The organism is Candidatus Baltobacteraceae bacterium, from assembly GCA_035502855.1.
Classification (GTDB): domain Bacteria; phylum Vulcanimicrobiota; class Vulcanimicrobiia; order Vulcanimicrobiales; family Vulcanimicrobiaceae; genus Aquilonibacter.
In genome coordinates this window covers 57672-115342 of sequence record DATJTX010000018.1, presented here as the reverse complement: position 1 = coordinate 115342, position 57671 = coordinate 57672, and the positions used below count along the sequence as shown (strand labels likewise).

Below are 57671 nucleotides of genomic sequence, written 5' to 3'. Positions count from 1 at the left end.
CTATCTCGAAATTAACGACGTTTGAATAATAGATATTCCTCCTTCCGGCGCCGCAATCGAGAAGTAGGCCATCTTCGTACTTATCGATCATCGCGCCGACAGCCGCATCGTAACCATGAGATGAAATGTTATCGGTATCGACAATCTGGGTCTCTTGCCGAAGCGCCTCCGTAATATAGCTGACCTTCCCGTCATCGGTCCAGTGATGTTCCATGTCTGAGCGAAGAAATTGCCGCAGCCTTTCCATCTTTGGGCCTCTAACCGCCGACAACTCGGGCGCTTTGCGCGCTAAACGCCGCCCTTCATCCTTCCCAAACCGATTGAAATGCGCGCGGCCCGACGGAAAGTCGCCCCTACTGACGGCGGATCGCACATCTGGATTAGCGCTCAAGTAGCGGGCTTCATCGAAATTCGCGTCCGTTGCTTCTTCGTCCGCATCCAGCACGATGCGTTTCATCTCAACCGATCTTCTCCATTCGGTCATTCTTTTCGAGTCAACGCAGGACGATTCCGGCAGCTTTCGGGGCGTCCGGCAAGCCGAGGTGCCATCTGGCGACAGAATTGGCGAGGTGTCCTTCGGTGGGATAAAAGGAGCCTGACTGCTGGGCCGCAAGCGCGCGATCCCGCGAGAGCGAGCCCCATAGTTTTTCCGGGCGCGCGGTCGGCTGCGATATCCACGTAGCCATCGCGGGTCCGGTGCATGGCGGCCGCGGCCGTTTAGCGACGCGCTTGTGAAGAAGTCGCTTTTCCCCACGCGATTACGACTGATCTCATCAGCACGATTGCTCCGGAAGGGTCGCGGGTTGGCGCGTCTTCGTGGAGTCGAGAACGACGAAAATGGCCATGACGCAGAGAACTGCGGTGTGCCCGGCGACTACATCCTGGACGATCTGTTGGGATGAGCCATGCCGTAAGGCGACCGCCGTGACTTCGCAGGCCGCAACGGCCAGCAGGTACGGAACGAAGCCAAAACGGTGACGCGCGATTGCGTAGGTGGACAGAAGGCTCGCTACAGAGAGCGCGCCGGCGGCGAGCACGTACGGCAAGATGAGCGGTGCGCCCGGCACGAAATTCGCTCCGGCTAACAGGCGTATCACGATTTTCGGCGCAATGGCGCAGACCACTGCCAGCGCTCCGACGACCGATGCGGCGGTACCCAGTGCCGCTGCGAGCATGTGCGCGCTCGACCTGCCATGGGCAAAGCGAACGGCCACGCTCGGGAGTAGCACCGTGGGAAGGAAGGAGATGATCGCAAAAATCACCCGCCCGGCCAACGCTGCCGCACCGTACAAGCCCGCGTCAACCGGTGTGAGAAAATGACGCGCGAGCACGACGTCGTAATACATCAGCAACAAGATTCCGGACGATGAGATTCCGGTCGCGCCGGCGATGACGATCATACGCCGCACGTCCAACCTTGCCGAGGTCGTCATCTTTCCGAATCGCCGTCGCAACGCTAGCTCGCCGAATACGGACCCGACAACCACGGCGCCGAGGAACGAGAGTAAGCTGCCCATCGCTCCGAATGCGTGGACGAGCGGAACGAGAAATGCGGTTCTCAGGGTGTCGAGGACGCTCGACAGGGCGAACGTCGGGAAGCTTCCGAACCCCTGGAACAGGCCGCGCTGAAGCAAGAGCGCGATTCCGATGCCGGCAGTCGCCCCGGCAACGATCACGAGCCCGAGGTTGCCGATGTGGAGGTAGTTTCCGATGAATCCCCGCGCGCCGAAGGCCACGAGGGCAATCGCGAACGCCAACCACAGGCTGCCGCGCGTGATTCCTCGTGAGAACGACGCCATCGCCTCGCGATCGCCCGCCGCCCGGAGATCCGCCGCCAGCTTTGCCGTGGCGGTCTGCGCGATCGAACCCAAACCCAATACGACCAACACGATCGAGATGAGCGACATCACTACGCCATAATCGCGAACGGACAACAGGCGGCCCATCAATACGTAAAACACGTAGTTGAAGAAATTCGCGAAGAGGCTCGCTGCGAAGACGAGAGCGCTGCTCCGCGTGAAGTCGCTGGCTGCCACGCGGCGGACGAGTGCGTTCATGAACGCAGGCCCACGTTTCATCTTGGAATCTGGAAGCCCTTTGTGTACGAAAGGCGACCGTGCAGCAACGGACGGCAAGCCGTTGCCCGCGTTTCCCTAGAGGTTGATCAGGACCCGGCCCGCGGCCCCGGTGCGCACCGTGTCGAGCGCGGTGTTGATGTCATTCAGCCCAAACTCATGTGTAATGATCCCGGCAAGGCTGATTCGCCCTGCTTCGTTCAGGCGGATCAAGCGAGGAATATCGACGTGCGGAATCGCGCCGCCGCCGTGCGATCCGGTCAACACTTTGTCGAAGTGGATCGGCAAGGTGTTGATCGTTACTTTTTCGCTTGGCACGCCGACGAGTACGCAGGTGCCATTCGCGCTCGCGAGATCGTAGGCATTCTCGATGACGAACTTCGCACCGGTCGTTTCAACGACCTTATCCGCACCGCTCGAACCGACGATCTTGCGAACCTCGGCGCCGACATCCTCGACCGCTGAGGCATTTATAACATGTGTGGCGCCGCGGGTTTTCGCCATTTCGAGCTTGCTCTCGACGAGGTCGACGGCGACAATGGGATGGGCTCCTGCAAGCTGTGCAAACTGGACGACGTTTAGGCCCACGCCGCCCACGCCGAATACGACGACGGATTCACCAACCTTCACGCGCGCGTCGTTATTGATGACACCCGCAGCCGTCGTCACGGCGCAGCCGAAAAGCGGTGCAAGTTTGAGATCGTAGCTCGACGAGATCGGCGTCAAGCGATTCTCAGAGACGACCGCATATTCGTTGAACGTCGTGACCCACCCGGCATTCAACTTTTCGCCGCGCCAGCGATACGCGGCCGGGGCAGACTGAATGCCGCGGCCCGGCCGCCAATGCATCACAACCGTGTTGCCGGGAGCAACGTGCGCGACCCCAGGGCCGATTTCCATGACCGTCGCGGCGGCCTCGTGCCCGAGAAGATGAGGAAGGAACTTGTCGGGTCCCTTGACGGCTTCGATCTCGTTGATCTGTGCGCCGCAGATGGTCGTGTGCAGAACCCTCACGAGCACTTGTCCGGCCTCAAGCTCTGCCGGGAACTCGATCTGATCCACGACTAGGGGCTCGCGCGACCGTACGAGAATCGCCGCCTTTGCTTTTTTAACTCGCATACGCGGTTTGCCCGCTACTCAAAGTAGATGAATTCATAATCGCCGGTGTACCCGAAGTGTTCGTAGAGCCAGATCCATTCCGACGTGTGCAGGATCTGTTCTGCGGTGAGCGCCCAGCACTCGAGGTTGAACTGTTCGAGTTCGTTACGGTATCCCTCGACCATAATGTATTTGGACTTGCCGACGCGTTCGATTTCTCCAACCGCCGTTTGCAACTCGAAAAGCTTCAAGTTGTGCAGGCAACCGAGAGAGATGACTAGATCGAACTCATCGTCGCCGTACGGATAGCGGTCTTGCGCGCGATAGCGGTACAAGTACGGCTTGATCTCGTCTCTTGCTTCAGCGAGTCCATGGTGTGAGATATCGAACCCCGCGATCGACAGTTCCGGTAAGAGTTTCTTCATCTCGTAAAGTAGGAACGCTTTACCGCAGCCGACATCGAGAACCTTGGAGCCGCCACTCAGCCCGTAGGTTTCGATCAACGACTGAGCTACCGGCTTCCACCGACCCTCGATGAACTTATATCCGCCGTAACCGAAGCGACGGTCACCGTCCCAATAATCGAACTCGTACTCTTTGGCCTTGATCATACACGTGACTTTGTCGTCGTTCATACGCTCCAGATAGTTGCGCTTCGTTGCTTTATGGAGCGGTGTGACGATCTCGAGAAGTCGACCCATGGGGGGCTTAGTTGTCCTTTCGCCGGTTTGCGACCAATTCAGTCGCGCGATAGAGAGATTCGAATTGTCCGGCGCCGGCCCATCGCCGGGCGAGCGCGCCGTATAACGAGCGGCGGACTTCCTGGACCGTGCTAGACTTTCCCTTCAGTGGCTCGAATGAGCTATGCATGATGAGACCTTTGTCCGAGTTGCGCATCGGCCTCGACTTGGACAACACCTTGATTAGCTACGACCAATTGTTCCAACGCGTTGCGCTGGAACGCGGCCTGATTCCGCCGGGGTTTACCGGCACAAAGCGGGACATACGCGACGCCATTCGTCTGCTTCCGGGTGGCGAAGTACAGTGGCAGCGGCTCCAGGCCGAAGTATACGGTCCCGCAATAGGCGGTGCCGTCGCGGCCGAAGGAGCGCTCGATTTTATTCGAATGGCGCGGCGCGGGGGTGCCGAATTATCGATCGTCAGCCACAAGACCGCCGTCTCGAATCTCGGATCAGAAAAGGTAAACCTGCACGACGCCGCGCGCAGCTGGTTGTACGCTAGCGGAATGCTCGGGGCACGCGGCGTACCCGAAGAGCATCTGTATTTTGAGGGCACACGTGCCGAAAAGATCGCGCGCATCATCCAGCTTCAGTGCACGCACTTTATCGACGATCTCGAAGAGGTATTCGACGATCCGGCGTTTCCCGCAAACGTCGAGCGTATGCTCCTTTCTACGGCCGCCGCGGTTCCGCGAGGCCGGTATCGCGCTTACGCGTCTTTCCGCGACATCGCGCATGCCTTTCTCGCCGATTGAACCTCAGATGGGGGCGCCCGACCACCTGTTAGCGGTGGCGGAACGACTCTGCGGTGAAGAGGTCGTCGCCGCCACAATCTGCGGCGGCGGCGCAAACAATCAAGTTTACCGGATCCAGACCGTGGCCGGCGTTTTCGCGATGAAATCGTACGGTTCAGTGGAGCTTGACGATCGCGATCGTCTGGGGCACGAGTTCGACGGTGTGCGTTTTCTCAAGTCGTTCGGTATCGGGAAGGCGCTGCCGAACGCACTGGCGGTCGATCGCGACGAACGCTGCGCGCTGTATGAGTGGATCGAGGGGAAACCGGCTCTCGATCACGATCGGGCAGACATCGTCGCGGTGCTGGAACTCATGGCGGCGATGCACGCAGCCCGGCTGGCCGTCGGAGCCGAGTCTATGCCGGAGGCGACGGAAGCCGTCCTGCGGCCCGCTGATTTGGAGTCCCAAATCGCCCGCCGGCTCGAGCGCTTGGCAACGGTGAGTCCCGGTGAGCCGGAACTGGCGGCGTTTTTGACCGATGAGCTACGGCCTGAACTCGGCCGGCGCGTTGCCCGCTACCGTCTAAGGATGTTCGAGACCCTTCCCGCGGCTCGGCGGACCCTCTCGCCCTCGGATTTTGGCTTTCACAACGCGCTGCGGCGGCCCGACGGCACCCTCTGTTTTCTCGATTTCGAGTATTTCGGCTGGGACGATCCGGCCAAACTCGTCTCGGATTTCCTGCTGCACCCGGGAATGACGCTCAGCAAGGTCGCGCAGGAATCCTTTATGGAGGGCGCCGCCGCCCTCTACGGTGCAGATGAGGACTTTTTGCCGCGCCTGGCCGCGTCTTTTCCCCTCTACGGCATCCGCTGGGTCCTGATCATGCTCAATGAGTTCTTGCCGCAGCTCTGGAAACGTCGCGCTTTTTCAGGCAAAGGTAGAGATTGGGAGGGCGCGAAACGCGCTCAACTGCACAAAGCTCGTGCCAAATTGGACGTGTTACGGTCCTACCTTGAAGGACATCCCGCCACATGAACCTTGCCGAGACGGGCGTCCCGCTCGACAGCCGCTCCAAGCACCTCAGATCGCTCGTCATCGACGGCTTGAGCGCCGGCCGCGGCCATGTCGGGTCGTCGCTCTCCCTAATCGAGATCATCCGCGTGCTCTACGACGACGTGCTCAACGTACGGCCTGCGGAGCCGGAATGGCCCGATCGCGATCGCTTCATCCTGAGCAAGGGGCACGGCTGTTTGGGACTCTACGCGGTCCTCGCCGACCATGGGTTCTTTCCGGTAGCTGAACTCAAGACGTTCTGTAAACCCGGCGCCCTCCTGGGCGGGCACGCCGATGCGCATATTCCGGGCGTTGAGGCTTCCACCGGAGCGCTCGGCCATGGCCTGCCGATCGGCGTGGGAGCCGCGCTCGCCGCGCGCTTACGCAAGCGCGAATCGCGCGTGTTCGTGGTCATGGGCGATGGTGAAGTGAATGAGGGCTCGGTTTGGGAAGCGGCGCTGCACGCCTCGAAGCATATGCTCGATAATCTCATCGCTATCGTCGATTACAACAAACTGCAATCGTATGGCCGGATCGAAGACGTGCTTCCGCTCGAACCGCTCGCGGACAAGTGGCGCGCGTTCGGATTCGCGGTCCGCGAGGTCGACGGCCACGATGTCAACGCACTTGGCGAGACGTTTGCTGCGCTGCCCTTTGAAAAGGGCAAACCGAACGCGGTAATCGCACACACGCTCAAGGGCCGGGGAATCAGTTTCGCGGAGCTCGATGCAACCTGGCATCATAAATCAACGGTCGATGCGGTGATGATCGAACGGCTGCGAGCGGCGTTGGAGCAAGGCTAGTGAGACAGAGCGCCCTCAACGCCGTGTATGATCTCGCCAAACGCGATCCGCGCGTGCTCTTCATCGGCTCCGACCTCGGCGCCGGCGTTCTGGAGAAATTCAAAGCCGAGATGCCGGATCGGTACTTCATGGAAGGCGTTTCCGAAGCAGCGATCATCGGCATGTCGGCCGGCTTGGCCATGGACGGATTCATTCCGTACTTCAATACGATTGCGACCTTCATCACGCGGCGCGGCTTCGAGCAGGTCGCGGTCGATCTGTGTTTACACGACCTTCCCGTTCGTTTGCTGGCAAGCGGCGGTGGGGCGGTCTATGCGCCGCTGGGCCCCACGCACATGGCGCTGGAAGATATTGCCGCGATGCGTTCGCTACCGAACATGACCGTCTTTGCTCCGGTCGATGCACCCGAAATGACCCGCGTTATCGAAGCGACGCTGAGTTGGCCTCATCCCGCCTACATCCGTTTTGCGAAGGGTGGAGATCCGGTCGTTTCATCGCCGGAAAGCGGCTTCGCGATCGGCAGGGCGATCGTCATGCGCAAAGGCGCGGATGCTCTGATGATAAGCACTGGAGTAATGACCTCCCGTGCGCTTATCGCGGCCGAGACATTGGGGGCTTCCGGCGTTCAAGCATCCGTTTTGCACGTGCACACGATCAAGCCGCTCGACGTCGAATCGATTTGCACGGCCGCTGCGCCGTCGTCGCTGGTCGTTACGATCGAGGAACATTCGCGTATCGGCGGTCTTGGTAGCGCGGTCGCCGATGCGCTCGCCGATGCGGGAATCGTGACGCCACAATTGCGTCTGGCCTTTCCGGACGAGTTCGTGAACACCTACGGATCGCAAGACTCCGTTCTGCAATCCGTCGGCTTACAGCCGCCGCAAATCGCGCAACGTATCTTGCGCGCATTGAGTCCACGGCAAGGGGAAGTCGCGATATCGTGAGACTTCGCGTGGACGGTCCCGACCTGCGCGAAGCCGGGCCTGACGTCTGGTATGCGAGCGGCCCGCTTGGGACCTTTGGCGCAGCTGAGATTGCGTTTCTCAAAGAATGCGCGAAGGCGTCGCCGCGCATGCGCGCGCGTATCTGCGCTCACGAGAATGTCGATTCTCCCGTCCATGAGATGCTCATTGCGCATCATCGGTCGTGTTACGTGCGCCCGCACCGTCACCCGTACAAGGCCGAATCGTTGCTCGTCGTCGAAGGTGAGGCGACCGCGGTGTTTTTCGATGACGCAGGCGGCGTGCAATCGACGCTGGAACTCGGCGCGGCGCCCGCCGCCACGTTCTCGTATCGGACGGCGCCCGGCATCTGGCATGGGTTGTTGATTCGCAGTGACTGGTTGCTCTTCGTCGAACACAGCAGCGGCCCGTTCGATCCGCAGTCGTCGGAGTTTCCGCAATGGGCCCCGGACGGGTCCAATGCAGCGGAGTCCGCGGCGTACATCGAGGGCGTGATGACCAGGGTTTCTCGTCAAAACGGTGCATAAGCGTTTCGTGACTTCTACGACGATGGCGGCAGTGAACCGTATCCGGCTCTTCGATCTTCAGCGCCAGCACGCGTCAATCGCCGCGGAGACACAGGCAGCGATCGATGCGTTTTTCGCCTCGGGTATTTACGTAAAGGGCCCCCTCATGGAGGCCTTCGAGCGCGAGTTTGCGGCGTATTGCGGCGTGTCGTACGGCATCGGCGTAAGCTCCGGAACGACCGCGCTCGAACTGATCTACCGCGCCTACGGCTTCGGCCCAGGCGATGAAATCATCGTACCGGCCAACTCGAGCGTCGCGACGGCGATGGCCGTTTCAAACGTCGGCGCGCATCCGGTGATCGTCGACGTCGAGCCCCACAGCGCAAATATCGATCCCGTCTGCTTCGAGCGCGCGATTAACAGCCGCACGCGTGCCGTGGTTCCGGTCCATTTGTGGGGGCGTCCAGCAGCGATGGACGAAGTGCTTTCGATCGCGCGCGAACACAACCTCAAGGTATTCGAGGATGCTTCGCAGGCACACGGCGCGCGGTACCGTGGCAAGCGCGTTGGCGCCTTCGGCGATGCGGCCGCGTTCAGTCTGCACCCAAGCAAAAACTTGGGCGCGCTGGGCGACGCCGGAATCGTCGTTACCGCCGATGCGGAGATTGCTAAGATCATCGCCGAGATGCGTGACCTCGGGCAGAGCGCGCGCTACGTGCACACCCGCATCGGGACCAATGGCCGGCTCGACCCACTGCAAGCCGCAGTACTCTCGGTCAAGCTGCGTCATCTGGATGCGTGGATCGGCGCGCGCCGCGCGGCGGCTGCGCATTATGCGGAGCTTTTTGCCGGTACTCCGGTGCAAACGCCGGTCTTCGAGGAACACGAGTTTGCCGTGTTCCACCTCTTCGTCGTCCAGGTTCCGCGACGCCAGGCAATCTGCGACGCGCTCGATCGCGAGCGGATCGATTGGGGCATCCACTACCCAACTACCATTCACCATCAACAAGCGTACGCAAACGCAAACGTAGCGCCACGCGAAACGCCGGTAGCGAACGAGCTGACGGAACGCATCCTCTCCCTGCCGATGTTCGCCGAAATTACGACAGCGGAGATCGAACGCGTAGCTACCGTCGTATTGGATGCTATCAAAGGGACCTAATGGAAACAAAACAACCAACTGATCCTGCGGCTGGCCTTCATGGGGCAAGCCTTGAGATCTTCGAAGGCTGGAATACGAAAGGCCCGGTGGTTCTCGGCCCTTCCGCTTCGCATACGTGGCGCACCGACCCACGCCGTTTGCCCATCACGCTTGCGCGCTACAAGCACGTAGCCAAGCTGCTCGCCGGAAAAAAGCGCGCGCTGGAGGTTGGGTGCGGTGATGGCTTCAATCTGCGCATCGTCCTTCAAGCGGTGCCGTTCATTCACGGCGTCGACCTCAGCAATGTGTATGTCACGTGGGCTAAACACCATGCCGAGGTCGAGGGGCTCAACTGCACGTTCGAACAGGCCGACGTGACGGCGGGGCCGATTCCCGGAAATTTTGATGCAGCCTATTCGCTGGATGTGATCGAACATATCCCTCTTGCGGAGGAATCGAAATTCTTGAAGAACCTAGTCGCACCGCTGTGTGATGATGCCGTTTGCGTTATCGGTACGCCGAACGTACACTCTGAAGCGTACGCAAGCAAATGGAGCCGTGAAGGGCACATCAACCTCAAGTCGGCGGAAACGCTCAAGGCATCGCTCGAGCCGTTCTTTGACAACGTCTTCGTCTTTGCTATGAACGATGAAATGTTGCACACGGGGTTCTTTCCAATGGCGCACTATCTCATCGCACTCTGCGCAGGAGTAAAGCGAAACGACCGCTGAGGGGTCCATGGATTTCTCCGATGGCCGGCCGGTCGCCGTCGCGGAGTCTGCGGGCCGGGGAGAGAACATGGCTGATAAAGGGGTCAGCGGCATAATATTGTGGGGCGGTGCCGGGCAAGCGATCGTATTAGGCGAGCTCTACGCCCGCCTTAAGATACCCATCGTTGCGATTGTTGACGATGACCCGAAAATTACGTCACCTTTTTCTGATGTGCCCCTATATTCTGGCGTTGATTTCAAAGCGCGGTTGCTTCCGCGGCTTTCTAACGAGGAACGGAGCACGCTCCGTGCCCTCGTAGCGATGGGTAGCGAGCAGAGAGGGAAGGATCGAATCGCTCTGGGCGAGTGGTTTGAATCAAGCGGAATAGCGCTCGCAACCGCGATTCACCCAGAAGCCTTCGTTGCTACCGACGCGAGGATTGGCGCAGGGAGCCAAATCTTAGCAATGTCCGCTGTCGCAGCGCGCGCTGAAATCGGCAGGTCCTGCATCATCAATACGAAGGCGAGCGTGGACCACGAGTGCGTGCTGGAAGACGGGGTCCACGTTGCTTGCGGCGCAACGCTCGCCGGATACGTCCAAATAGGCCGCGCGGCGTTTATTGGCGCTGGCGCGACCGTATTGCCCCGTCGGCGAATAGGCGCAAACGCAATCGTCGGCGCGGGAGCCGTGGTAACGAGGGACGTAACCGCTGGGACGGTTGTGGTCGGCAATCCCGCACGGCCTCTGGCGCGGCACGGTTAATAGGGTTATTCGTCGCTCGCGCGGTCGCGGCGTCGAAGATGAAAGTTTCGTTCGAAGCGCGTACTGGATACCGCGATGACTAGGCCCTTCCTCGACTACTATCGTGCCAACGCGATCTCTCCAGTCAATCAGGACTTGAGCGATCTCTCTCGGCACCTCCAGCGGCGTGAATCACTGTACCTTGCATTGGGCATCGTCCCGGCGCTGGTCTCCGGCCGCAGCGTCATCGAGTTTGGTCCCGGCTCCGGCCACAACGCCATTTACACCAGTTTGCTGCAGCCGGCACACTACGTGCTCGTCGACGGAAATCCTAACGGCTTGGCCGCTGCCAGCGCTTTGCTCGACCGGTACGCGCCGGGCTGCGCGCGCACGCTGGTTGAATCATTGATCGAAGATTATGCTACGGAGGAACTGTTCGATCTGGTGTTCTGCGAAGGTACGATTCCGGGTCAACTCGATACCGCTGCCTTCTGCCGCAAAGTCGGCTCCTTCGTTGCCGAGGGCGGGATATTCATCGTCACGACTCAGGATGCGGCGTCGTGCCTCGGCGAGCTGTTGCGGCGCGTGGTTGCCGCGCAGCTCGTCTCACGCAGTGCGAGTGTTTCCGTGCAGCTGGAACGCCTGGTTCCGTTCTTCGCTCCCCACACGGCGACGATCGCCGGAATGAGCCGCCCGCTCGAAGACTGGGTACTTGATAATATCATTCAGCCGTACGTCGGCAATATGTTCTCGGTCGCCGACGCTATCGAGAGTCTTGGTCAGGACGGATTTCATTTTTACAGCGCATCGCCGCGCTTTTTCACCGTGTGGCGTTGGTACAAACGTTTGGTTGGCGAGGATCGAAATATCGGGCCGGCCGTTCGCGTTCAGTATTTTGCGAATCTCCTGAACATGATTGATTACCGGCTCGATGGCACCGCAACACATACGCGCGAATGGGGAGAACATGTCTTGAAGCTTAGCGAGACATTCTACGCCACGCTAAAAGATGTCGAAGCGTCGGGCGCGTCGTACAAACCAGTTTTCGACCAGCTCCACGAGCTTGCGGAAATGATCCGGCCGGTCAGCGCGCTGACGGCAGATTCGATCGACGAGGCGCTCGCGGTCTGCGACGCCGCTCGCCAAGGCAACGCCCTGCCCTCAGCTCCAGCCTTCGCCAGCTTCTTCGGGCACGGACAGCAATACCTGAGCTTCGTTCGTTCGAGGCGCGCCGGAACGATCTGAAACATCCAATGACACAGAGCAAAGGACGCGCCTTTTGGGGCGCCGATACGGTCATGACCCCGGCCGCCGCGAGTATTCATGACGCGGCGGCAATGGGGAATCCGTACGACAACGCGCCGATCGACTTGACGATCTTTGTCTCGTGTTATAACGAAGCGCCTTTCATCATCCGAACCATCGAGGGGATCTGCGAGTCTGCCAAAGAGGTGGGCTTGTCGTTCGAAATCCTCGTCATCGACGACGTCTCGACGGACAATTCCAGGGAGCTCGTGCACGGCTACATCGCGGCCCATCCCGACGAGCGAATCGTGCTTCGCACTAACCATCAGAATAAGGGATTGGCGCAGAATTATTTAGATGCGGCGTTCATCGGCAGGGGGAAATATTTCCGCCTTGTTTGTGGAGATTCAGCCGAACCTAGGGAAGGCACCGTCGCCGTTTTGCGGGCGATCGGCACAGCTGACTGCATCCTACCCTATTACACGAGCAATCAGGGACGGAGCGCCGGACGCCGTGTGATCTCAAACACCTATACAGCCGTCATCAATGCGATAACGGGGAACAAGATCAGGTACTACAACGGCTTGGCCGTTCATCTTCGCCATAACGTGATGCGTTGGCACACGAATACGGGCGGGTTCGGGTTTCAGGCCGATATTTTATGCTTGTTACTCGATCGGGGGTTCACGTATCTCGAAGTGCCGATGGAACTTCCCGCGGCAGCCTTCGCGCGGCAGGACGAAAAATCAAGCGCCGTGAGTTTGCGAAACGTCCTGTCGGTAGCGCACACGATTCTTGAGATCGCTAGCCGACGAATCGCGAGATTCGTCTACTCGAAGCGCTGGTAGCCGCCGCCTATTTCAAGCCGACGAGCTGCATCGTTTTGATATTGTAATACTTGGGATCGTTCATCGGATCCGGGATGAGTCCACGATCGAAAGCGCCGCATAGATCGCGCACGGCCGTTGCGATATCCCGTTTGGCAACGAAGCCGACTTCGCGGGCGATCAGGTCGGAGTTGATGCGATACGACCGCAAGTCGTTCGTCGGCTCGACGTTGATCGTCACATCCTCACCGACGACTGCGCGCGCCGTCTCGGCAATTTCGCTGATAGATTGATTGTAATAGCCGGCGTTGTAGATCTTGCCGTCCACTTTTTCGCTCGGTAGGGAGACCGTCTGTACGTAAAGATCGGTCATATCCTCGATATGAATGTTCGGCCGCACCTGCGCGCCGCCGAAGACGCGGATGACGCGATTGTTCACGGCGTGGTTCGTCATGATGTTGACCGAGAGGTCGAGGCGCAAGCGAGGCGCGTAGCCGCAGACGGTTGCCGGCCGGAGAATCAACGTCTCGAAGCCCGGTTCGCGCGCGTTCATCAAATCTTCTTCGCACATGGCCTTGAATTTCGAATAATCGGTCAGCGGTTCCAGACTCAGGTTTTCCGTGACGTGCTCTTCTTGTTTGACCCCGTACACGCTTGATGACGAGGCGTAAATGAAGCGCGTTACCCCTTCATCTTTGGCTGCTCGCACCAAGCCGGCGAAGCAATCGTAGTTGATCGACTTTCCAAGTGCAGGGTTCAGTTCAAAACTGGGATCGTTTGAGATGCAGGCGAGGTGGATGACGGTGTCAGCTCCCCGCATCGCATGTTTCACCGCGATGGGATCGCGCAAATCGCCGCGCACTTCGGTAAGGTTCTGATGGCCTCGCACGGATGCGAGCGCTGCTTCGCCATACAGGTAAAGGTCGAATACGCAGACTTCGTAGCCGGCCTCGAGCAACTTGGGTACGAGACGGCTTCCGACATATCCGGCGCCGCCGGTGAGCATGATTCTGCGTCCCTTGCGATCCACGACGTTCTTCAAATTCCTTGATTACTTCAGTACGGCTTCGATGAACTTATAAGTTGCGATACGGTCGACGGCGGTGCGGTTGCCCACGATTTGCGCGGCCTGCGCGCCCACGACATTTGCGACGAAAGCGATCATCTGCCCGGGCAATCCCGCGGCCACCATCGGCGCTACCCACGAGAGCACGGCATCGCCGGTGCCGATGCGGTCGGTGACGGTCTTTGCAAATGCTGGGCCGCTCGACCAGCCTTCGCTCGCGCGATAGAAGAGCGCGCCTCGCTTACCGCGGGTAATCAAAGCATTCTCCAAGTGGAGCCGCTCGGCGACCGCCAGGATCAGCGGTTCGATGCTGCCCAGGCGATCGCGCGCATCGGCGCGCAGCTCGCCTTCGTTGGTGCAGACGAGATCCGCGCGTGAATAACGCGAGAGGGTATGGTAGCCGATATTGGCGGCGTTCTGTTGCGTGTTGATTGCTAAGAACTTCGCCTGCGTCTGAATCGTGTCGACTGCCTGTTGCGAGAAAATCCCGTGTCCGAAGTCGGCGCAAATCACGAGGTCATAACCGGAAGCGATCTTCTCGAGGTGCGCGCTGAAGCGTTCGCTGTCTTCGCTCGTGAGAACCTCGTCATTGAAGAAATAGACTTCGAACAACTTCTGGAGCAGATAGCTTTCGACATACCGCCGCTTGACAATCGTAGGCGAGTCCGACTTGTAGAAAAACGTGGGGCTGACGTTGCGCGCAAGGCGCGTCCGAATGAACTCCTCGTGTGAATCGCGCGTTCCGAGGAACGTTACGAGGTTGACGTCGTCGATGATCTCCGCTAAATGATTGGCAATGGCAAGCGCACCGCCGGCAAACTCCTCTTGGGAAGTATAGCGCATTGCCAGGACCGGCTCTTTCGACGACTTGCCCAACTGATCGACGTAAACATATTCATCCACGATCGCTTCGCCGACGACCAGCACACGCAACTTCCGCAGCTTATCGATTGCGCCATGTACTTGCGCCGGACTGAAGCGGCCGCGCAAATTGGTCAAATATTCATTCACCTCTTGGGAATGTGATGACAGGTGGCGATTGATCAGCGCAGAGCTTGAAAAGGTGATGTCTTCGGTGTAGTAAATGTGGCCGCCGCCCTGGCGAACGGCGGTTTCTTCATCGGCGATCTTGCCGGTGATGTCTTGCTGATGGTTTTTGTAGTCGGGCCCTTTCGCGTAGACGTCCGGCTGGACGAGTTTGAGCATCTCGACGGCGGTTGGCCACTTGTTGATGGCGACGTAGTCAACGATTTCTAATGCCGCAAGCATCTGCGCGCGATAGGCTTCCGTGAAAGCGGGACGGCCGGGCCCCTTATTGACGTAGATATCGGGTGTAATCGTGACGACCAATGCGTCACCCTGACGGCGCGCCTCGTCGAAGTGCAGAATGTGTCCGTAATGGAGTAGATCGAAGACACCGTGACAGAGCACCACCTTGCGGCCCGATGCTTTGAGCTCCGCAACGCGCTGCGCGAACTGGTCGAGCGGGACGATCTTACTCGCTGCGCGTGAGTCGAGAACGCTCATACGGTGGATGCTTCTCCGAGTTTTTCGAACCAAACTTTGGTCGCATCTGCAATCGATTGAGCGTCCCACAGCGGCGCGTCGCGCCAATCGGCTATATGCTCGAGCATGATCCGGACGCCATCCTCAAACGGCGTTTTCGCGCGCCAGTTGAGCAGCCGTTGCGCCTTCGAGGTGTCGGCAAAGGTACAATCCGGCTCGCCCGGACGCTTGGGAATGTGTTCGATCGGGCCACCGAGCAAGCGGCATAAGTCGTTCACGCTGTAGGTGCCGCCGGAACCCAAATTCACAATCTCATCCCGCAGGTCGCTCGCAGCCGCGGTAACGATGCCCTCGACAATATCGGTCACGAACGTGAAGTCCCGCGTTTGCGTTCCGTCGCCGACGACGGTAAAGGGCTTGCCCGCAAGTTTTTGCGCGAGGAAGACGCCGAACACGGCGCCATATGTTCCAGAGGTTCGCGCACGCGGGCCGAACACGTTAAAAAAGCGCAGTGAGACCGTTGGAATATTGTATACACTTCCCCAATGTAATGCGATGCGCTCACCTAAATATTTGGTCAGCGCATAGGGGTACTGCGGCCGGATCGGCGCATCTTCCGGCGTCGGATACACGTCCGGTATTCCATAACACGAACTCGAGGCGGCGTAGACGACGCGCTTGATCCCACACACACGCGCGGCTTCCATGACGTTAAACGTTCCGTCTACGTTGGTCGTAAAATACTCGACGGGTTGCTCGATGGAAGGTACGATGTCGGCTAGGGCGGCCAGGTGATAGACGGTGTCGGCGTCTGCGAAGACGGCCGGTAAGGCATCGCCCTCACGGATATCCATGCGCATGAATTTGCACCGCCCGCTTGCAACGGCTTTTGCTAGGTTCTTTTCGCGGCCTATCTTGAGGTTGTCAACGGCAACGACGTCGTGACCGTCGGCAACGAGCCGGTCAACGAGATGACTGCCGATAAAGCCGGCTCCGCCGGTTACAACGACGTGCTTGGCTTTGGTCATGCAGTCGCGGCAATGCGCTCGCGTAATGCTAAGGCGATTGCGTGGTTGAGGATGAGGTGGCCGTCTTCTTGCTGGCAGATACTGTTCGCCGGAATCGTGACGGCGACGTCAGAGCACGCGCAGAGCCTGCTTCCGGGGTTCCCACACAGGCCGATCACCGTCGCACCGATCTCGTTTGCGTAGCGGGCGGCGCGAATGATGTTCTCGGAATTACCCGAGCCCGAAATTGCAATGAGGATATCTTTGGGTAGAAGCAGATTGCGAAGTTGCTCGACAAAAACGTCGGCGTACTCGATATCGTTACCGATGGCGGTGATATACGGCATATTGTCGGTCAGCGCAATAGCGCGGAACCGCCTCTTGCCTTCGATCGTGGTCATCTTGGAAAGGTCGTTCATCATATGCGAGCCGGTCGACGCGCTACCACCGTTTCCGATAATATAGGTCGTTTGGCCCTGCTGCCAGCCTTCGAACAAACGGTCTACGACGCGACGAACGTCTGACCTCGAGATGGACTTGACGATCCCCTCGATCTCCTCCAAATACGTCGAAATGCGATCGGGGAACGCGGTTCGATTCATACAAGGCGAGTTTTTCGGCGCACGGGAGACCGAGTCTTACCTGTTCTGGGCTTTTCCCTTGGACGAGTGGCGGGAGGAGGTCCCCTTCAGTCGGCGGCGTGGCCGCTCTTCAGTCAAGGATGGAAGCCCCGACCGGTCGGAACCCGGCCTTTTGCGGGGAACAGCAAGCCAAATCGAACGGCAGCGATTGGCGATCTACCCCGATTGTTCTGCCGAGGAATAATCAGCGTGCACATTGCATCAGCGTTAGGCTGCGAAAAGCAACGTGCGTTTGCGCAGCCGCCATCGTCCGTCCTAATAGGAGAACTCATGACGATCTACGGGAACAGCGACCGGCAGATAAATAGGCGCGCCTGGGTCTTCGCCGGCATCGTGATCGTCGTCGTCGTCATTAAGCTCTGGCTCACGTCGGAGATCAGGATCGTGTCACAGAACGGACCACACGATGCTAGCAATTTTATCGAGCACGCGAAGAGCATTTTGGAGGGCCGCTGGTTTGGCGATTACAATGATCTAACGCTCATAAAGCAGCCATTCTTCCCGATCTATCTTGCCGTAGTCCAAGAATTTGGCGTCCCCTTGGCGCTCGCGAACGAACTCCTCTACGCTCTTGCGAGCTTCATCGCTTGCATCGCCGTTCGCCCTATTATTCGCAACCCTGTAACGCTGGGAGCGGTCTTTTTCGTCATCGATTTCAACCCATTTACGTATGGGACTCTCGCCTGGGTAGCTATGCGCTCAGACGTGAACCAAAGTCTGGCGCTGCTCTCGATTGCTTGCGCGGCGGGAATCTTCGTTAGGAGAAAAGCGCAGCCTCGTAGTTTGCTCCCGTGGCTTCTTGGCCTCGGGATCTCTTTCGCGGCCTTTTGGCTAACGCGGGAGGAAGCCATCTGGCTCGTGCCGGGTCTATTCACGATCCTGGCGGCCTATGTTTGGTACATCAAAAAGTGTAAGCCGGCTGAATTCGGGGCCCGGATGGCCGGCGTGGCGTTGCCGGTCTCAATCTGGGCGGCGTCCGTCGGTGCGATCATGCTGATCAATGGCCTCGTTTACGGGTGGTATACGACGAATGAACAATGGGCGCCCGAGTTCGTGTCGGCCTACGATGCATTCTCACGCATCGTACCACCTACGGTCGAGCCCTATGTTCCCGTTCCAAGGGCAGCTCGTGAAATCGCCTACCGGGTTAGTCCCAGCGCACGTGAGCTGAGGCCCTTCTTAGAAGGAAGCCTAGGGAAAGCCTGGACCAGTAATACGTGCTTTGCAGTGCATATTTGCAACGACATCGGCGGAGGCTGGTTCGAATGGGCGCTTCGCGATGCTGTCGCTTTGGCTGGGCACTACACGTCCGGAAGAGACGCGCGCTCGTTCTACACCGAGCTTGCAAACGAGATAGACCGAGCGTGCGATTCGGGGGAAATCCGCTGTAGGCCCAAAGGCAACCCGCTCTTGGCCCAGCTAACTGTATCGCAGATCCCGGGCCGTATCTCCGACTTTGCTTACGGCGTGTGGATGACGGCGACACTTGCACCGCTCTCGCTTGGACACGAGGGATGGTCGCCTTACCTGCCCCTACTGCCTGACTATGACTTCGTCGCAACGTCCGTTGTCCTCGGGGGAGAGCCCAGCGACTTCGATAGCGGCATCAAGTGGGGCGTTCTCGGGGAAATTGCGCAGGCGTACCGACGCTTGACGCCCCTCTGGATTGGTATCGTACTTACTGTTACCGTGCTCCGCGTCGCCAGGGTCGTTCTTAAACGATCGACACGCGTGCCCGACTACGTTTTACTGGTAGTCAGCGTCATGATGAGCGGGGGATGCCTGCTAGCCATGCTCTCGTTGTTGAACGCGTTGGCGCCTTCCGGCACCGTCATGTTTACCGCCGAATACATGAGTAGCCTCTTCCCATTGATCTTTTTCGCGCTCGCCGTCGCCACATCGGTCGAAGCAGCAATCGCGCATCGGTATATCTGCCGGCGTTTTCCGCCTCTGGAGGAAACGTGAGAGGGGCGACTTCTACAAAACGTTGACGTGCGATTCAGCCCCGCCCGAGGGATCAATTCCTTCGCGGAGAAACCGGCTGCGCAATGTTAATTATCTTCGTTTCGGTAGTAGTAGGTTTCTTCGTTTTGCGTTTTCTCGGGAGGCGCTTCTTTAACCAGAAATACCGAGCCGACGTTGTGGCAGCTGCGATAGTCGCGGCTTTCTTGATCGGTTTGGTATGGCCGCTTTCGCATCGCGGCGGGGCGCCCGATACTTCGGCGTCGGCTGTGAAATGCAGCGAGCTCAATTTAACGCAGGCCGATATATCGCAGTTGAAACCGCTTGCCGGCGGCACAGATATCGGCAGCCTTGATGTAACGACTCTGGGCGACTTCAAGTATTCATTGGACAAATTCCGGAAGGGATCCACAATCTATGCCAGCGGTTGGGTTGGCGATAGCGCTACGAAGACCCCGATTCGAGGCGTCGTTCTCGTGATTGATTCGAAAACGATCGTGAATGCAACGTCTTCGTATGGAGTGGCAAGGCCGGATGTGGCGAAGGTCTTTGGCCCAACTATGTTGTACGTTGGGTTCTTGAACGCGCCCATTTCAACGGCCGGCCTAGCGAAGGGCCGTCACGTTATTCAAGCGGCCGGAGTGACCGACGATGCAAAGGGGTATTACCTCGTTGGCGTTCCACACGTTATTACGTTGTATTGAGTCTTCAGTAGGCTGTACCACACTTGGATAGCCAGCATTCTGTCGCGGTCGACGCGTGAGCGAACAAGGCTAACAAATCGAGTCGGTGAGTCGCGCAAATGAGACGCTCCGGGTCAGCTCGGCCGAACGTGACACATTCGCCGCCGAATTTGCTAAAGCGCATCGTAGCAAAAACCAGACGGGCGTTTTCGCCCGTGAATCGCGTTGAGGGTCGGAGTTTTACCGGCGTAGACGACGCCGATAGGCAACAGCTTTTCGTCAGATGCAGCGGGCTCGGTGAGTTCAGCGGCTACATACATGACAACTGGGGCACGCACCTGGCCCGACTGCAACTGGAGCGCGACCTCGTCCTTCCCTCGTCGGCGGGGTTCCGCATCACCGGGTTTTGCGCTGTCTGCCGCAGGACGAGGCGTTTCTTCGTGAACTTTGCCTGCGCGCGAGACAGCGATCTCTCGACGCGCGTACCGAATTGGCGAGAGCAGCTCACTTGCGAATCCTGTAAGCTCCCGAATCGAGCCCGAGCGCTGCTCGACTTCATCGATACCGTGTTGCTCGCGCCATCTACTGCCGCGATCTACGTCACCGAAGAAACCACGCCGCTCTTTCGAGCGCTGGCCGGACGCTATCCGCAGGTAGTCGGCAGCGAGTTCTTGCGAGACGGAACGGCACCCGGGGAGCGAAACAGAAGAGGCATCGTACACCAAGACCTCACCGCGCTCTCGTTCGGCGATGAGACGTTCGACGTCATCTGTAGTGCCGACGTCTTGGAGCACGTTGCCGACTATAAGGCTGCCCTCGCCGAATGTTTTCGATGTCTACGGCAGGGCGGAAGGCTGGTGATCAGCGTTCCCTTCCTACTCAGCTCGTCCGCAACGCTCGTTCGCGCTACCGTGGAAGATGACGGGACGATCGTCCATCATCTCCCGGCGGAATATCATGGCGACCCGCTCGATAAGCAAGGGATTCTGTGTTACTACCATTTCGGATGGGACCTTTTGGATGCTCTCTCGGCCGCGGGTTTCCGCGACCGTAGCGCATTTGCGTACTGGTCGTACAAGCGCGCGTACTTGGGAAGCCCGCAGATTCTGATCTGCGCAACAAAGACCGGGGCTGTCCCGCGATCGGGTCAGTGCGTAAGCAGCTTCTATGACACCGTTGCGATTGCGCAGCAAGTTGCGCAGGGCCGGCATCGCGATTCAGTCGGCGGCAGGTGGGACGAAATCGGTCGGCTGCAGTTCGAGTTTCTCGTATCACGGGGACTATCGCCGCGACACAAACTGATCGATATCGGCTGTGGTTGCCTTCGAGGCGGAGTTCATTTCGTCAGATATCTGGAACCGGGCAACTATTTCGGCATCGATATCAACCAATCGCTGCTCGATGCCGGGTACGACGCCGAGCTCGCGGCCCTCGATCTGCAAGCCAAACTGCCAAGAGCAAATCTCCTCTGTGGTAACGCATTCGAGTTCGCGGCACTCGGTATCGATTTCGATTTCGGAATAGCGCAGTCGCTGTTCACCCATTTGCCTTGGAATCACATCCGCTTATGCCTGACACGGCTTGCCCCACAGATGGCGCCGTCCGGGAAGCTCTTCGCGACGGCCTTCATCGTGCCCGACGACCACCCATACGGCGATCCATTTGCACACGGAGAAGGCGTCGTCACGAACGATCATTGCGACCCCTATCACTACCGCTACGCGGATTTCTCGCAGATGTGCCAGACGCTCCCTTGGCGCCCGGTCCTCATCGGAGATTGGGGCCACCCGAGGGGCCAGACGATGGTTGCTTTCGAGCTGCGTACCTGACCGCTGCCGTTCTCGGGCGATCAACCCCTTGCTTCAACGTCCGGTCAAGCGCCTTCGGAAAGGCCTGGTGCGGGTCCGAGCGAGAACCCCGAGGTCATGCGGGTTGCAAAAAAGGCGTGGCAAATTTTCCGCACGCACGGCGCGCGGGGGCTGGTGCGCCGGGTGTTTCGGCGGGTCAGGCTGCAGATGGCGGCCCGGGCGGAGGCCGCCGCCCAGCGCAAAGCCTGGAACAAGCTCATTGCCCGTGTCGGACAGAAGCGGGCCGTCTTTTTTCCCCGTCACGAGAACCCGTTGGTCTCGGTCATCGTACCCGTTTACAATGAGGTGCGTTTTACCGCAGCGTGTTTGAACTCGATCCTGCGCCAGCTCTCGACGATCCCATGTGAAGTGATCGTGGTGGACGACGGATCCACCGACGCTACGGCTGAGTACCTCTCCTCGTGCTCGGGAATCACCGTCATTACCCATGCGAAGAATCAAGGGTTCGTCCGCAGCGTCAACGATGGCGCCGCTGTCGCGCGCGGGCGCTATCTTCATTTTTTGAACAACGATACGCTCGTCACGCCCGGCTGGATGGCGGCCCTGCTTCGAACGTTCGACTCGCGCGACAACGTCGGCGCGGTGGGTTCGCAACTGCGTGCTCCCGACGGCATGATCTCCGAGGCCGGCGCGCTCGTTTGGCGCGACGGAAACGCTGCGAACTTCGCGCGCGGCCGCAGCGCTACCGATCCTTCGGTTTGCTTCCCACGCGAAGTCGATTACTGCTCGGGCGCGAGTCTGATGGTGCGCGCCGATCTCTTTCTCGATCTGGGCGGTTTTTCGGATGAGTTTACTCCGGCGTACTACGAGGACGTCGATCTGTGCTTCCGCTTGCGCGCGGCCGGCTATCGCGTCATGTACACGCCGGAATCGGTCGTCGTGCATTTCGAGGGCGGAACCAGCGGTCAAGACACGTCGTCGGGCATCAAGCGGTATCAGTTGGTGAACCGCAAGAAATTTGCGAAAAAGTGGGAGCATCAGTTGCTCAAGCACTTTCCGCCCGATGTCGAGCTCATCGAACGCGCCGCGCGGCGGCTCGCGGGGGTGGGAACGATCCTGGTCATGGACTCGTTCATCCCGTTCGACGATCGCTCGGGCGGTGGACGCCGCTTGCTCGCCGTCATGCGTCTCATGCGCGAGCTCGGGTGGCATGTCATCTTCATCTCGGACGAGGGAGTGGCGCACGAACCGTATGCGAGCCGCGCGCGTCTTGCCGGAGTCGAAGTTCTGCCGCATCGCGGGGACGGGTTGGCGACGATCGGTAACGTTCCGGTTCCCATCGACGTCGCGTGGATCTCGCGTCCGGACGTACTGGCGAAATACTTACCGTTGCTTCATCGGCGCACGAATGCGAAGATCATCTACGACACGGTCGATCTGCACTTTTTGCGGTTCCAACGCGAAGCCGAGGTGACCGGGCGAGACAACGGTTGGCAATCGATGCGCAAGCTCGAGATCGATTTGATTCAAAAAGCCGATTGTACGGTCGTAACTTCGGAGGCCGAGCGCGAGATGCTGGCCGCGCTCTCGCTGAGAACGCACGTCGTGCCGATCATCGAGCAGCCCACCAAAACGCACACGGCGTACTCTGCGCGTCACGGCCTTCTCTTTCTCGGGAACTACACGCACGCACCGAATGCCGACGCGGCGGTATGGCTGGTGCACGAGGTCATGCCCAAGATCTGGGAGCACATCCCGGATCTGCGCTTGATCGTTGCCGGCGCGGATCCTACGCCCCGTGTCGAGCGCCTTGCCGGTCCCAACGTTACGGTCACGGGCTACGTAGCCGACGCGAGGCCGCTCTTCGAAAACGCGCGCGTGTTCGTATCGCCGCTCCGGTTCGGTTCCGGGATGAAGGGCAAGATCGTCCAGGCGATCTCGTACGGGTTGCCCACGGTCACCACGTCGATCGGCGCCGAAGGCATCGACCTGAAGGATGGCAAGAGCGTCTTCATCCGCGAGAGCGCAGCCGACATTGCGGAGGCGGTCCTGCGTCTTTACAGTGACGAAGCCCTATGGACCGAGATTTCGAACGAGTGCCGCCGGGTGGCGCAAGCTTTCAGCCCGGATGCGGTACGAACGGCGGTGGCTGCTGCGCTACAGGCTGCGCTCGAGCAAGATCAACAGATCGGGATCGACCTCGGTCTTGCCCCGCACACCGCGTAAGAAATCGTAGTAGGCGCGCAGCACGTAGATCAGCCGCCGGAATTGCAGACGCGCGATCTTCGGTGCCACGGCACGCCAAAACGAGATCAGAAACGCGGACGTCAAATGCTGGGGGTAGTGCTTCTGAATCAAGTACAGCATGTTGCGAACCGCGTAGTAGTCGTGCACGCCGCTCTTGAAGCCGGCTGAATGACCCTCTTTGTGCCAGACGATGCTTTGCGGACAATAGAAGAGGCGCCATCCCCGCTTACGCATCTCCACGCACCAATCGGTTTCTTCGCGGTAGAGGAAATACGATTCGTCGATTGGGCCGACGTCGCGGATGACACCCGATCGAATGAACATGCTCGCGCCGATGACGTGCTCGAGTTCGATCAGTTGATCGACTGCCGCATGGGTGTGCTGACCGCGCCCGATTTGCGTATCGAGCGCCCAGCGCGGTTCCAGCCTCCCGCCGCCGAGCGCTTGGATGGTATCGGGAGAATGATACTGCATGAGGCGCGAGCCCAGTACCGCCGCGTCTGGTCGAAGCGTCAGCGCTTCCAGTAAGTAGCTCATCGCTCGGCGATCGACCACGGTGTCGTTGTTGAGCACCCAAACGTAGTCGGCGTGTAAAATTTCCAGCGCGAACCGCATACCGATGTTGTTGCCGCCGGCGTAGCCCAAATTGTCGGCATTGCGGATGAGCACGACCTGCTGCTCCGGTGCCGCGGAAGCCGCCAGCGCCTCCTCGGGTGAATCGTAGAGCGCGTACGGCAAGGGCTTGGAGACCGGACGATATTCCCATGCGACGCCCTTGGTTTCGCCCGGATGTTTGATCTCGAGCATGCCGTCGGCCCACTCCGTGAGCCGTTCGATGGAGTGGTCCTGTGAGGCGTTGTCGCAAACTACGATCTGGTGGTTCTTGTAATCGCTGCGCAGCAAGCTCTCGACGCACTCGATGGTGTCGAGCCAGCCGTTCCAATTCAGTACGACGGTCGCGACTTTGGGCGAAAATGTGCTCACCAAGGCAAGCCTTTCCGTGAGCCTGCGAGAAGGGCCTCTCGAAAGGGCCTAATGAACCGGTTTTTCTGGATGTTTGCAGTCTCGTTCGGACTGCTTTTTTTCGCACCGTCGCTCGCTTGCGCGCAGTCGCCCGTCTATCCACAGGGTATTAAGTCCCGGTCGGACATCGTCAACGGCATTTATGCCGGAACCGATGCAGGCAACTGCTGCTGGATAGCAACGCATGCGCAGATGCGCGTCGTCGTGCCGGCGGGTGCGGACACCCTGCTGCTCAACGTGTATCTGCCGAACTTCGCGGTCGAAGGCGGAGCGAATTCCCTCTACGTGCAGATCGGCGGAGCGCGGCCGGTGCGGCGCTGCTGCCTTGGGGCGGGCGAGCACGAGCTAACGATCCCGCTGCCCCGCGCGGCGCGGCGTGGCCCGCTCACGATAAAACTTTGGCCGGAGCACACGTTCGTGCCCAAGCTGATCGGACTGAATGATGACCCGCGTCACCTGAGCATGATGCTGCGAGAGGTAGGATTTCTCAATTCGGTCACCGGCGAGCGGCTCGGCGCCGGCCCCATTCCGTGGCTCCCGGCGCGCGCCGCCATCCCGCTGTTGCTCGCCGGCGGTCTTGCGGCGCTTCTGCTAACGCTTCGCCGCCCGCTCTATGGTCTGCTTGCTTTGATCGCGACCAACCCATTTTTGCTCGCCTATTCGATTCACGGCACCACGGTCACGCTCCCGAAGGTCACGCTGATCGGGGTTGCGCTCGGACTTGCACCCCGCATCGGGCAGATCGCGCGCACTCGTCCTCTGCGCACGCTGCTCGTTCTCGGCGGAGCGCAGTTGCTGTTCGTCGTGACGATGCTGCCGGGTTCCGTTCACGCCATCTTTCACGGCGCCGCGTTACGCGAAACGCTCAAAGCAGCCGAGTACCTGATCACGATCGTGGTCGCGTACGGCGCCTTTCGCCTCGATCCGGGCGAGCGGGCGTTCCGGATTGCGGTCGCGCTGATCACGATCGTCGTGACCGCGCTTGCCTTCGTGCAACTGGGGCTTCCGATCGGCGAAACCGAGTTGATCGCCGGTCACGACGTCGCGCGCATCGGGGGACCGCTCGAAGGGCCGAACCAGTTGGCCGGTTATCTCGGCGTCGTGGTGCCCGTGATGCTGGCCTTCGCTCTTCTGCGGCGACCCCTTCTCCTCGAGCTCCTTGGGCTCCCGATGGGAATTATCGCTTGCGTCATGACGTTCTCGCGCGGCGGCGGCGCCGCGCTGCTCGTTGCGGTCGTCGTTATGCTCACCATCCGGTATTTCGCCGCAGCGCGCGTGTGGGTTGGTTCCGGTGCGATCGCACTCTTCGCCGTCGTGCTCGCCCTGGCGTTCGGCGTATTTTCCGGTGCGCTACATGGCACCGTTCAGGCGCTCTTCGGTTCGACCGGAGCCGTTGCGTTCAACGGTGGGCTCGGCTCGCGCGTCGATCTCTGGCACGGCGCGTACGCCTTTTGGCGTTCGCATCCGCTCTTCGGAATCGGACCGGGAAACTTCGAACTCGAAATCGGCCGCTTTGTGCCCGGTGCCCGCACGCACGCCAACGGGATCTATTTCCAGGTGCTCGCCGAACAAGGCATCGTAGGACTGATCGCCGCGCTCGTCGTAACGGCGGCCTCGATCGGGGCGTTCGTGCGTCGGCTCGACGAACCGCTCGCACTGGGTGCGTGCATGGCATCGGTCGCCATGGCCTTTCATCAAATCGTCGATTGCATGTGGCTCTATCCGAAGGTTGCGATAATGTGGTGGCTGGTGCTCGCGAGTGCCGCGGCCGTCGTGGACCGGCGCGCGCAGAGCGCGGAGGGCGTGCAATGGAGCTGAGAATCGACCGGAGGATCGTCGATCGTTGCCGCGATCTGGCGGCGTCGATCGTCGAGCCGGTCCGCGCCTTTATCGCCGATCACTCGACCGTTGCCGTCGAGCGGTCGGTGTTGCGGCTGCTCGGCGTGGACGGCGTGACCGCCGGCGAGGTTCCGGTTCCGAATGCCATCGTCGAGGCGTTGACGCCGCAAGAGCGTGCGCGGGGAGTGGCGGTACCGTTCGGGAAGGCGCTGGCCGAGACCGGCCTCGACCCCGCAGCGCTCGGTGCGGAATTCGCTGCCGGACGTGTGACCCTCGAACAATTCGCGAACACGCCGGAAGAGGCTGCGCGCGGCGCGCTGCGAGGGTTTGTCGACGCTGCGCTCACGCGCATCCGTGCGAAACGCGGCGAACGCGAAGAACGCCTTGCGCGCCTACCGCAGCTGCCGCCGCCGCTGCTCTACGTCATCGTCGCGAGCGGAAACATCTACGAAGACCGCACCGCCGCCGTCGCCGCGGCCGAAGCCGGGGCACAGATCATCGCGGTCATTCGGTCGACCGGCCAATCGCTGCTCGATTTCGTGCCGTTCGGTCCAACCACCGAAGGCTTCGGCGGCACCTACGCGACGCAGGCGAACTTCCGTATCATGCGCGAGGCGCTCGACGAGATCTCGGAGCGCCTGGGCCGGTACGTGATGCTCACGAATTATGCGAGTGGACTGTGCATGCCCGAGATCGCGACGATGGCCGCGCTGGAGCGCCTCGACATGCTGCTCAACGATTCGATGTACGGGATTTTATTTCGCGACATCAATATGAAGCGAACGTTCGTCGACCAGCATTTCAGCCGCATGCTCAACGCGTATTCCGGCATCATCATCAACACCGGTGAGGACAACTACCTCACGACCGCCGACGCGGTCGAACAAGCGCCCGCGGTGCTCGCCTCGCAATTCATCAACGAAGAGTTCGCGCGGCGCGCCGGCATGCCCGACGAGCAGATCGGTCTGGGAGATGCCTACGAAATCGACCCCGATCTCGAGGACGGGTTTCTGTATCAAGTGGCGCAGGCGCAGCTCGCTCGGCAAATTTTCCCGAACGCGCCGCTCAAGTACATGCCGCCGACCAAGCACATGACCGGCGACATCTTCAAAGGTCATCTCATCGACGCGATGTTCAATCTGACGTCGGTCATGACGCAGCAGACGATTCACCTGTGCGGCATGCTGACCGAAGCGATCCATACGCCCTTCCTCGGCGATCGCGCCCTCGCCATCGAGAACGCGCGCTACATCATGAACACCGCCCGCCACTTCGGCGACGAGATCGATTTCAAGCCGAACGGCGTGGTGGAGCGGCGCGCCCAAGCGGTATTGGCGGATTGCGAGGATCTGCTCGGACGCGTCGCCGACGTGGGCTTGATGCACGCGATCGAGGCGGCGACCTTCGCCGACGTTTCGCGCCCGCCCGACGGCGGACGCGGATTCGACGGCGTCTTCGCCCGCGCCGCGGACTACTGGAATCCGTTCGAGGACGCGCTGGTGTATGCGGCTCGTTAAACCGTACGGCGACACGATGAACGACGGCAAGGTGCAGCTGTCATTCACGCTACCACTCGAATGGAGCGAAGCCGCCGACGAAGCCGCGCGTCAGCTCGTCGCCAAGATGGGCTTCGCCGACGTGGCGGTCGTCGAAGGCCGGCGGATCGCCGGTGGGTTCTCCTATTTCGTCGTCTACGCCAGCACGCCGCACGCCATCGACGCCGAGGCGGTCAAGGCGCCATCGGTCAAGACGCACGTGATGTCGATGGATGAGATCGACGCGTTCATACACGAGCACATCGGCCGGAAGATCCGCATCGCCGGCGCATGTATCGGCACCGACGCGCACACCGTCGGGATCGACGCGATCCTCAACATGAAGGGTTATAAGGGCGACTACGGCCTGGAACGATATCGCATGTTCGAGACCTTCAACCTCGGCAGTCAGGTGGCGGTCGAGGAGTTCGTTCGTTTTGCCAAAGAGCACGCGCTCGATGCGCTGCTGGCTTCACAGGTCGTGACGCAAAAGGGCAGCGATATTAAGAATTTCACCGCGCTCGCCGAATTGCTCGAGGCCGAGGGGCTGCGCGACCGCATGGTGCTGATTTGCGGCGGTCCGCGGGTGACCAATCTGATGGCGAGCGAGCTGGGCTACGACGCGGGCTTCGGCCGCGGAACGGTCCCGAGCGAGGTCGCAGCTTTTGTCGCGACCACGCTCGCCGGGATGGTTCGTGCTGGGCGGTAGCCAATACCGCAGGCGTGTTCAGCGACCTACTGGGCTGGTTCACGGGCAAGGATGCCAACCGACGTAAATATCCACGCAAACGGAAACCGTATCGGGCGACGGTCTCCGTCGACGGGGGGCTCACACAAAAGCCCGCGATCGGACTGGATATTAGTGGCGGCGGTTTGTGCGTTCTCACGCAAGAACCGGTCGGCCGCGACGAGTTCGAAGTACGCGCGACGATTGAAACGCGCGTCATTCGAATGCGCGCAAAAGCCGTGTGGCAAGATACCGTCTCGCATCAAGGCAAGTCGGTGTGGCGGTACGGCATGCGTTTCACCGGTATCTCGGCCGATGACTGGGACGCGATCATTCGCTACACCACCGACAAGCCGGTTGCGGAGGCGAACAAGGCGCAAGAAGAGCTGGTAACGGTGCGCATGACGCCCGACGACGCGAACCGGCTTCTGCCGATCGCGCTGCAAGAGCGCCTGCTGAACATGTTGGTCGAGCGCCGCCGCCTCGCGCCGCTGCAAGAGAACGTAACCCCGCTCGTCCAGTATTTCTACTCCGGTGTCGTGCGCCATAACAACGCGCTGGTGCACCGGCTCACGATTCAGTCGAAGGTCGTGGGTCCCGAGGGCGCCGAGATTTACGAGACGCGGTTCGTCTTCGACGACCAAGGAACGACGATCCAGGTTCTGAACTAGTGACGGCCGTTCGTGTCGTCGCGAAAGGCCTCGCGTGCCTCTTGCACGCCACGGCCTTGCGCTCCTAACGCTCGGTTCGTCACGAGTTCAGAACACCTGCTCCAGAACGATGAGGGGATTTGGCTAAGAAAACCGCGCTGATCACGGGGATCACCGGGCAAGACGGCTCCTATCTTGCCGAATTGTTGCTGGGCCAGGGCTACCGTGTCGTGGGGATGACGCGCCGCACGTCCACCGACGTCCACGAACGCATCCAGCACATCGTCGACGACGTCGAGTTCGTCTCGGGCGATCTGCTCGACCAAACCTCGATCACCTCGATCATCAACAGCGTGCGTCCAAACGAAGTCTACAATCTCGCGGCGCAGTCGTTCGTTCCGACCTCTTGGCAGCAGCCGGTGCTCACCGGCGAGTTCACCGCGCTCGGCGTAACCCGCGTGCTCGAGGCGATCCGCGCGACCGATCCGTCGATCCGCTTCTATCAGGCGTCGAGCTCGGAGATGTTCGGCAAGGTCGTCGAAAAGCCGCAGAGCGAGACGACGCCGTTCTATCCGCGCAGCCCGTACGGAGTTGCAAAAGTCTACGGACACTGGATCACGGTCAACTACCGCGAGTCATACGACATGTTTGCGCTGAGCGGAATCCTGTTCAATCACGAGTCGGTCCCAGCCACGACACCGATTATCGTAAAGCGCGGCAATATCGTCGATGTGGTGCCAATCGGCGACGTAATGCACGTACGCGAGAAAGGGTCAAACGTCCAGCGTTTCGATTTCGACGATCTGCAAGTCTGGGACGGCGAGCGATTCGTTCGCGTTCTCGGCGGGACCGCGTACAGGCACCGGCCGGTTGTCGCTAACAAGGGTGTTCGCCGCATTGAGGCGCGCTGCGGCACCGTCACGCTGACGGCGGATCATGTAATGTACACGGCCGACGGAGAGCGCCCATCGAAGCACGTGAAGTGCGGCGACCGTATGCAGCGTGCGGCGTTGCCCGAGGCGCCGTCCTTCACGAATCCCGGACTCGAGTTCGCGTGGATGCTTGGCGCTTTCGTTGGCGACGGGTCCGCGTCGAAGCAAGAAGACGGTCGCGCATTTTTTGCGGAAGTTTGGGAGCGTCAGACGCTTGGCCGGGCGTCGTATAACGCAACTGCGTCGGGCTTCCGGGCGGGGTCAATCGTTGGTGCACTGGCGTTGAACGGGGCGCCTCGCTTCATCGAGTGGCTACGCGAGGAATGTTACACCCGCGACGGGTACGAGCGCGTGCCGCGCGTTATTCTCAATGGCGGCGAGGCGGTTTGGCGCGCATTTCTCGAGGGCTACAATGCGACGGATGGCCTCAAGGCCGGAAATGGGACGTACCGATACAAGAACTTCAAAACGAATTCGCCGGTACTGGCCATGGGCTTATGGTGGATGGCGCGGAAGGCGCTCGACCAGGAGGTCGTGCTTAACGTCGAGGTTGGACCACCCGATCGCCCCGGCCCCTTCTATTCGGCGAATCTTCGTTCTCCGAATCCGATCGGGAATAAGGGCGCTCACCTGCGAAAAGACCTGGGCGAGGTGAAGCGCGTCGTCGAACATCCGCACTTCGATGGCTGGCTCTACGACCTAACCACTGAGACCGGGCGGTTTCACGCGGGTGTGGGGGAGCTGATCATTCATAACTCCCCACGTAGGGGAAAAGAATTCGTTACGCGCAAAATCACCGACGGCGTCGCGCGCATCAAACTCGGACTCGAAAAAGAATTGCGTCTGGGGAATCTCGACGCGCAGCGCGATTGGGGCTACGCCGGCGATTACGTTCGGGCGATGTGGCTGATGCTGCAGCAGACCAATCCCGACGATTTCGTGATCGCGACCGGTCGCACGCATAGCGTTCGCGACTTCGTGCGCATCGCGTTCGAGTGCGCCGGATTGGGCGACTACCAGCCGTACGTCAAGATCGATCCGCGCTTCGTGCGGCCGGCGGAGGTCGATCTGCTCATCGGCGATCCTTCCAAGGCGAAGCGCGTCTTGGGCTGGGAGCCGCAGATCACCTTCGAAGAGCTGGTCGAGATGATGGTGCGCGCCGACCTCGACCGCCTCTCGATGCTCGCGCATCGCTGAGCGATGCGCGCGGTCGTAACCGGTGCGACGGGGTTTGTCGGCCGATATCTGGTCGATGCGCTGAGCGAGGCGGGATACGAAACGCTGGCCTGCGGCGGTCCGGCCGATTCACACGTGCTTCCGCTCGACGTTACTGAGCTCGCGAGCGTGCGCGCCGCCATCGATCTCGGCAATCCCGACGTCGTCTTTCATCTCGCCGCCTCGACCTTCGTGCCCGATTCGATTGCTGCGCCGATGGCCACGTATCTGACCAACGTGCGCGGTACGGCGAACGTCGCGCAGGCGATACGAGACTCGAGCGTGCGCCTCGTCTTCGCGAGCTCGGCGGAGGTTTACGGTTCGCAGCCGCCCGAGATGTTTCCCTTACGCGAAACGTGCGCGCCGGCGCCGGCGAATCCCTATGCGGCGAGCAAAGCCGCCGCGGAAATGCTCCTCCTCGGCGAAGCGGGCAGTCTCGGACTCGACGTTGTCGTCGCGCGCGCCTTCAACCATATCGGTCCCGGGCAGAGCGATCGTTTCGCCGTTGCGAATTTTGCCTCGCAGCTGGCGGCGATCGCGGCCGGCGGGCCGCCGCTCCTCTACGCCGGGAACCTCGATGCGAAACGCGATTTTCTGGACGTGCGCGACGTCGTGCGAGCGTACATTGCCCTCGCCGAACGCGGCCGATCGGGCGAGATCTACAACGTATGCAGTGGAACGGCGCGTTCGATTCGCGAGGTGCTCGGCGAATTGATCGTTGCGGCGCACGTGCCGGTTGAAGTACGCGACGACCCGGCGCGCGCGCGGCCTTCCGACGTTCCGATTTTAGTCGGTGATGCGAGCAAGCTGCGCGCGGCTACGAGCTGGGAACCGCGCGTTCCGTTCGCGGCGTCGATACGGGATATCTACGAAGCCGCCGCCAAGAGCTAACATCCCATGGACGAACGACGTAACGACGATCTGCAGGCGCTGGTCTTCAAGAATCGCGGTTTGCTGCTCACCGTTCCGGCCGCGCTTCTCGCCGCGTTCGGAAAACCCAGCGCGACCAGCGTCGGGCTCGGGCTTCCGATCGCGATCGCCGGCGAACTCGTGCGCTGCTGGGCCGTCGGCTATTCCGGCGTGACCACGCGCGGCGACGAAGTCGAAGCGCCGCGTCTGGTGACCGCCGGTCCCTACGCGCACGTGCGCAATCCGCTCTACGTCGGAAACTTCGTCACCGCACTCGGCTTCGCGCTCGCGTTCACCGGACACAATCGCCTCGCGACCAAACTCACACTCGTCGGCGGGTCGCTCGCCGCGATGGCCGCGGTCTATGCCACGATCGTTCCGCATGAAGAAGCGTTCTTGCGTTCGCAGTTCGGTGAGGCGTTCGAGCGCTATTGCGAGCGCGTGCCGCCGGTGATTCCGCTAGCGCAGCCCGCTGCAGACGGCGAAGGCAGCTGGGATCCGAAGGTGATTCGCGACGCGGAGAGCCGGACGTTCGCCACGTTCGGCGCCATGCTCGCGATATTGGTGTTGAAAAGCCTGCGCGAGTAAGGTTCGATGTCCACGCGCCGCCGTCTCACTCTCGCGTTGATGCTTTCGTCCGGCGTCGCGGTGCTCGAGTTTTGGGGCGGCGCGATTTCCCACAGTCTCGCGCTCACGACCGACGCCGTGCACGTCTGCATGGACGTGTTCGCTTTCGGGATTGCGCTCCTCGCCGCGCTCGGCGCACAGCGCCGCGCCAACCGCCGCAAGACCTTCGGGTACGGTCGCATCGAGGTATTGGGTGCGCTCGCCAACAGCGCGATTCTGCTGGGCGCGACCGCGATTCTGGCTTATCAAGCCGTCTTGCGTTTTCGCGCACCGGTCGAGCCGCACGGTCTCACCATGACGATCGTCGCCGCAATCGGCCTAGCGGTGAATGTGAGCACCGGCCTGATTTTGAGCGGTCAGCATCACGTGAACCACAATCTGCGCGCTGCGCTCACCCACGTGTTGGGTGATTCGCTCGGTGCATCCGCGGTGATCGTCGGCGGCGTCCTGATCGCCGTAACCGGTGCGGCGTGGATCGATCCGCTGCTTTCGCTCTTCGTTGCGGCGATCATCGTGATCGGCGTGGCGCGCGTCCTGCGCGACGCGAGCGAGGTGCTGCTCGAGGCAACCCCGCCTGGAATCGATACGGCCGAGGTCGAGGCACGGATACGGGCGATCGGCGGCGTCCTAGCGGTGCACGACCTTCACGTATGGACGATCGGCAGCGGATCGCACGCGCTGTCGGCGCATCTGTTGCTCGATGAAGGCCAGCTCTCGTTCGGTGGACGGATTCTCGAGCTGTTGCGCCGTGAGCTGGCAGCGCGCTACGGTATCGGCCACGTCACGATTCAGCTCGAAACCGAGCACTGCGATCCGGGCGGGATCATCATCTGCCGCAGTGAGGAGGCGTAGGGAAGTAAAGGACTGCAGCCTTCCCGAAGCGTCCACGAGTTATGGCTCTCATGGAATCCCAAACCGTCGTTCTTTCCTTCGCCCGCACGCCGTTCGGCAAATTGGGTGGTGCCCTCGCCTCCCTCGACGCGACGACGCTGGGGGCTGCCGCTTTAGTCGGAGCGCTGCAGCGTTCCGGCGTCGATCCCTCGGATGTCGAACATGCCGCGTTCGGCGAGGTGTTGCAAGCCGGCGTGGGTCAAAATCCTGCGCGGCAGGTCGTGTTCAAATCGGGCCTAGCCAAAACCGTTACGGCGGAAACGCTCAATAAAGTCTGTGCCTCGGGGCTGCTGGCGGTAGCGACGGCTATGCGCTTGATCAACGCCGGCGCCAACCGGGTGATCGCTGCCGGCGGCATGGAATCGATGTCGAACGCGCCCTATCTGCTCAAGGACGCGCGCAGCGGCTACCGCTTCGGCGACGGCAAGCTGATCGACGAGATGATTTACGACGGGTTGTGGGACCAGTATTTTCCGATGACGATGGCCGCACAAGGAAATCTCGTCGCCGGCGAGCTGGGACTCCCGCGCGAGGACCAAGACCGATTCGCCTACGAGAGTCACCGGCGCGCGCACGCGGCACACGAAGCCGGCAACTTCGCGGACGAGATCGTTCCGATTCGGGTCGCGACCAAAGCGAAGGGAAAGATCGTCGTCGACGCGTTGCCGCAGCTGGGGAAAACGCGTGTGCCGGCGACCGTCGGCGCCCTTCGAGGCCCCTCCGGGGCACCTCAGGATGACATGATCTGGGATCACGAACCGTCGGCGCGTTTCACGCTCGAGTATGCGTCGTGGGCTCCGTTCGTCACCGGAGATGCGCCGTTCACGCTCGTCGATCGCGACGAAGCGGTGCGCGCCGACGCGAGTTACGAAGCGATGGCGAAGCTCAAACCGCTGGAGCGAGACGGCACGGTGACGGCCGGTAACGCACCGGGCGTCAACGATGGTGCAGCAGCGTTGATCCTTTCGGATGCTGCCTATGCACGCGAGCACGGCCACGAAGCGCTTGCGACCGTGCTCGGACACGCCGGCGTCGGTTGGGACTCGCCCTATCTGTGCTTCACGCCGGCCATGGCGGCGCAGAAACTGCTCGACATGTATGGATTGCGCGCGAGCGACATCGCGGTGTGGGAGATCAACGAAGCCTTTGCCAACGTCGCGATCACGTCGGCGCGCAACCTTGGTATCGGCGAGGAGAGGATCAATCTCTTCGGCGGCGCGGTTGCGATGGGTCATCCCATCGGCGCGTCCGGTGCTCGGCTCGTTGCCACGACGATCAACCAGCTGCGTAAGCGCGGCGGCGGTTACGGCATCGCGTCGCTTTGCTCGGGCGGCGGTCAAGGCGACGCGCTGCTCGTGAAGGTCGCCTAGAGCCCCTCGTTCATGATCGATTCCTCTGCCCGGGCGCAGTTCGACCTCACCGACGAACAGCGGCAAATTGCCGCGCTCGCCGCCGAGATCGCAGGGCGCGAGATCGCCCCGCACATCGCGCGGTGGGATCGCGAGCATATCTTTCCGCGAGAACTCTTCACCAAGCTGAACGACGCAGGCATCATGGGCATCGTGGTGCCGGAGGCGTACGGCGGCGTTGGAGCCGGATATGTTGCCTATGCGCTCGCGGTCGAAGAGATCGCGCGCGTCGACGCCGGCAGTGCGGTCACGCTGTCGGTTCACTCGATGATCGCTTCGGCGATCGCGCGATTGGGAACCGAGGAGCAGAAGCGCGACTGGCTTCCGAAGCTCGGCGCGAAAGATACGATCGCGGCATTCGCGCTGACCGAGCCGGATTGCGGTTCGGACGCGGCGGCGCTGCGCGCGAGCGCCAAGCGCGACGGCGACGAGTACATCCTGAACGGGCGCAAGCAATGGTGCACGAACGGCAGCGTTGCGGGTGTCACCATGGGGATGTTCCGAACCGCGGGCGGCGGTGCGCGCGGCGTCAGCGCGTTTATCATCGACAACGCAACGCCGGGCATCGTCGTCGAGAAAATCACGGAGAAGCTCGGTATTCACACCAGCAATACCTGCGATCTCGCATTCGACGACGTGCGCGTCCCCGCGACCGCGCTCCTCGGCGCCGAAAACGACGGCTTCGGTTCGGCGATGAACGCGCTCGCCGGCGGCCGAATCGGCATCGCCGCGCAGGCGACCGGTATTCTCCGCGCGTGCCTCGACCATTCGGTCGCATTTGCCAAGGATCGCGTGGCATTCGGCCGCGCGATCGGCGCGTTCGAAGGTGTTTCGTTCAAGATCGCGCAGATGGCGCTGGATCTCGATGCCGCGCGTCTGCTCGTCTACCGCGCGGCGGCGCTGGCCGATGCCGGCCGCTCCTTCGTCGTGGAGGCGAGCAAAGCGAAGCTGTTCGCTTCGACCGCCGCGCGCAAAGCCGCCGCCGAAGCGATTCAAATTCACGGCGGCTACGGATACACGACGGAATTTCCGGTCGAGCGGTTTTACCGCGACGCCAAGATCACCGAGATCTACGAAGGTACCTCGGAGATCCAACACATCATCATCGCAAGGTCCCTGTTGGGAAAATTAGACTAAAGCAAACGCACAAGCCGCCCCCGTGGTCGAGGGCGGCTTGCTGATGGCGTACGGCCGAACTGTCGAATTCACGATAGCACACCAATTCCCGAGGGACAAGGCTTCGGGGTTGGAGCGTGCGGGAATCGAACCCGCAGCGGCGTGAATTGACAGTTCGACCGTCGACACCATCGAGACGCCCCAACGCGCCATCTATCACGCAAGATAAGGAGAACGACAAGAGTCTGCCATGAATCTCATGGAGTATATGGGGAAAGAGCTCTTTCGCCGCTCGGGTATTCCCGTGCCGCGTTCGCAGCACTGCGACACACCCGACGAAGTCGCGGCATTCATCGAGCGCAATCCCGGCAAGTGGGTAATCAAGGCGCAGGTGCTGATGGGCGGCCGCGGTAAGGCCGGCAAGATCAAATTTGCATCGACGCCTGACGAGGGCCGCAAAGCCGCGCAAGAGATCATGGCGACGCCGATGCCGCCGAATCGCCAAAACCCCAACGGCGAAGAAGTGAACTCGGTGTTGGTCGAGGAGACGCTCGACGTTGCGCTCGAGTCGTACTGCGCGATCAGTGTCGATCGGACGAACAAGAAACCGGCGATCATCGTTACGCGCTTCGGCGGTATGGACGTTGAAGAAGTCCACGAAAAGCATCCTGAGTCGTTTCATACGTTCTACGTCGACACGGCGATCGGCTATTCGCCGTTCATCGGACGCGAGCTCGCATTCAAGGCCGGGCTCGACGCCGGCTATCGCAAACAATTTCCGGCGATCCTCGGCGGCATGTACGACCTGTTCTTCACCTACGGGGCGAAACTGGTGGAAATCAATCCGCTCATCTTGACCAAGGACGGCCGCGTGATCGCGGCGGATGCGAAGGTCGAACTCGACGACGACGCGCTCTTCCGCCATCCCGAGTTCAAGGAATGGCAAAGGACGTTGCCCCTCGACCCCGACGAGACGCTCGCCGCGCAGGCGGGTCTGGGCATTCGCAACTTCCGCCGGTTTCCCGGCACGGTCGGCACGATGGCGAACGGCGCAGGACTGGCGATGGCGACGATGGATGCGGTCAAGAATGCGGGCGGAGAGATCGCGAACTTCCTCGACGTCGGCGGCGGCGCAAATGCCGAGCGTGTGCGCAACTGCTACGAGTTGGTCGTCAATCACACCGGAGCCAGGGTGTTCTTCATCAACATCTTCGGCGGCATCACGCGCGGGGACGAAGTTGCCAAAGGCATCGTCGAAGCGCTCGAGGAGACGAAGGCGCGCAAGATTCCGCTGGTGATCCGCCTCACCGGCACCAATGAAGAAGAGGGGCGGCGCATTCTCAAAGCGGCCGGCATGACGCCGGTCGAAACCATGGACGAAGGCGCGGCGCGCGCGGTTGAACTTGCACGAGGGTAACAGCAAAAAACGATAGAGCTGGATCAAAAATTGCCATCCGTGCTCCGTGGGCGGCGTGTTACTCTTTACGAGGGACATGTTCCCCATACAGTGCGTCTAGAATGGAGAGGGCCGATGCTTCAGGAGTTGGATCTCAGAATTGGCGACGAGGGCGGCGAGCACGAACCGGCGATGTCGGATACTCAGGCGATCTATTGCGAGATTTCATTCTCGTGTACGAAATTCGTTAATTGCTCGGACAGCTGCTTGGAGCCGTAGGTTCGGGTAGAATTTAGCGGAAGGGAGCGTTCGGCGACGAGCGCTCCCTTCCGCGTCTTTGGGCATTTCGTCCGAGGGCGGCGGAACGCAACAAGAGCGCAACGCGCCGCTCACCGGCGGCGTCGACTCCGAGTCGGTTGCAGTGCATATGGAGGAGATCGCAGAGTCTGATGTTTCTTTCAGATTTGCCAAGAGCTAGCCCCAGAGACGAAGGCGAGGACTCGATCTCCCCGTTCATTCGACGAAGTGTCTCGCGATCGCGCGTATTTAGACCGAGGCGAGCGGCGTCCTTGAACGCCGAAAGAACCAAAGCGTCTTCACCTATATTAATGACGAGTCGGTTGAATGTCAGCGCGGCCGTTGTTATCCGATCGTCTTGCGTCTCCCGAATCGATGCCAGGATGCGTGCACACAGTTCGCTGTCTTCACAAAAAAAGCGGAGGACCTTCGCTAGTTCCTCGGGTTCGCCGTAGCGCTCATATTCAGGGTCGAACGTGTCAACGCAAACCCTCCGAACGTAGCCTTGCTGGAGCCAATCCTCCGCGTGGGAGAGCAGGCGATCACGAAGGAGAGGTTCTGCCTGCGCAGCGCAAGCTCGGACACGAATGTGCCCGTCCGGGTCCGCGTATCGCAGCCAAAACCATTGCTCTATCAGCCCAGACGTCTTGAGTGCCGTGATGGCAGAAAGCAGCGGTCCTGATACGAATCCCTCCATCGCCTGTGAGCCCATGTAGAGCTTCAGGTATGTCCACTCTGATCCGGGTCCATACCGGGAACGCTGCTGCAGCAGCAGCGGGCGCCGCACGCGCACTCCGTGTGGGATCTGGTCGTGCGGTATCAGCGCGGCAACGAATTCAACAACGTGTGCTCCGTGTTGTCCCCGTAGCCAAAGATCGTCAGGCGTGGGAAGAAATTCCCGAAAAACGAACTCGCGTGCGTTCTTTCGTTGGTCGAGTAGGATCGGCGCAGCCGCCACGGACTCGAGGTCGATAAGCAAGGTGTTGTCTCCGTTCGTCAAATTGACAAGCCCGGGTAGATCCCAATCTTCCTTCCAACGACTAAGAGTAGCGACAGCTCGTTCTATATCTGCACCGAGCTCGCTCGCGTCGAAACGCCAGGTCCGGACTGCTAATACTATCCTCCCATAACGTACGCGCGGCGTGTATCGATGCCATTCTCCGTTCCAATCGAACATGCGAGGGCGCCGGTCCATCTGTGACGCCATCATCGACAGGAAGCGGCAAAGATTCGGCGTGTTTGCGATCGTCAGGAACGCGTGGCTTTCCCGGAGTGAGAGCTGCCGCCCATGAAGCTTCGACCAAAGAAAGAATTTTTCGCCGTCAAGGCCGACCCAGACGTCACTCAGCTGAATCGGCTGCGGCTCGCTTTGGTCGAAGATTCCGATGTTAAGCTCTCTGCCAAATAACCTGGGGCGACACGTTATGTTATATACGCGTCCCTGTGGTGCGAAGGCGAGCTCAGCCGTTATGCAATCGTCTTCCGCTTCAGTGATCTGCGGCACCAGATCGGCCATGCGATCTTGGAAGTTTGGGTCCAGCGCGCTTGCGAAACGACCAAAGACCTTCCCAGCCCGGTCTGTAAAAACGAAGCCTGGCAATATGGTGAACTCGCCGGCGTTGATTGCCTCTCGCGAGCGCGCAGCGACGAAGAACGACAAGTCATGAGAGCTTCTCTGGGTCGGCGACGACCGACGAAATAATCTATCGACCTGCTCATCTGTAAGAATGACCTCGCGCGCATGCGCCCGCATCGCTTCGGCTGCGATCGACCGCATCTCGCCGATCCGTGCCTCGTCAGCATCTCCCTCAACGTCTAGCCTGTCTGGTGCCCCAATTCCTAGCTGGTCGTCTACGAGCTCTAGCAGCGGCACCATCCGCTCGGCACTCTCATAGAACCGAACGAAACGGTCGCGATAGGTCTTCAATGATTGCGGGAGCGAGAGTGCATCGAGGAATCCGCATAATTTTTCGACTTCAGCCAAAACGCCATGACCGAGGCCGCCCTGAAGTTGGGCGACGAGATCTACGTGAAACGTCGTACCGCTTTTGCTTCGCACTCCAAGCAGCGAAGCAATTGCCTCATAATCTCGGATTTTGCGCTGCGTCAAGTCCGTCGAATCTAAGCATTGGCATGCGGCGGCAGCACGTGAAAGATCGTTGTGCGGTGCGATTCGCTCGAGGCGCCTGACCAGCTCCCCGGGCGCATCGCCAATCGGCGACACCGAGAGTTCTGTTATCAGGACACCCGCGTCGATCAGGCTGTCGATAAACTGCTCAGTCTCGTGGCGGCTCGTGCCGAGATGGCGGATGATGGTTTCGGCGAGTTCTCCGATTTGTACTGGCGTGCTGCAGGTTTCTTGTGCGAGCCTTACCGCAGGGGTGCTTTTAATGGAAATGGGTCGTTGTGTAGTTACCGTTCCAAAAGGCCTGATCCGGCGAGCCGAGAGATTGATGTTCGTGATGTAGAAACGATCGCCCCGAGTTAGGCATGCGCCGTTGGTTACCACGCGGATGCGCTCGCGATGATTCGCGGCGACGGCTGCCGCTAGCTCAGTTGCTTGATGCATGTCGGGAAGAGTTCTGGTTCGCCAGCCGCTCAACGTCAACGAGGTTTCGTCACTCGGCTCGACGGAGCCGAAACCAGCGCACAACCCAAGGGGCGTAGAACGCCCTGAGCTGCGAAGGAGATAGCACATGCCGCGCAGCCAGGCTTCATCGGTATCCTTAACATCAGAGGGTGGCGCTGAGCGAAGCAGATCGTCGTAGAGCGAGCGCGAAGCAACGTACAGTAATTGTCGAACCGTCGGATCGGATTCGATAAGATCCCGCATTTGCTCGAACGGGTTACGGGCTGCGAGGAGATCGATCGCAACCTGTATCGGCAGCGCCGCAACGCGACCCACGATCAGGGGGCGTGTTCTGGCGTCGAATCGGTGCTCCCTCATGTGCAGCCACTTTTCGAGCTATGAGGCAAAGGCAGTAGCCCATGCAGGCGCATCCACGATGAATCTATGTCGTATAGGAGGGTTGCGAGCATCAGACAGACGCCGGCGAGGCCATCGAGCTCGCCGAAGGCGAGCCTTGAGTCATTATTGCTCCTGACGGTGATCGAATTGCCTTCAGCCGCAAGCCTATCAATCGCAAGGTTGACGAGGTCATCGATGGCCACTTCGAATGCGTGGCCGCTGGAATTGGCTGCGACGCTGGCATAGCAGGCGACGGTTCCCATGATACCGTGGCAAAGAGCCGCGTCGGGTAGCGCCGCCGCCGATCTGTGGTCGATTGACGCGAGACTGCTAATCGCGACCTCGCAGAGCCATTCGTCACGCGCCCACTTACCGACCGCAAAAAGAGCAGCAGCAATGCCCGCGCTGCCGTAACACCAGGTTGTCATCGGCCTGTAAATTTCATTATGACCTATCCACTGAGGCCAGCCGACAGCGTTATTTTCGGTAATGGCAAGCTCGGCGACTTTTCTGGCGTGAACTACGACGCGTGCCACAGTGGCGGGATCGGGCTTTGTCGTAAGGGCAATGATCGTCAGAGGGCCTACGACGCCGTGCGCTACCCCGATAATATTGCGGGAGGCACGGTCCGGAAAGAAGCGATTACGTGTCCGCCAACGACCTTCGCCAGAATCGAAAAGTGCAAGGAGAGACTCAACATACATGTCGGGATTGCACCCTCCTTCGAGGGCTAGCGCGGCTCTCGTCCCGGCCCAGCCGGATATGAGATCGTATGTGTCCATCTCGACTACTTCGGGGATGGTAGATAATTCCGCGCCGATGTAAGAGTCGCATTGGGCCGCCAGCCTGCCGAATTTAGGCCAGAGTTTTTCCGCGTAAGCGGCCGCCGCTCTGAGGCCCGCCAAGCCGGAAAAAAGCCCCCGGCTTGGAACGTCTGCGAAACCGGCGGCATCCTGGAGCTCTCTTCCCGCGGCTTCAGCAAATCTTTCCTCGGCTTTTGCCTGGAACAGAGCGGCAAAGAGTATCGCGTAGCCCGCATTCGATGCTAAACCCCTGCCGACCGATCGTCGGGCGCTTTGACGGTGCTCGACGAGTAACTCTGCGAGTTCCTCGAGTTTCGCGAGTGCGCGCGCTGTCGTAGTTGAAGACACGGCGAGTAGGCCGCTCACGTGGGGCTCGTGCGGAATCCGCTTACCAGAGTGCGCCGGTACTCAGACGGAGTCGTGCCGACGAGCTGCTTGAAATTTCGCGAAAATGCGCACGGAGAATATCCCGAAAGCTCGGCGAGCTGCGCTACCGAGTGGTTTGAGTATTCCAACGCTGCGAGCGCGCATTCTATGCGAACTCGCTTCGAGAAATCGCAGAATTTCATGCCGGTGCGCCCGTAGAAGTGGCGCGAGAACGCGGACGGGGTCATACCGGCGATACTTGCAGCGGCAGGTAGCCCAGAGTCGTGAGGATTATTGCGAACAAAGTCGGCGACACGTTGAAGGCTCGGAAAGTAGGAAATTAGCCGCAGCGTGCGATCATCCAGTAGTCGGAAAGGTGGAGAGGAATCCCGCCTATCATCCCCGATTTGAAAGCGTGGTTCCGGCAATTGTCGTGCACCCGTCGGCAAGTTGTTGAACTGGGCTTTTGTTCGCTCCAGGAGCATCCCTTGGTATGTAGGTCCCATGAGGCGCCTTAAAAAAGATAACTAAGAATCCCAAAGCTGAAGATTGAGAATAACCACACGATCATGTCGATTTTTTTAGATAAGAACAGCCGCGTATTCGTGCAGGGCATCACCGGCGCGGAAGGCTCGTATCATACCGGCCGCATGCTCGCCTACGGCACGAACGTCGTCGGCGGCGTGACGCCCGGCAAAGGCGGGCAGAAAACCGAGCACGGCTTGCCGGTCTTCAATACCATCGAGGAATGCCTCGCAGCTACGGGAGCGACCCATCAGTGCATCTTCGTGCCGCCGGCCGGCGCAGCCGACGCGTTGTTCGAAGCCTATGAAGCGGGCGTGCGCTTCTCCGTCTGTATCACCGAGGGCGTGCCGGTGCACGACATGCTGCGGGTGGTCGGCACCACCCCCGGTATGCGCATCATCGGTCCGAACTGCCCCGGCCTCATCTCGCCGGGGAAGTCGTCGGTCGGCATCATGCCGGGCCACGTATTCAAGGAAGGCAGCGTCGGCTTGATCTCGCGCTCGGGAACCCTGACGTACGAGGTGGTCGACGGTCTGACACGCGCGGGCCTCGGTCAATCGACCTGTGTGGGCATCGGCGGCGACCCGATCATCGGCACGACGTTCGTGGACTGCCTGCGCGAATTCAAAAACGATCCCCAAACGAGCGCGGTCGTAATCTGTGGTGAGATCGGCGGCTCGGACGAAGAAGATGCGGCCGCCTTTATTAAGGAGCACCTGGCCGGGATGCCGGTCGTGGCCTTCATCGGCGGACGCAATGCGCCCCCAGGGAAGTCGCTCGGGCACGCCGGGGCGATCATTTCGGGAGGCTTCGGGACCCCACAAAGCAAGATCGCGGCCTTCGAGGCCGCCGGCGTTCCGGTCGCAGAACGGCCCTCGCAGATTCCTGCGCTACTCTCAGAGCGCATGGCTGCTTCTTTGTCACCCCGAGCGTAGCGAAGCGCAGTCGAGGGGCGACTTCCCAGATAGTCCAAGGAGCCCTTATATTTTTAAGGCCCCTTAAAGGATGCGACCTTAGTCGAGAGAATTCGACCCACACGTCAGCTTGAGACTCGTTTGGGATGCCGCGGATGTGGCGCTCGAAATGGTCGTACGTTGGCGGTCCCGCATGTGCGGGATTGAATGTCACTCACCTTACAATTGAGGGCTATCAATGACAATTAAACGGACCATCCGTCGGATGGCCGTGGCGTTGGTGCTTCTCGTCGCATTTCTGTTTCAGGGAACATGGGCACTGGCAGGAACGACGGGCGGCCTGAGCGGCACGGTCACCAACGAGGCGGGGGCACCGGTTGCTGGAGCGGCCGTCAAGGTCACTTCGGCATCGCAAATCGCCTCCACCACGACGGACGCTTCTGGCCACTTCGTGTTTCTCTCGCTCGCACCGGACACATATACGGTGTCGATCGAGAAAGATCAATTCAATCCGATCTCACTCGCGGGCGTCACGGTCTTCGCAGACCAAACCCAGACGCTCGCGTTTACGATGCATCCGGCGCTGAAAGAAATCGCGCACGTCACCTCGACTGCGGCCGGCGCGCTCGTCAAGGCGGGCACGACCTCCGACGTCTATTCGGTGAACGCAGCGACCGCGGCCAAGGTCACGGGCCTGGGCGGCGGCGGCGGCCTCGATAACGCTTACTCGGCCATCGCCACGATGCCGGGTGCGTACGTTCCGGTCGGCCAAATGGGCTGGTACCAGAGCGTATACATCCGCGGCGGCGACTACGACCAAGTGGGTTACGAAGTCGACGGCGTTCCGGTCAACCGTTCGTTCGACAACTATCCGTCGAACACGGCGACCTCGCTCGGACAGCAAGAAGTCCAAGTGTACACCGGCGCAGCGCCGGCGGACGCACAAGGACAAGGTCTTGCCGGGTACATCAACCAGGTCATCAAGACCGGTACCTATCCGGGCTATGCTTCAACCGATCTCGGCATCGGCTTCCCGACGTTCTATCACAAGGCGAACGTCGAAGTCGGAGGAGCCTCACCGGACCGGCTCTTCTCGTACTACGCCGGATTCGGCGGCTACAACAACAACGATCGCGAGTACGATCAGTTCGACGGCGCGTCGATCACCAACACGTACGGCGACCTGTTCCTGCCGTGTCCCCCAACCGCATCGCCGACGCTGCCGTCGTGCTACGTAAACGGGAACTACATGTCCGGCTCGCCCGGCGGCGTCGAGACGCCCGGGTTCGCGTTGGCTCCGTTCTACACCGACGGTCTATCGTCGATCTACGATCGTGACAACGTCGTCAATTTCCACTTCGGCATCCCGCACAAACACGACGGCGGGCGTGACGACATCCAGTTGATGTACGAAACCTCGCAGATCAACCAGTACTACGCGAACTCGGTCGACGACTTCGCGCTCTTTACCAACCCGGCGTTTGCGGGGTACTTCCCCACCAACTCGAGCGGGCAGATCGCAATTCCCTACCCGTCGGGATTGGTCTACACCGGCGCGATAAACCAGCCGGTCAATCTCGCCACCGTCGGTTCGCAACTCTCAACCTACAACTTCCCCTTCCAGTCAACCGGCGCGACGCTTCCGAACAACACGCGCGATAACGAGGGCATCGGTGATGCCATCATCAAGGTGCAGTTCCAGAAGAACTTCGGTTCCAATGCGTACTTGCGCGTCTACGGCTACACCGATTACTCGAACTGGCTCAACTACGGGCCTTCGACAGGCACCTTAGGATACTACATCTACAACGGCGAGATTCCGCCGGACTACCAAGTCAGCTCGCATACGCGCGGCGTAAGCGCGGAGTTCGCGGATCAGTTGAATCCGGAGAACCTCGCACAGGTGCAACTGTCGTACACGACGGCCACCTCGGAACGCGCTTACGACAACACGGTGTTCGATAGCCCGTACGTCCAGATGGCGACGCTGGTAAGCTCGGCCAATCCGGACTCGGGCATCTGCTACACGGCAGCCCTCGCACCAACGGGATGCAGCGTTGCGCAAGGCTACGCTCCCTCGTATTTCTCGCCGTCCGGAGTCTCGACGGCGTGCGGAACGGTCCTCCCGGGCCCGCCGCCGACAACGGTCACCAACAACTGCCTCCCGGCGGCAGCGCCGGCCGGATACGAGTATCTGGCGACGGAGAACGGATTCGACGGTGAGTACAACACCGTGACGCCGCGCTTCTCGTCGGGCTCGATCACCGACAATTGGGATCCGACCGACAAACTGCACGTCAACGTCGGCGTGCACTACGACAACTACACGTTCGTTCCCGATCCCACTGATTACGGCGCTCGTCCGTTCTGGTTCAACGCCTGGAACAACGAGATGTGCTACAACACGGCTCAACCGGGTAGTTCAGCGGTTGCGCTTCCCACCGTCACCCCGACGGAGAACGCACAGAACGGCGGCTGTACGAGCGAACCGGGCTTCGGGCCAAGTTGGGTACCGGCAACGCTCTCCGACACGGTCAACACGGCTTCGTTCCCCGTGTGGCAGCCGCGCGTCGGTCTGACCTACACGCTCAACCCGCTCAACGTCATCCGCGCCAGCTACGGTCGCTACGACCAGGCGCCGAACACGGCGTTCGAGCAGTACAACGTGTTGCAGCAAGACCTTCCGGACTATCTCGGGCCGACGTTCTTCGCCTACGGGCGCACGAGCTCGACCTATCCGATCCAACCGGAAGTCTCGAACAACTACGACCTCTCCCTGGAGCATCAGTTCAAGGGAAGCGACTGGTCCTTCAAGCTGACGCCGTTCTACCGGAAGACGCAAGACCAGATCGAACAGTTCTATTTGAACGTGAAGACCAACTTCGTTTCCGGTCTGAACATCGGATCGCAGACGAATGAAGGCTTCGAGTTCGAACTGCAAAAGGGCGACTTCGCACGCGACGGACTCTCGGGTCTGCTCTCGTTCACGTACACGAACGCGTACGTGACCTACGGTGCGCTCTCGACCGGCGCGTCGGTGCTAACGTCGATCAACAACAACATCCAGGCCTACAACGACATGACGTCGGCCTGCGCGACCGGAACCGCATCGGCGAAACTGTGCGGTACGGGAACGACGACGCCGAGCGGCGTCGCGGTCGCGCCGTGCTACGCACCTGTGCCGGTGGGAGCGCCGGCAGGTACAACGGGAACGCCGATCGCGAGTGCGGCATCCTGTACGGCCGCCGACGTTGCCAACCCATACTGGAACGCTTCACCGCAAGCGCTCCTGAATCCAACCGGCAACTACTCGCCGTACGACCTGTTCCCGTACATTCCGGGTGCAGGCAGCTACAGCTCGTTCGTGACGCCGTACACGGCGACGCTGGTGCTCAACTACAAGAAGGGCAAGTTCGCAATCACGCCCGCACTGCAGTTCAGCGCCGGCAACCGGTACGGCTATCCTCTCGCAGAGACAGGGTACGATCCCTCGAGCTGCGGCACTCCAACCGCATTCCCGATCGGCTCTGTTTACTACGGATCCGCCGGCGGTTACGGCAGCGCTGCCGATCCGTCGACGTGCGGAGCCGAACTCGACATCCCCGACATCTCGACGGGTAAGTTCGACGACATCGGCGCGTTCATCACCCCGTCGCGGTATACGCTGAGCACGCAGCTCACGTACGATCTCAGCCCGCGCATCACCGTCGTGGCGACGCTCGCAAATATCTTCGATATCTGCAGCGGCGGCACGAAGGCCCCGTGGACCGAGAACACACCGGGACTCCCATCCAAGGCGATCTGCGGGTACGGACCTAGCGTCCAGACCGAATACGGGTTCGCCCCTGGAAACTTGTCCGCACTCACGTCGACCGGCGCTCAGCTTGCGCAACCAATCGGTTCGTACGCCTACGCGCCATTCGTCGGGTCTCTCCCCTTCAACGCCTACGTCGATTTCCGGATCAGACTGTAGACGAAGAAGCATACCTCGCATCGGCGAACGACAAGGCCTCCGCGAAAGCGGAGGCCTTCTTGCGTCACGAGCGCGAAGTGGCGCGCTGATGGAGTACGGATACAAGTGCGAGGATTGCGAGGTCGCCGTCTTTCCGACGACGACGCGCAGCGAGCTCGCATGGCTGCGTGACCGCGTCCACGTGGTCCGCGAAGTCGCAAAACATTCGGGCGCCGGCCTCGACTCGTGGATGGTGGAGGGGCTCGATTTTTTGAACGATCACGCCGGCCACTCGATCGTGCTCGTCAGCCGCGGAAAATGACGTCGTCATCCGGCCGGTGCGCAAAAAAAGAGACCGCATTGCTGCGGTCTCTTTGTCACTCCGGACCCTTCGACAAGCTCAGGGTGACAGAGTCAGGATGACATGAGCCACCCATCTGTCACCCTGAGCTTGTCGAAGGGTTATCGAAGGACAGGTATGCGGAGTTTCTCGCCGGGCATGAGCATCGAGGCTTGCAGGTGATTCGTCGCGCTGATCCGATCGATCGTCTCCTGCACGTCACCACTCGAGCTGGTGTGAGCCGACGCGATCGACCAAAGCGTATCGCCGGGCTGCACGGTGATCGTTGCGTATCGCTGCGCGGTTGCCGCGTAGAGATGCATGCTGGACAGTGCGGGCAGCGTCACCGAGAGGCTGAGCGCGGCGAGCACGATCGCCGGCATGAGTGTGACCCGTTTGCGCCTTACCACTGAAATCGCTCCTGTCATCCTGAGCAAAATCGCTCGTGTCACCCTGAGCTTGTCGAAGGGTCCATATCTTGTGGCAAACGAGCGTTCGACTACCAACGTGCCTAGATCTTGGGCCAAACAGCTGTTCGTCCCCTAGATTTTAGCACACGCCGCGCCAGAGCTGTCAAGCGTGATCCGAACGTATGTTTGCCTTTTTGGGGCGTCTGTGCTACGGTTGTACGGCAAACCCATGCCATACGGCTGGCATTGCGTTGCGTGCCTTTTCCCGGAGGGAGCCTTGACCGACAAACCTGCCACGGAGCGACAGCAGCGCATCCTCGATGTGATCCGCGCCTTCACCGCCGAGCGCGGCTACCCGCCCTCGGTGCGGGAAATCGGCGAGCGCGTCGGCCTTTCGTCCTCGTCCACGATCCATGCCCACCTCAAGGCCCTGGAACGCCGGGGCCTGATCCTGCGCGATCCCACCAAGCCGCGCGCTCTTCGCTCGGATCTCAACACGACGCGAGTGCCCGATAGCGTGGTAATGCCGATCGTCGGGAAGGTCGCGGCCGGCGTACCGATCACCGCTCAGGAACATCTCGAGGGTGAATTCGTCCTGCCGGCATCCTTCGTGCCGCGCTCGTCCGACGCGTTTATGCTGCGCGTGCAGGGCGACTCGATGATCGAGGCCGCGATCTTGGATGGCGACCTGATCATGGTCCGCCCGCAGCGCGTCGCGCGCGACGGCGAGATCGTGGTCGCGATGCTCGACGGCGAGGCTACCGTCAAGCGCTACTACCGTGAGAATGGACGCATCCGGCTGCAGCCGGAGAATCGCAGCATGGCGCCAATCTACGCGAGCGATGTCGAGATCATCGGTCGCGTCGAGGCCGTCGTCCGCCGGCTCTAGCCCGTTCGGCGCGCTCAGAGCGATCGCCGAGCTTGCGTTCCTCGCCGCGACCCGCGATGCGCTCCCCTGGAGCTTCGGCGGCCTGCTCGCGGCCTTTTTCGCCATCTTGCCCTCGGTCTCGGTACCGGGGCCCTTCATCGGCCCCTCGCTCGGCTTGCGCGTTTCGGCCGCCCTTCTGCCCGCCTTCGGCATCATGGGCCTCGTGCTGGCGCCCACGCTGGCCTGGTTTTATGCCCGGCGCGCCCATATCGATACCACCGCGGCGATCGCGGGCGCGACGCTGGGTTACCTCCTCGCGCTTCCGTCATATAGCGGAGCGCTGCTTCCCTATTTGCGTTCGGTCGGCCCAAGCGGACTGTTTCTCGCGCTCGGCGCATGCGGTGCGGTTGCTCTTGGTGCGCGCCTGGCGCGCACGGCCTGGATCGGCGCGCTGCTCACCGTCGCGCTCGCGCTGGCGCTGCGCGCGCTACACGTCGACCTGGCGGCCGCGGTCGCGCAGATGCTCGAGCCGCTAGGCCGTCTGGGCGATACGTACGCGGCGCTCGTCGTCATCGTGCTGGTGCAAACGCTGCTGTGGACGATCGGCATCCACGGCCCTGCGCTGCTCGCCGCCGTTGTGACGCCGGTGTACCTCACGCTGCAAATGCAAAATACGCTCGCCTACGATCATCACCTGAGTCTACCGCACATCGTCGTGGTCTCGCTGTTTCTCTTCATCTTCCCCGGCGGGGCGGGATCCACGTTGCCGCTCGCCGCGCTGCTCGTCTTCTCGCGCGTGCCGCGACTGCGTACCGTCGGACGCGCGACGATCGTGCCGGCGGTCTTCAACGCCAACGAGCCGCTGCTCTTTGCCGTTCCGGTCGTGCTCAATCCGTTTCTGGTGCCGCCGTTCATCGTCGCGCCGCTACTGCTCGCCACGACGACATACTTTGCGGTCGCGTGGGGTTGGGTCGGGCGCCCGATCTACTACGTGCCGTCCTCGGTTCCCACCCTGATCTCGACGTATCTCTCGACGCTCGACGTACGGGCGATCGCGCTCGTCCTGATCAACGTTGCGCTCGCAACCGCGGCCTACTTGCCGTTCGTGCGCGCCTACGAGCGCCATCTGCAGCACGAAGCGCTCGAGGCGGCCGCATGATCGAATTGCTGTGCGAACGCTTTACGATCGGGGGAACGGTTCGGGAGGCCGCACTCCGCGCGTACGAACGCACGCGCGATCTCACCTATCCGGCGCAAGCACAAGTGAAAGTGCGCATGCTGCGCGCCTTTTTCGACGAAGGCATCGACGAGAGCGAACTGGCCGGAACCAGCGGCTACGGCTACGACGACGCGGCACGCGCGCGCTACGAGTCGCTGCTTGCGCGCGTCCTCGGCGCGGAGCGCGTGCTCGCGCGCCTCTCGATCGTGAGCGGTACGCATGCAATCGTGACCGCACTCGCCGCTTGCGTTCCGCCGGGAAAGCGATTGATCGCCGCCGCCGGCGCACCCTACGACACCTTGCGAAACGCGATTTGCGACGCGCCGCATTCACTGACTGCGCAGGGCGCCGTTTATCAAGAGATTGCGCTGCGCGACGATGGAACCCCGGACCTCGACGCAATCGCGCGTGCAGCGGCGCAAGCCGATGCGGCCGCGGTTTTCGTGCAGCGCTCGCGGGGTTATGCGCCGCGTCCTTCGTTGGACATTGCGGCGTGCGAACGCATCGCCGCCGCGGTCAAAAGCACCGCGCCGCGCGTCGCCGTGCTGGTCGACAACTGTTACGGCGAGCTCGTCGAGGAGGCAGAGCCGAGCGAGGCAGGCGCCGATCTGGTGATGGGCTCACTGATCAAGAATTTGGGCGGGTCGCTCGCTCCGGGAGGCGGGTATATCGCCGGCCGCTCGGATTTGCTCGAGCGGGTGAGCGCGCGCCTCTATGCTCCGGGTCTACGCGGTGCACTGGGACCAACGCTTGGATTCGGGCGCGCCTTCATTCAAGGTCTTTTCCTGGCGCCCGCGATCGTCGAACAAACCCTTCGCGGTCTCGATTTCGCCGCCGCGCTTTTCGAAGAATTGGGGTTCGAGGTCGATCCGCAGCCGGGCGCACATCGCACCGACATCGTGCAGGCGATTCGGCTGGGAGATCCCGGCCGGTTGCTGCGCTTCGCGGGCGGATTGCAGTCGGCGATGCCGGTCAACGCGCGTTTTCGTCCTGAACCGGGCCCGGTGCCGGGCTACGCCGATCCGGTCGTCATGTCGAGCGGCGCCTTCGTGAGCGGAGCGACGATCGAGCTCTCTTGTGACGCGCCGCTTCGCGCGCCGTACGAAGTCTATCTCCAAGGCGGAGTCGTCGCCGAACACGCGATGCTCGGCGTACTTCTGGCCGCGCAAGCGCTTGCTGCGGGCGATACAGCTGAAGGCCGAGGCGCGCGCACAGAGAAGAACTCCCACCGGTGAGTACTCAAGAGGATCGCTCGCACGAGCGCCGCTTCTATCGCGCGGTTGTGGATTTCCCGGTCACAATCATCGTTCCGGGGCATGAGTTGGTGCTGGTTGGAACGGCAATCGACCTCAGCCGCGGCGGTATGCGCGTCGCAACCTCGACCGATCTACCCGCAGGCCAACCAATCGTCTTGCGCTTCACCCTGCCGGAGAGCGATCGCGAGATGCTCGTCCGTGCGAAAATCGCGCTTACGTTTTATGACGCCGCGAGCAAATTCTACGCTCACGGCGTCGCCTTTACGCAATACACGTCGAGCGATCATGAAAAGATCGCCGCGTTCGTGGCTGCCAAAGAAACGGCGAAGTAACGACGGTTAGGCCGTGCGCGATTCCCCGAGAAATCCGTAGAAGAAGTAACGGTTGCCGTCGTTGGTCGTAATGATGATGCGCGTGTCCTGAATCTCGGCTGCCGTGATCGTCTTGCCCACCAAGGTCTCGAGAATCGCCTGCGCCTGCAGGAATTCCGCCTCGCGCAAGGCATCCGGCTCTACTTCTATGAGCTCCAGCAACTCGTCGATCCGGTCGTTCATCGTCACCCTATGAGTAATCGTCCTAACGGTCCTTTTTGTTAGTTCCAGGTTAACAGGGCCCGGCTGCCCGACCAGGAGCCGGGCGGTTGCGCCAGAGAAGGGCACGTCCCGATGTATCTGCTCGAGGTCCTGAGCGGGCCACTAGACGGGAAAACTTGGACTTTCGAGAGCGAAATCACGATCGGACGCGACGATTCGGTCGCGCAGGCGTGTATAGCCCTCGATCGTTATGTTTCCCGCAAACATGCGCACGTACGCATAGACGGCGAAAATCTTCACCTCACGGACCTGGAGAGCCGGAACGGAACCAAGGTGAACGGCGAGCCGGTGAGCGGCGATGCCACGCTCGAAGTCGGCATCCCGTTTATCGTCGGCCGCACGGTGCTGCGCGTCACGCGTCTTTAGGAGAGGTTCCTAGCTTCGTGCAAATCGCCGCGACGATCGCGCAAGCTCGTGCGCTCTTCGACGTGCTTCCTCGCCCGCTTGGTTTCGTGCCTACGATGGGGGCCTTGCACGAGGGTCACCTGGCGCTCGTTCGACGGGCCCGGGCCGAGTCGGCCGCGGTCGCGGCGTCGGTCTTCGTCAACCCCCTCCAGTTTGCGCCGGGCGAAGATCTAGCCCGCTACCCGCGCGATCCCGAAGGCGATCGAGCCAAGCTGGCTCAGGCCGGGATCGACGTGCTCTTCGCGCCCGGCGTCGAGGCGATGTATCCGTCCGGCTTCAGCACCTCGGTCGACACCGGCCGCCTCGCAGAGGTCTTCGAGGGCGCGATCCGGCCGGCGCATTTTCGTGGGGTCGCCACCGTGGTTTGCGCGTTGCTCAATGTGGTTCGCCCCGATGCGCTCTACCTCGGACAGAAGGATGCGCAGCAGACGGCGGTCGTACGGCGAATGGTCCGCGACTTGGAGATACCGACGACCGTGGTGATCGTTCCCACGCAGCGCGAAGCCGACGGCCTCGCGCTCTCGAGCCGTAATGCCTATCTCTCCGCGGAAGAGCGGGAAGCCGCGCCGTCGCTGCACCACGCGCTTCAGGCCGTGCGCCTCGCGATGGCCGGCGGCCGTTCCAAGGCGGATGCGATCGCGGCGGGACGTGCGCGGCTACACCCGCTCGCCCGGCTCGACTACCTCGACGTCGTCGACGCCGACACGTTCGATCCGATCGATTCGCTCTCGCCGCCGGCGTTCGTCATCGGCGCGGCTCGCTTCGGCACGACGCGCCTGCTCGACAATTTGTGGATCGAGTGATCGCGCCATGAACGACGCGCGCATATTGATCGGCGTGTGCGGCGGAATAGCCGCCTACAAAGTCGCGGCGCTGACCAGCACGCTGGTGCAGCGCGGCGCGGCCGTCGACGTCGTGATGACGCCCGAAGCGGAGCGGTTCGTCGGTCCCCTTACGTTCTCGTCGCTTACCGCGCGCCCGGTCTACACGTCGCTATGGGACGCGCCCGAGCGCATTCCGCACATCCGCCTCGTGCGCGAGGCGCAGGTGATGCTGATCGCGCCCGCGACCGCGAACGTCATTGCCAAAGTTGCGCACGGTATCGCTGACGATCTGGTGACGGCTGCGGCGCTGGCCGCGCGTATCCCGATCGTGATCGCTCCGGCGATGAACGCGGCGATGTACGAGGACGCTGCGACGCAGACGAACCTGCGCGCGTTGCGCGAACGCGGATATGAGTTCGTCGATCCCGAGCGCGGGTTCTTGGCCGAGCGCGAGAGCGGCATCGGACGTTTGGCGAGTGAGGAGTCGCTGCTCGAGGCGCTGACGCGCGTGCTGAGGCGAACGCAATCGCTCGCGGGCGTGCGCGTGCTCGTGACCGCTGGTCCGACCCGCGAGGCCTTCGACCCGATTCGGTTCGTCAGCAATGCGTCGACCGGATCGACCGGTATCGCCATCGCACGTGAAGCAGCCGCCCGCGGCGCCGACGTCGCGCTCTTACTCGGCCCGACGCTCCTCGAGCCCCCGCCCGGGGTGAGCACCTATCGCTTCAACACGGCGCAGGAACTGCTCGACCTCGCGCTCGAGCACGGCGCACGGGTGGATTTGGTCGTTGCCAGCGCGGCCGTGTCGGACTGGCGTCCGCAGACTCGCGCCGATTCGAAACTGAAGAAGACCGACGACGATTTGACGGTGCGCCTGGTGCGCAATCCCGACGTGCTGGCCGCCATCGCGCAGCGCAACGACGAGGCGTTTTTCGTGGGATTCGCGGCCGAGACCGACGAGCACGAAACCAACGCGCGTGCGAAACTCGAAGGCAAGGGGCTCGACGCGATCGTCGTCAACGACGTACGCGGCGAGCGCGGTTTCGGGACCGGTGAGAACACGCTGACGCTTCTTTGGAAGGATGGCCGCAAGGAATTGGGTACGGCAAACAAAGCGGAACTCGCGATGCGCCTGCTCGATGCGATCGAGGCGCTGCGCCGCTGATGTTACTGGTAATCGACGTCGGCAATACGGAGACGAAACTCGGTTGCTTCAACGACGGCGCCCAAACGCTGGTCCATCATTGGCGGGTCACGACCGAATCGCGACGGACGGCCGACGAGTACGGTGTGTTCTTCACTCAGCTCTTCGCTACCGCGGGCGTGCGCTCGCGCGAAATCGACGCGGTCGCGATTGCGAGCGTGGTGCCGCGGCTGGATCATACGCTCGTCGACGTCTGCGAGAAGTTCTTTTCGCTGACGCCGCGCATGCTCGAGGCGCAGCGCCAGCGGCTCATCGCGGTGAAGACCGATCGCCCCGAAGAGGTCGGCGCGGACCTGATCGCCACTGCGATCGGCGGACGCGAGCGCCACGGCGTTCCGTTGATTTTGGTGAGCTACGGCACCGCGACCGTGTTCATGGCGATTTCGGCGCAAGCCGATTACCTCGGCGTAGCGATCGCGCCGGGAATCAACATCTCGATCGACGCGCTGATCGGCCGCACCGCCAAGTTGCCGCAGATCGCGCTCGATGCTCCGGCGCATACGATCGGACGCAACACGATCGAAGCGCTGCAGTCCGGTATCATCTATGGTTTCGTCGGGCAAACCGAAGCGATCGTCGCGCGCATCCGAGCCGAAATGGGTGTGGAGGCCGCGGTTGTCGCTACCGGCGGATTGGCCGAAGTCGTGGCCAAGCACACGACGATCTTCAACGCCGTTGACCCGCATTTGAGTTTGTACGGTTTGCGTGCATTCGCACGAGACTGAATCAAAGTGCAGATACGTGCGAATTTCACTTAGCTAACGTTTATGCTGACTTAACTTCGGGACGGTAGACTAAAGAACGTTTTCCTGAGTCTGCTTTATTGGAGGAAGTCTTGCACAAGCGTTTTTCTGCGGCGGGTGCGCTCGTTGCGCTTGCCGTTTCCGCCTGTGGTGGTGGAGGTAATGGTGTTGCACCGGCCGCCGGCACAAACTCTGCACAGTATGTGATCGGATCGCTCGCGCAGCCTTCTGCGACGACGGCGCCGAGCAACGCCGTGAGCAATCCCGGTTTCGAGAGCGGATCGCTCTCCCCATGGACGTCGTGCGGCACCGTGAACGACGTTTCGGTGACGACCGCGAAAGCGCATAGCGGCAGCTATAGCACGCTCATCGGCACGACCGCGAAGCCGGAAGTCGATGGGACCGCAGCGGTCTGTCAAACAGTGACCGTACCCACCGGCGGGACGTTGACGTTTTGGGTGTACGAAGGAACGACGGATACGATCGAATACGTCGATCAAGAAGCCGACATCCTGAGCGCGAGCGGGTCGAAGCTCACGCAGCTGTATTCGGAAGCCGAATCGACGAACGGGTGGGAAGAAAAATCGTTCAGCTTGAGCGCCTATGCGGGCCAGACGGTGCAGCTCTATTTCGGTGTCAAGGGCAACGGCTATTCGAAGGATTATGTTTACGAATATCTCGACGACGTCTCGCTGACGGGTTCCGGCGCGAGCGCCTCTCCCTCTCCAACCGCATCTCCGACGGCGACGCCGACGAGCGCACCGACCGCCACCCCGTCGCCGGCGTACGCGTGCAACAACGCCGGCTTCGACACCGACCAGTCGGAGTTCGCGAGCGGGGAGATCTCGTCGGATCAACTCGTCGACGTCTGCGGCCAAGTGACGCAAGTGCTGGCTGCGAAGAAGACGAGTAGCGGCGATCACGGCTACTTCTACGTCTCGGTAGCCGGTGCCGCGAGCCCCGGTACCATCGAGATCGTTTCGAACCTTGACGCGATGGGTGAGGATCCCAACCCGCCGCCCACCACCTGGCCCTGGGTTGCCGCCGGCGACTACGTCTACGTGCAGGGCCGCTATTACTACGACAGTTCCAGCAGCCAGGGCATCGACTGGACCGAAGACGACACCGATAGCAATTGGGAGCACACCGGCTACGTCGTCGTCTGCAACGCGGCCGGCACCAGCTGTAATTTGTACGAATAGAGGGACATGGTATAGTAGGGGGCGCGATGCCCCCTACCGTCTCTCCGCTGCGGATCGGCAGCCATCAGATCTGGCCGCCGCTCGTTCTCGCGCCCATGTCCGGCGTCACCAACCGGACGATGCGCGCGCTCTATAAGCCCTTCGGCCTCGGACTCACCGTCACCGAGTTCGTTTCTTCGAACGCGCTCAAGTACGGCAGCAGGCGCACGATGGAGATGATCGATCAGCACGGCCTCGAGAAGCCGGTCTCCACGCAACTCTGGGGCGACGATCCGGCGACGATGGCCGCGGCGGCGAAGGTCGTGCGCGAATGCGGTGCCGACATCGTCGACATCAATTTCGGCTGTCCGGCACCGAAGGTGACCAAGACCAACGGCGGCTCCGCCTGCCTGCGCGACGTCGATCGCTGCGAAGCCATCATGAAAGCCGTCGTAGACGCCGTCGATTGTCCGGTCACGATGAAGATGCGTTTGGGCTGGAGCGAGAGCGATCTGGTGTACGTCGACGTCGCCAAACGCGCGCAGGCCGTAGGCGTGCAAGCCGTCACGCTGCACGCGCGCACCGCCCGCCAGTTCTACAAAGGTAATGCCGACTGGCAGCATATCGCTGCGCTCAAAACGGCGATCGATATCCCGGTCATCGGCAACGGTGATCTCGACGATCCGCAGATTGCGATGCAGCGCATGTGCGAGAGCGGGGTCGATGCGATCATGCTCGGCCGCGGTACGCTCGGAAACCCGTGGCTGATCGCGCAGATCGCCGATCTGATGGCCGGGCGCGAGATGCGCGCCATGCCGTCGGCGGCGGATCGCTTGCGCTTCTGTATCGTGCATTACGGCGCGATGATCGCGGAATGGGGAGAGGCGCGTGCCGTGCCGCAGATGCGCAAGCACGTGGCGCTCTATCTCAAAGGGATTCCGGGAGCCGCAGTTCTGCGCGAGCGTATGATGCGAATC

Annotated in this window: 51 protein-coding genes and 1 tRNA gene (2 of these 52 cut by a window edge); 38 read left to right on the top strand and 14 right to left on the bottom strand. The window is 61.2% G+C overall.

Features of this window, described 5'->3' with window-relative positions:
• The 4 genes from VMF11_05360 to VMF11_05345 form a co-directional block, all read right to left on the bottom strand.
• Positions 1–457, bottom strand: partial view of a methyltransferase domain-containing protein gene (locus VMF11_05360; GenBank protein ID HTU69729.1) — the beginning only. 503 nt of this gene lie to the left of the window's left edge; 457 of the gene's 960 nt are visible here — the first part of the coding sequence; the start codon lies at positions 455–457; its stop codon lies beyond the left edge, outside the window.
• Positions 458–773: 316 nt separating this feature from the next.
• Positions 774–2057, bottom strand: coding sequence for an oligosaccharide flippase family protein (locus VMF11_05355; GenBank protein HTU69728.1), 1284 nt, complete (start codon positions 2055–2057; stop codon positions 774–776).
• 96 nt (positions 2058–2153) lie between these two features.
• On the bottom strand, positions 2154–3137 hold the full coding sequence (locus tag VMF11_05350) for a zinc-binding dehydrogenase (GenBank protein HTU69727.1): 984 nt from the start codon (positions 3135–3137) through the stop codon (positions 2154–2156).
• Between the two features lie 71 nt (positions 3138–3208).
• Positions 3209–3874: a class I SAM-dependent methyltransferase gene (locus tag VMF11_05345; GenBank protein HTU69726.1), complete on the bottom strand. Its 666-nt coding sequence runs from the start codon at positions 3872–3874 to the stop codon at positions 3209–3211.
• Positions 3875–4041: 167 nt separating this feature from the next.
• On the opposite strand from VMF11_05345, the gene VMF11_05340 reads away from it, so the two are divergent.
• From VMF11_05340 to VMF11_05295, 10 genes are all read left to right on the top strand, one after another.
• The gene (locus VMF11_05340) at positions 4042–4668 is read left to right on the top strand and encodes a hypothetical protein (protein HTU69725.1); all 627 of its coding nucleotides are present in this window, start codon (positions 4042–4044) and stop codon (positions 4666–4668) included.
• Entirely contained in the window at positions 4649–5683 is a 1035-nt protein-coding gene (locus VMF11_05335) for a phosphotransferase (protein ID HTU69724.1), read from the top strand. The genes VMF11_05340 and VMF11_05335 overlap by 20 nt, the downstream gene beginning before the upstream one ends.
• Positions 5680–6504, top strand: coding sequence for a transketolase (locus VMF11_05330; GenBank protein HTU69723.1), 825 nt, complete (start codon positions 5680–5682; stop codon positions 6502–6504). Before VMF11_05335 ends, VMF11_05330 begins: the two co-directional genes overlap by 4 nt.
• Positions 6504–7448: a transketolase C-terminal domain-containing protein gene (locus tag VMF11_05325; GenBank protein ID HTU69722.1), complete on the top strand. Its 945-nt coding sequence runs from the start codon at positions 6504–6506 to the stop codon at positions 7446–7448. The genes VMF11_05330 and VMF11_05325 overlap by 1 nt, the downstream gene beginning before the upstream one ends.
• Positions 7445–7993, top strand: a complete 549-nt coding sequence (locus tag VMF11_05320; GenBank protein ID HTU69721.1) for a WbuC family cupin fold metalloprotein — start codon at positions 7445–7447, stop codon at positions 7991–7993. Before VMF11_05325 ends, VMF11_05320 begins: the two co-directional genes overlap by 4 nt.
• A 31-nt stretch (positions 7994–8024) precedes the next feature.
• Positions 8025–9134 (top strand): DegT/DnrJ/EryC1/StrS family aminotransferase, encoded by a 1110-nt coding sequence (locus VMF11_05315; protein HTU69720.1) that lies wholly within the window; start codon positions 8025–8027, stop codon positions 9132–9134.
• Positions 9134–9844, top strand: a complete 711-nt coding sequence (locus tag VMF11_05310; GenBank protein HTU69719.1) for a class I SAM-dependent methyltransferase — start codon at positions 9134–9136, stop codon at positions 9842–9844. The genes VMF11_05315 and VMF11_05310 overlap by 1 nt, the downstream gene beginning before the upstream one ends.
• A 7-nt stretch (positions 9845–9851) precedes the next feature.
• Positions 9852–10586 carry an acetyltransferase gene (locus VMF11_05305; protein HTU69718.1) on the top strand — a complete coding sequence of 245 codons (735 nt, stop codon included), beginning with the start codon at positions 9852–9854 and terminating at the stop codon, positions 10584–10586.
• Between the two features lie 186 nt (positions 10587–10772).
• On the top strand, positions 10773–11810 hold the full coding sequence (locus VMF11_05300; protein HTU69717.1) for a methyltransferase domain-containing protein: 1038 nt from the start codon (positions 10773–10775) through the stop codon (positions 11808–11810).
• A 53-nt stretch (positions 11811–11863) separates the two neighbouring features.
• Positions 11864–12658, top strand: coding sequence for a glycosyltransferase (locus VMF11_05295; protein HTU69716.1), 795 nt, complete (start codon positions 11864–11866; stop codon positions 12656–12658).
• A 7-nt stretch (positions 12659–12665) separates the two neighbouring features.
• Here VMF11_05295 and VMF11_05290 read toward each other — a convergent pair whose 3' ends face one another.
• From VMF11_05290 to VMF11_05275, 4 genes are read right to left on the bottom strand one after another with little or no spacing between them, the layout of a single operon-like run.
• The gene (locus VMF11_05290) at positions 12666–13679 is read right to left on the bottom strand and encodes an NAD-dependent epimerase/dehydratase family protein (protein ID HTU69715.1); all 1014 of its coding nucleotides are present in this window, start codon (positions 13677–13679) and stop codon (positions 12666–12668) included.
• A 9-nt stretch (positions 13680–13688) separates the two neighbouring features.
• The gene (locus tag VMF11_05285) at positions 13689–15230 is read right to left on the bottom strand and encodes a PfkB family carbohydrate kinase (protein ID HTU69714.1); all 1542 of its coding nucleotides are present in this window, start codon (positions 15228–15230) and stop codon (positions 13689–13691) included.
• Positions 15227–16237: an SDR family oxidoreductase gene (locus tag VMF11_05280; GenBank protein ID HTU69713.1), complete on the bottom strand. Its 1011-nt coding sequence runs from the start codon at positions 16235–16237 to the stop codon at positions 15227–15229. The genes VMF11_05285 and VMF11_05280 overlap by 4 nt, the downstream gene beginning before the upstream one ends.
• A complete protein-coding gene (locus VMF11_05275) occupies positions 16234–16818 on the bottom strand; it encodes an SIS domain-containing protein (GenBank protein HTU69712.1) in 585 nt (194 codons plus the stop codon). The genes VMF11_05280 and VMF11_05275 overlap by 4 nt, the downstream gene beginning before the upstream one ends.
• A 309-nt stretch (positions 16819–17127) precedes the next feature.
• Here VMF11_05275 and VMF11_05270 point away from each other — a divergent pair, with 309 nt between their 5' ends.
• From VMF11_05270 to VMF11_05255, 4 genes are all read left to right on the top strand, one after another.
• On the top strand, positions 17128–18822 hold the full coding sequence (locus VMF11_05270; protein HTU69711.1) for a hypothetical protein: 1695 nt from the start codon (positions 17128–17130) through the stop codon (positions 18820–18822).
• Between the two features lie 83 nt (positions 18823–18905).
• Positions 18906–19523 carry a hypothetical protein gene (locus tag VMF11_05265; protein ID HTU69710.1) on the top strand — a complete coding sequence of 206 codons (618 nt, stop codon included), beginning with the start codon at positions 18906–18908 and terminating at the stop codon, positions 19521–19523.
• 419 nt (positions 19524–19942) lie between these two features.
• Complete coding sequence (locus VMF11_05260; GenBank protein HTU69709.1) at positions 19943–21331, top strand: methyltransferase domain-containing protein; 1389 nt, start codon at positions 19943–19945, stop codon at positions 21329–21331.
• 96 nt (positions 21332–21427) lie between these two features.
• A complete protein-coding gene (locus VMF11_05255; GenBank protein HTU69708.1) occupies positions 21428–23536 on the top strand; it encodes a glycosyltransferase in 2109 nt (702 codons plus the stop codon).
• On the opposite strand, the gene VMF11_05250 is transcribed toward VMF11_05255, so the two are convergent.
• Positions 23468–24541: a glycosyltransferase family 2 protein gene (locus VMF11_05250; GenBank protein ID HTU69707.1), complete on the bottom strand. Its 1074-nt coding sequence runs from the start codon at positions 24539–24541 to the stop codon at positions 23468–23470. The genes VMF11_05255 and VMF11_05250 overlap by 69 nt on opposite strands.
• Positions 24542–24592: 51 nt before the next feature.
• On the opposite strand from VMF11_05250, the gene VMF11_05245 reads away from it, so the two are divergent.
• The 10 genes from VMF11_05245 (at position 24593) to VMF11_05200 (ending at position 36451) form a co-directional block, all read left to right on the top strand.
• The gene (locus VMF11_05245; protein HTU69706.1) at positions 24593–26398 is read left to right on the top strand and encodes an O-antigen ligase family protein; all 1806 of its coding nucleotides are present in this window, start codon (positions 24593–24595) and stop codon (positions 26396–26398) included.
• Positions 26389–27936, top strand: coding sequence for a lysine 5,6-aminomutase subunit alpha (locus tag VMF11_05240; GenBank protein HTU69705.1), 1548 nt, complete (start codon positions 26389–26391; stop codon positions 27934–27936). Before VMF11_05245 ends, VMF11_05240 begins: the two co-directional genes overlap by 10 nt.
• The gene (locus VMF11_05235) at positions 27923–28663 is read left to right on the top strand and encodes an OAM dimerization domain-containing protein (protein ID HTU69704.1); all 741 of its coding nucleotides are present in this window, start codon (positions 27923–27925) and stop codon (positions 28661–28663) included. The genes VMF11_05240 and VMF11_05235 overlap by 14 nt, the downstream gene beginning before the upstream one ends.
• A 14-nt stretch (positions 28664–28677) precedes the next feature.
• A complete protein-coding gene (locus VMF11_05230; GenBank protein ID HTU69703.1) occupies positions 28678–29352 on the top strand; it encodes a PilZ domain-containing protein in 675 nt (224 codons plus the stop codon).
• A gap of 119 nt (positions 29353–29471) precedes the next feature.
• A complete protein-coding gene (locus VMF11_05225; GenBank protein ID HTU69702.1) occupies positions 29472–31460 on the top strand; it encodes a GDP-mannose 4,6-dehydratase in 1989 nt (662 codons plus the stop codon).
• A 3-nt stretch (positions 31461–31463) separates the two neighbouring features.
• Entirely contained in the window at positions 31464–32369 is a 906-nt protein-coding gene (locus tag VMF11_05220) for a GDP-mannose 4,6-dehydratase (protein ID HTU69701.1), read from the top strand.
• 6 nt (positions 32370–32375) lie between these two features.
• Positions 32376–32975, top strand: a complete 600-nt coding sequence (locus tag VMF11_05215; protein HTU69700.1) for an isoprenylcysteine carboxylmethyltransferase family protein — start codon at positions 32376–32378, stop codon at positions 32973–32975.
• A 6-nt stretch (positions 32976–32981) separates the two neighbouring features.
• Positions 32982–33866, top strand: a complete 885-nt coding sequence (locus VMF11_05210; protein HTU69699.1) for a cation diffusion facilitator family transporter — start codon at positions 32982–32984, stop codon at positions 33864–33866.
• Positions 33867–33916: 50 nt separating this feature from the next.
• The gene (locus VMF11_05205) at positions 33917–35275 is read left to right on the top strand and encodes a thiolase family protein (protein ID HTU69698.1); all 1359 of its coding nucleotides are present in this window, start codon (positions 33917–33919) and stop codon (positions 35273–35275) included.
• Positions 35276–35287: 12 nt separating this feature from the next.
• Complete coding sequence (locus tag VMF11_05200) at positions 35288–36451, top strand: acyl-CoA dehydrogenase family protein (GenBank protein ID HTU69697.1); 1164 nt, start codon at positions 35288–35290, stop codon at positions 36449–36451.
• A 110-nt stretch (positions 36452–36561) separates the two neighbouring features.
• Here VMF11_05200 and VMF11_05195 read toward each other — a convergent pair.
• Positions 36562–36633 (bottom strand) — tRNA-Asp (locus VMF11_05195).
• A 47-nt stretch (positions 36634–36680) separates the two neighbouring features.
• Between VMF11_05195 and sucC the strand changes: the two genes are divergently transcribed.
• Positions 36681–37847 carry an ADP-forming succinate--CoA ligase subunit beta gene (gene sucC, locus VMF11_05190; GenBank protein ID HTU69696.1) on the top strand — a complete coding sequence of 389 codons (1167 nt, stop codon included), beginning with the start codon at positions 36681–36683 and terminating at the stop codon, positions 37845–37847.
• A 271-nt stretch (positions 37848–38118) separates the two neighbouring features.
• On the opposite strand, the gene VMF11_05185 is transcribed toward sucC, so the two are convergent.
• Positions 38119–41070 carry a lantibiotic dehydratase gene (locus VMF11_05185; GenBank protein ID HTU69695.1) on the bottom strand — a complete coding sequence of 984 codons (2952 nt, stop codon included), beginning with the start codon at positions 41068–41070 and terminating at the stop codon, positions 38119–38121.
• Positions 41067–42242 carry a lanthionine synthetase LanC family protein gene (locus tag VMF11_05180; GenBank protein ID HTU69694.1) on the bottom strand — a complete coding sequence of 392 codons (1176 nt, stop codon included), beginning with the start codon at positions 42240–42242 and terminating at the stop codon, positions 41067–41069. Before VMF11_05180 ends, VMF11_05185 begins: the two co-directional genes overlap by 4 nt.
• Before the next feature lie 587 nt (positions 42243–42829).
• On the opposite strand from VMF11_05180, the gene sucD reads away from it, so the two are divergent.
• From sucD to VMF11_05165, 3 genes are all read left to right on the top strand, one after another.
• Positions 42830–43720, top strand: coding sequence for a succinate--CoA ligase subunit alpha (gene sucD, locus VMF11_05175; GenBank protein HTU69693.1), 891 nt, complete (start codon positions 42830–42832; stop codon positions 43718–43720).
• Between the two features lie 259 nt (positions 43721–43979).
• Positions 43980–47672: a TonB-dependent receptor gene (locus VMF11_05170; GenBank protein ID HTU69692.1), complete on the top strand. Its 3693-nt coding sequence runs from the start codon at positions 43980–43982 to the stop codon at positions 47670–47672.
• Positions 47673–47760: 88 nt separating this feature from the next.
• A complete protein-coding gene (locus VMF11_05165; GenBank protein HTU69691.1) occupies positions 47761–47973 on the top strand; it encodes a hypothetical protein in 213 nt (70 codons plus the stop codon).
• 140 nt (positions 47974–48113) lie between these two features.
• Here VMF11_05165 and VMF11_05160 read toward each other — a convergent pair whose 3' ends face one another.
• On the bottom strand, positions 48114–48374 hold the full coding sequence (locus tag VMF11_05160) for a LysM peptidoglycan-binding domain-containing protein (GenBank protein ID HTU69690.1): 261 nt from the start codon (positions 48372–48374) through the stop codon (positions 48114–48116).
• A 304-nt stretch (positions 48375–48678) separates the two neighbouring features.
• Between VMF11_05160 and lexA the strand changes: the two genes are divergently transcribed.
• From lexA to VMF11_05140, 4 genes are read left to right on the top strand one after another with little or no spacing between them, the layout of a single operon-like run.
• Complete coding sequence (lexA, locus tag VMF11_05155) at positions 48679–49290, top strand: transcriptional repressor LexA (GenBank protein HTU69689.1); 612 nt, start codon at positions 48679–48681, stop codon at positions 49288–49290.
• Positions 49244–50428: a PTS transporter subunit EIIC gene (locus VMF11_05150; GenBank protein HTU69688.1), complete on the top strand. Its 1185-nt coding sequence runs from the start codon at positions 49244–49246 to the stop codon at positions 50426–50428. Before lexA ends, VMF11_05150 begins: the two co-directional genes overlap by 47 nt.
• A complete protein-coding gene (locus tag VMF11_05145; protein ID HTU69687.1) occupies positions 50425–51723 on the top strand; it encodes a methionine gamma-lyase family protein in 1299 nt (432 codons plus the stop codon). Before VMF11_05150 ends, VMF11_05145 begins: the two co-directional genes overlap by 4 nt.
• Positions 51720–52076, top strand: coding sequence for a PilZ domain-containing protein (locus VMF11_05140; GenBank protein ID HTU69686.1), 357 nt, complete (start codon positions 51720–51722; stop codon positions 52074–52076). The genes VMF11_05145 and VMF11_05140 overlap by 4 nt, the downstream gene beginning before the upstream one ends.
• A gap of 6 nt (positions 52077–52082) precedes the next feature.
• Here the strand turns inward: VMF11_05140 and VMF11_05135 are convergent, their stop codons facing one another.
• Positions 52083–52298, bottom strand: a complete 216-nt coding sequence (locus tag VMF11_05135; GenBank protein ID HTU69685.1) for a hypothetical protein — start codon at positions 52296–52298, stop codon at positions 52083–52085.
• A gap of 111 nt (positions 52299–52409) precedes the next feature.
• On the opposite strand from VMF11_05135, the gene VMF11_05130 reads away from it, so the two are divergent.
• The 6 genes from VMF11_05130 to dusB form a co-directional block, all read left to right on the top strand.
• Positions 52410–52703 (top strand): FHA domain-containing protein, encoded by a 294-nt coding sequence (locus VMF11_05130; GenBank protein ID HTU69684.1) that lies wholly within the window; start codon positions 52410–52412, stop codon positions 52701–52703.
• Between the two features lie 17 nt (positions 52704–52720).
• Entirely contained in the window at positions 52721–53545 is an 825-nt protein-coding gene (panC, locus tag VMF11_05125) for a pantoate--beta-alanine ligase (GenBank protein HTU69683.1), read from the top strand.
• A gap of 7 nt (positions 53546–53552) precedes the next feature.
• Positions 53553–54731, top strand: a complete 1179-nt coding sequence (gene coaBC / locus VMF11_05120) for a bifunctional phosphopantothenoylcysteine decarboxylase/phosphopantothenate--cysteine ligase CoaBC (protein HTU69682.1) — start codon at positions 53553–53555, stop codon at positions 54729–54731.
• Positions 54731–55495 (top strand): type III pantothenate kinase, encoded by a 765-nt coding sequence (locus tag VMF11_05115; GenBank protein ID HTU69681.1) that lies wholly within the window; start codon positions 54731–54733, stop codon positions 55493–55495. Before coaBC ends, VMF11_05115 begins: the two co-directional genes overlap by 1 nt.
• Positions 55496–55605: 110 nt before the next feature.
• Positions 55606–56715 (top strand): carbohydrate binding domain-containing protein, encoded by a 1110-nt coding sequence (locus tag VMF11_05110; protein ID HTU69680.1) that lies wholly within the window; start codon positions 55606–55608, stop codon positions 56713–56715.
• Positions 56716–56741: 26 nt separating this feature from the next.
• Positions 56742–57671: the 5' portion of a tRNA dihydrouridine synthase DusB gene (gene dusB, locus VMF11_05105; protein HTU69679.1), read on the top strand. It continues 78 nt past the right edge of the window; 930 of the gene's 1008 nt are visible here — the first part of the coding sequence; it begins with the start codon at positions 56742–56744; its stop codon lies beyond the right edge, outside the window.

Coding starts and splice junctions, on each gene's coding strand:
- VMF11_05355 (HTU69728.1), bottom strand. CDS start 2,057: ATGAACGCACTCGTCCGCCGCGTGGCAGCCAGCGACTTCACGCGGAGC.
- VMF11_05345 (HTU69726.1), bottom strand. CDS start 3,874: ATGGGTCGACTTCTCGAGATCGTCACACCGCTCCATAAAGCAACGAAG.
- VMF11_05340 (HTU69725.1), top strand. CDS start 4,042: ATGATGAGACCTTTGTCCGAGTTGCGCATCGGCCTCGACTTGGACAAC.
- VMF11_05335 (HTU69724.1), top strand. CDS start 4,649: ATGCCTTTCTCGCCGATTGAACCTCAGATGGGGGCGCCCGACCACCTG.
- VMF11_05330 (HTU69723.1), top strand. CDS start 5,680: ATGAACCTTGCCGAGACGGGCGTCCCGCTCGACAGCCGCTCCAAGCAC.
- VMF11_05310 (HTU69719.1), top strand. CDS start 9,134: ATGGAAACAAAACAACCAACTGATCCTGCGGCTGGCCTTCATGGGGCA.
- VMF11_05305 (HTU69718.1), top strand. CDS start 9,852: ATGGATTTCTCCGATGGCCGGCCGGTCGCCGTCGCGGAGTCTGCGGGC.
- VMF11_05295 (HTU69716.1), top strand. CDS start 11,864: ATGACCCCGGCCGCCGCGAGTATTCATGACGCGGCGGCAATGGGGAAT.
- VMF11_05285 (HTU69714.1), bottom strand. CDS start 15,230: ATGAGCGTTCTCGACTCACGCGCAGCGAGTAAGATCGTCCCGCTCGAC.
- VMF11_05280 (HTU69713.1), bottom strand. CDS start 16,237: ATGACCAAAGCCAAGCACGTCGTTGTAACCGGCGGAGCCGGCTTTATC.
- VMF11_05275 (HTU69712.1), bottom strand. CDS start 16,818: ATGAATCGAACCGCGTTCCCCGATCGCATTTCGACGTATTTGGAGGAG.
- VMF11_05270 (HTU69711.1), top strand. CDS start 17,128: ATGACGATCTACGGGAACAGCGACCGGCAGATAAATAGGCGCGCCTGG.
- VMF11_05265 (HTU69710.1), top strand. CDS start 18,906: ATGTTAATTATCTTCGTTTCGGTAGTAGTAGGTTTCTTCGTTTTGCGT.
- VMF11_05255 (HTU69708.1), top strand. CDS start 21,428: ATGCGGGTTGCAAAAAAGGCGTGGCAAATTTTCCGCACGCACGGCGCG.
- VMF11_05245 (HTU69706.1), top strand. CDS start 24,593: ATGAACCGGTTTTTCTGGATGTTTGCAGTCTCGTTCGGACTGCTTTTT.
- VMF11_05240 (HTU69705.1), top strand. CDS start 26,389: ATGGAGCTGAGAATCGACCGGAGGATCGTCGATCGTTGCCGCGATCTG.
- VMF11_05235 (HTU69704.1), top strand. CDS start 27,923: ATGCGGCTCGTTAAACCGTACGGCGACACGATGAACGACGGCAAGGTG.
- VMF11_05220 (HTU69701.1), top strand. CDS start 31,464: ATGCGCGCGGTCGTAACCGGTGCGACGGGGTTTGTCGGCCGATATCTG.
- VMF11_05215 (HTU69700.1), top strand. CDS start 32,376: ATGGACGAACGACGTAACGACGATCTGCAGGCGCTGGTCTTCAAGAAT.
- VMF11_05210 (HTU69699.1), top strand. CDS start 32,982: ATGTCCACGCGCCGCCGTCTCACTCTCGCGTTGATGCTTTCGTCCGGC.
- VMF11_05205 (HTU69698.1), top strand. CDS start 33,917: ATGGAATCCCAAACCGTCGTTCTTTCCTTCGCCCGCACGCCGTTCGGC.
- VMF11_05200 (HTU69697.1), top strand. CDS start 35,288: ATGATCGATTCCTCTGCCCGGGCGCAGTTCGACCTCACCGACGAACAG.
- sucC (HTU69696.1), top strand. CDS start 36,681: ATGAATCTCATGGAGTATATGGGGAAAGAGCTCTTTCGCCGCTCGGGT.
- VMF11_05185 (HTU69695.1), bottom strand. CDS start 41,070: ATGAGGGAGCACCGATTCGACGCCAGAACACGCCCCCTGATCGTGGGT.
- sucD (HTU69693.1), top strand. CDS start 42,830: ATGTCGATTTTTTTAGATAAGAACAGCCGCGTATTCGTGCAGGGCATC.
- VMF11_05165 (HTU69691.1), top strand. CDS start 47,761: ATGGAGTACGGATACAAGTGCGAGGATTGCGAGGTCGCCGTCTTTCCG.
- VMF11_05160 (HTU69690.1), bottom strand. CDS start 48,374: ATGCCGGCGATCGTGCTCGCCGCGCTCAGCCTCTCGGTGACGCTGCCC.
- VMF11_05150 (HTU69688.1), top strand. CDS start 49,244: ATGTCGAGATCATCGGTCGCGTCGAGGCCGTCGTCCGCCGGCTCTAGC.
- VMF11_05145 (HTU69687.1), top strand. CDS start 50,425: ATGATCGAATTGCTGTGCGAACGCTTTACGATCGGGGGAACGGTTCGG.
- VMF11_05135 (HTU69685.1), bottom strand. CDS start 52,298: ATGAACGACCGGATCGACGAGTTGCTGGAGCTCATAGAAGTAGAGCCG.
- VMF11_05130 (HTU69684.1), top strand. CDS start 52,410: ATGTATCTGCTCGAGGTCCTGAGCGGGCCACTAGACGGGAAAACTTGG.
- coaBC (HTU69682.1), top strand. CDS start 53,553: ATGAACGACGCGCGCATATTGATCGGCGTGTGCGGCGGAATAGCCGCC.
- VMF11_05115 (HTU69681.1), top strand. CDS start 54,731: ATGTTACTGGTAATCGACGTCGGCAATACGGAGACGAAACTCGGTTGC.